Origin of the sequence: Micromonospora sp. DT62, from assembly GCF_049847285.1 — a bacterium.
Classification (GTDB): Bacteria; Actinomycetota; Actinomycetes; order Mycobacteriales; family Micromonosporaceae; genus Micromonospora; species Micromonospora reichwaldensis.
Window position 1 is genome coordinate 57,672 of sequence record NZ_JBNCOB010000025.1, and the last position, 44,409, is coordinate 102,080.

4 protein-coding genes (1 of these 4 cut by a window edge) are annotated in these 44,409 nt (G+C 76.9%); all 4 read left to right on the forward strand.

The window, feature by feature from the left end; translation table 11 throughout:
* Positions 1 to 7,374, forward strand: partial view of a type I polyketide synthase gene (locus ACPXCB_RS25960; protein ID WP_425878254.1) — the 3' portion only. Its footprint begins 2,775 nt before the window's first position; only the last 7,374 of its 10,149 coding nucleotides appear in the window; its start codon lies off the left edge, out of view; it ends in the stop codon at positions 7,372 to 7,374.
* 43 nt (positions 7,375 to 7,417) lie between these two features.
* On the forward strand, positions 7,418 to 22,024 hold the full coding sequence (locus ACPXCB_RS25965) for a type I polyketide synthase (protein ID WP_425878255.1): 14,607 nt from the start codon (positions 7,418 to 7,420) through the stop codon (positions 22,022 to 22,024).
* Between the two features lie 41 nt (positions 22,025 to 22,065).
* The gene (locus tag ACPXCB_RS25970; RefSeq protein ID WP_425878256.1) at positions 22,066 to 33,261 is read left to right on the forward strand and encodes a type I polyketide synthase; all 11,196 of its coding nucleotides are present in this window, start codon (positions 22,066 to 22,068) and stop codon (positions 33,259 to 33,261) included.
* A 61-nt stretch (positions 33,262 to 33,322) separates the two neighbouring features.
* Positions 33,323 to 44,409 (forward strand): type I polyketide synthase (locus ACPXCB_RS25975; RefSeq protein ID WP_425878258.1); only part of this gene is annotated, 11,087 nt, incomplete at its 3' end.

The window sequence follows — 44,409 nt, forward strand, 5'->3', positions numbered from 1 at the left end:
CGGGTGCCCCTGCCCGCGTACGCCTTCCGCCGGCAGCGCTTCTGGCCCGAGCCGCCGCCCGCCGCCCCCGACGCCGTGGCGGCGGACGGCGACGACGAGTTCTGGACCGCCCTGGAGCAGGCGGACGTCGACACCCTGCGCGGCGAGCTGGGCGACGACGACGCGCAGGTCCAGGCGCTGCTGCCGGCCCTGCCCGTGCTCACCTCCTGGCGCCGCTCCCGGCGGGAACGCTCCCTCGTGGACGGCTGGTCGTACCAGGTGACCTGGCAGCCCGTGCCGGTCGAGGACGGCGACGGCCCGGCGGGCCGCTGGCTGGTCGTGCTGCCGGCCGACGACGCGCCGGCGTGGGCCGACGGCCTGGCCGGGCTCTTCGGCGACGACGAGCCGCTGGTGCTGCGCGTCGGCGCGGCGGACCTCGACCGCGCGGCGCTCGCCGCCCGGCTGCGGGACCTCCTCGACGGCCGGCCGGTCGACGGCGTGCTCGCCGTGGTCGCCGGCCAGGACCGGCTGCTGGCCGAGCACCCCGGCGTGACCCTCGCCGCGGCCAACATCCTCGCCCTGGTCCAGGCGATGACCGACCTGGACCTGGTGGCGCCGCTGTGGTGCGTCACCAGCGGCGCGGTGGCGGCGGCCCCGGGCGACCGCGTCGCGCACCCGTTGCAGACCGAGGTCTGGGGCCTCGGCCGCGCGGCGGCCGTCGAGCAGCCGCACCGCTGGGGCGGCCTGGTCGACCTGCCGGCCACCGTCGACGACGCCACCACCCGGCGGCTCGCCGCCGTGCTGGCCGGTCACGTCGGCGAGGACCAGGTGGCCGTCCGGCCCGGCGGGACCTGGGCCCGCCGGCTCACCCCGGCCCCGCCCGCGGCGGACGAGCCCCCCGCCGGCGACTGGTGCTCCGGCACCGTCCTGGTCACCGGCGGCACCGGCGCCCTCGGCGGCCACGTCACCCGCTGGCTGCTCGGCCGCGGCACCGGGCGGGTGGTCCTGGCCAGCCGCCGGGGCACCGCCGCCCCGGGCATGGCGGACCTGCTCGACCGGTACGGTGCCGACGGGCGGGTCACCGTCGCCACCTGCGACGTCACCGACCGGCGCTCCGTGGCGGACCTGGTGGACTCGCTGCCCGACCTGACCGCGGTCGTGCACGCCGCCGGCACCGACCAGCTCACCCCGCTGACCGACACGACCCTCGACGAGTTCTCCCACGTCGTCGCGGGCAAGGTGCTCGGCGCCCTGCACCTCGACGCCTGCCTCGCCGAGCGCGAACTCGGCGCGTTCGTGCTCTTCTCCTCCATCTCCGGCGTGTGGGGCAGCGCCGGGCAGTGCGCCTACGGCGCCGGCAACTCCCTGCTGGACGCCCTGGCCGTCAACTGGCGCGACCGGGGCCTGCCGGCCACCGCCGTCTCCTGGACGGCCTGGGGCGGCGAACACGGCATGGCCGCCGAGAACGTGGCCACCGAGCAGCTCAACCGGATGGGCCTGCCGCCGATCGACCCGGCGAAGGCGCTCGTCGCCCTCGACCGGGCGCTGCGCCGCCCGACGCCCTGCGTGACCGTCGCCGACGTCGACTGGAGCCGGTTCCACCCCGCGTTCACCGTGGCCCGGCCCAGCCCGTTCCTGGGCGGCGTGCCGCAGGTGCGGGCGCTCGTCGCGCAGGAGGAGGAGGCCGCCGCGCCCACGGGCGGGGTCGCCGCGCCGCTGCGCCACCTCGCGGCGCTGCCGGCGGCGGAGCAGGAGCGGGAGCTGCTGCGGCTGGTCAACGAGCAGACCGCGGCGGTGCTGGGCCACGCCACGCCCGACGAGCTGCGCGGACGCCCCTTCAAGGACCTCGGCTTCGACTCGCTGACCGCCGTGGACTTCCGGGGACGGCTGAACGCGGCCACCGGCCTGCGGCTGCCCACCACGCTGGTCTTCGACTACCCCACCCCCGCCGAGCTGGCCGCGCACCTGCGCGAGCTGGTCTCCGGTGCCGCCCCCGCCGACGCCCCGCAGACCGTCGTCGTCGACGCCGACGAGCCCGTCGCGATCGTCGGCATGGCCTGCCGCTACCCCGGCGGCGTCGACGGGCCGGAGGCGTTCTGGCGGCTGGTCGCCGACGGGGTGGACGCCATCTCGCCGTTCCCCACCGACCGGGGCTGGGAGATCCCCGAGCCGGCGGAGGGGACCCACCCCCCGGCGGGTGGCTTCCTCTACGACGTGGCGGACTTCGACCCCGCCTTCTTCGAGATCTCGCCCCGCGAGGCCCTCGCCATGGACCCGCAGCAGCGGCTCACCCTCGAGACGTCCTGGGAGGCGCTGGAGCGGGCCGGGGTGGACCCGGCGACGCTGCGCGGCACCCGTACGGGCGTCTTCGTGGGCGCCTCCACCTCCGGCTACGGCACCGGGCTCACCGAGGTCCCCGAGGGCGTCGAGGGCTACCTGATGACCGGCGCCGCGCACAGCGTGATCTCCGGCCGGGTCGCGTACGCCCTCGGGCTGGAGGGACCCGCCGTCACCGTCGACACCGCCTGCTCCTCGTCGCTGGTGGCGCTGCACCTCGCCGGGGCGGCGCTGCGGCGCGGCGAGTGCGACCTGGCGCTGGCCGGCGGCGTGGCCGTGATGGCCACCCCCACGGCGTTCCAGGAGTTCTCCCGCCAGGGCGGCCTCGCCTCCGACGGGCGGTGCAAGTCCTTCGCCGCCACGGCGGACGGCACCGGCTGGTCCGAGGGCGTCGGCATGCTGCTCGTGCAGCGGCTCTCCGACGCCCGGCGGCAGGGCCGGCGCATCCTCGCCGTCGTACGCGGCTCCGCCGTGAACTCCGACGGCGCGTCGAACGGCCTGACCGCCCCCAACGGCCCCTCCCAGCAGCGGGTGATCCGGCAGGCGCTCGCCAGCGCCCGGCTGGCGGTCACCGACGTGGACGTCGTCGAGGCGCACGGCACCGGCACCGTCCTCGGCGACCCGATCGAGGCGCAGGCCCTGCTGGCGACGTACGGGCAGGACCGGGGCGACGCGGGCCCGCTGCTGCTGGGCTCGGTCAAGTCGAACATGGGCCACGCGCAGGCCGCCGCCGGTGTGGCCGGCGTGATCAAGATGATCCTGGCGATGCGGGAGGGCACCGTACCGGCGACGCTGCACGTGGACGAGCCGTCGCCGCACATCGACTGGTCGGCCGGCGACGTGGAGCTGGTGACCCGGTCCCGGCCGTGGCCGGCGGTCGACCGGCCCCGCCGGGCGGCGGTCTCCTCCTTCGGGATCTCCGGCACCAACGCCCACGTGGTCGTCGAGCTGCCCACCGACGCGCCCGCCGACGCCGAGGCGGCCGACACCCCGACGCCGCCGGCCGCCGGTGCCCAGGCGCGGGAACGCGCCGCCGGGCTGGTCGCCGCCGACGTGGTGGTGTGGCCGGTCTCGGCCCGCTCGACCTCGGCCCTGGCCGCGCAGGCGTCCCGGCTGGCCCGGCACCTGCGGGCACACCCGGGCCTCGCCCCGGCGGCGGTCGGCTGGTCCCTCGCGGCGACCCGCTCGGCGTTCGACCGGCGTGCCGCGGTGCTCGGCGCGACCCCCGGCGAGCTGCTGGCCGGCCTGGACGCGCTCGCCGCCGGCACCCCGGCCGGCAACGTGCTGACCGGCACCGCCGCCAACCACGGCGCGGGACCGGTGTTCGTCTTCCCGGGCGCCGCCCCGGCGGGCGCGGCGGCCGGACTCGTGGGCCACTGCCCGGTCTTCGACGACACCCTCGCCGAGTGCCGGCGGGCCCTCGCCCCCTGGGTCGACGTCGACCCGGCCGCCCTGCTGACCGGCGCGGACGCCTCCTGGGGCGAGCGGCCGGAGCTGGCCCGGCCCGTGCTGTTCGCCGTCGGGGTGGCGCTCGCCGCCGTCTGGCGGCACGCCGGGCTCACCCCGGCCGCGGTCGTCGGCGACGGCGACGGCGAGGTCGTGGCCGCCCACGTGGCGGGCCTGCTGTCCCTGTCCGACGCCGCCCGGACGGTGGCGCTGCGGGCCCGGGCCGCCGCGGGCGAGCTGGACCCCGAGGGTCTCCGCGTCGCCCTGGCGGGGCTCGCCCCGCAGCCCGGGACCGCCCGGCTGGCCTCCACCGTCACCGGGGACTGGGCCGACGCGGCCACCCTCGGCGCCGACCACTGGGCCGACCCGGCCACCCTGGGAGCCGTTCCGGCCGGCCTCGGAGCTGATCCGGCCGTTTCCGGAGCCGACCGCCCGGGCAGCGGGGCCGGGGGAGCGGAGCAGCTCGACGCCGCCCTGCGCGTCGCCGTCGACGCCGGACACGTGACCTTCGTGGAGATCTCGCCGGAGCCGGCGCTGACCGACCGGGTCGCCGCCGTCCTCGACGCGACCGGCGTCACCGGCCACGTCCTGGACACCCTCGCCGGGTCGGACGACGCCGCCACCCGGCTGCTGACCGGCTTCGCCACCGCGTACACCCTCGGTCTGGCGGTGGACCACCGCCGGCTGCTGCCCGAGGCCGAGCCGGTCGACCTGCCCACGTACGCCTTCGACCGGCACCGGTACTGGCTGGAGCGCACCGGCGCGCACCGCTCGGTCCTGCCCGCCGTGGGCCTCGACGTGGTCGACCACCCGCTGCTCAGCGCGGTGGCCGACCTGCCCGGCGACGAGGGCCTGCTGTTCACCGGCCGGATCACCCTCGGCACCCACCCCTGGCTGGCCGACCACGCCGTGCTGGGCACGGTGCTGCTGCCCGGTACGGCGCTGGTGGAGCTGGCGTCCTGGACCGGCCGGCAGGCCGGCGCGGCGACCGTCGCCGAGCTGAACCTGGAGGCGCCGCTGGCGATCCCCACCGAGGGAGGAATCGACCTGCGGGTACGCGTCGGCCCGCCGGACGAGACCGGGCACCGGCCCGTCGCCATCCACACCCGGCGCGACGACGACACCGGACCCGACGGTTCCCGCACCTGGCAGCGGCACGCCTCCGGCCAACTCGCCGACACCGTCGACCCGGAGCCCGCACCGGCCGCCGTGTGGCCGCCCGCCGACGCCCAGCCGATCGCCCTCGACGGGCTCTACGCCCGGCTCGCCGCCCAGGGCTACCACTACGGCCCCGCCTTCCGGGCGCTGCGCGCCGCCTGGCGGTCGGGCCCGGACATCCTCGCCGAGGTCGCCCTCGACGCCGACGCGTCCACCGACACCACGGCCTTCTCGGTGCACCCGGCCCTGATGGACGCGGCGCTGCACGCCATCGGCGCCAGCGCCACGGCCGGCGCCACCGACGCCGATGCCGACGGCGCGGCGCCGGCCCCCGACGGCGGCCCCGACATCCGCCCCGGCCTGCCGTTCACCTGGTCGGGCGTGACCATCCGGCCCACCCGCGCCCGCGAGCTGCGGATCCGGCTGCGCGCCACCGACGCCGGATCCGTGGCCCTGACCATCACCGACACCGGCGCGACCCCGGTCGCCTCCGTCGACGGTCTGGTCCTGCGGCCCATCTCCGGCGAGCAGCTCAGCGCCGCCCGCCGGTCGGCCAGCCGGTCCCTGCACCGCCTCGACTGGGTCGCCCCCGCCACCGGCCGCGCCGACGGCACGTCCCGGCTCGTCGCCCTCGGCGACGACTGGCCCGGCGCCGACCGGCACCCGGACCTCTCCGCGCTGGTCGCCGAGGTGCGCGCGGGCGGTCCGGTGCCCGACGCGGTGCTGGTGACCTGCGCCGGACCGGCCGCCGACGAGCCGCACCCGGCCGCCCAGGCGCACCGCGTCGCCCACCGGATGCTCGCGCTGGCCCAGCAGTGGCTCGCCGAGGAGTCCCTGACCGCCGCCCGGCTGGTGGTGGTCACCCGCGGCGCGGTCCGGGTCGACCCGGACGAGCGGATCGCCGACGTGCCGGCCGCGACCGCCTGGGGCCTGCTGCGCTCCGCCCAGTCGGAGAACCCCGACCGGATCGTGCTCCTCGACGTCGACGACGACGCCCCGGCCGCCGCGCTGCTGCCGGCGGCTCTGGCCACGGGCGAACCCCAGCTCGCGGTACGCGCCGGCCAGCTCCGGGTGCCCCGGCTGACCCGGCTCGGCCCGCCCCCGGCCGAGGCGCCCGGCCCCGACCTGGCTGCCGGCACCGTCCTGGTGACCGGGGCGACCGGCCTGCTCGGGCGGCTCGTGGCGCGGCGGCTGGTGACCCGGCACGACGTACGGCACCTGCTGCTGGTCAGCCGCAGCGGGGCGGACGCCCCGGGCGTCGCCGCGCTGGTCGACGAGCTGGCCGGACTGGGCGCCACCGCCCGGGTGGTCGCCTGCGACGTCACCGACCGCGACGCGCTCGCCCTGCTGGTCGACCAGATCCCCGCCGACCTGCCGCTGACCGGCGTGGTGCACGCCGCCGGGGTGCTCGACGACGGCGTCCTGCCCGCGCTCACCCCGGACCGCTTCGACACCGTGCTGCGCCCCAAGGTCGACGCGGCCTGGCACCTGCACGAGCTGACCGAGAAGCTGGACCTGTCCGCGTTCGTGCTCTTCTCCTCGGCGGCCGGCCTCTTCGGCGGCCCCGGGCAGGCCAACCACGCGGCGGCGAACTGCTTCCTCGACGCCCTCGCCCAGCACCGGCGCGACCGGGGACTCCCGGCGCTCTCGCTGGCCTGGGGACCGTGGGTCAACGACACCGGCGACGGCCAGACCGGGCACGTCGACGAGGCCCGGATGAACCGGGGCGGCTTCGTCCCGCTCGGCGCCGACGAGGGCATGGACCTGTTCAGCGAGGCGCTGCGCTTCGCCGAGCCGGTGGTCGTACCGGTCAACCTGGACCTCGCCCTGATCGGCCGGCACGGGCCGGCGGCGGTCCCGCCGGTGCTGCGGTCCCTGGTCCGGCCGGCGACCACCGGCGCGGTACGGGCCGCCGAACGCGATCCGGCCGAGGCGCTGCGGGAGACCCTGGCCGCCACGGCGGAGGCCGACCGCGACCAGGTGCTCTCCGACCTGGTCCGCACCCACGCCGCCGCGGTCCTCGGCTACGCGTCGATCCGCTCGATCGACGTCGAGCGCGGCTTCGTCGAGCTGGGCTTCGACTCGCTGACCGCCGTCGAGTTCCGCAACCGGCTCAACGCGGCCACCGGGCTGCGGCTGCCGTCCACGCTGATCTACGACCGGCCGACCACGGCCGCGCTGGTCGAGTACCTGCGGGGCGCGCTGCTGGCGGAGCGGAGCACGTCCGCGCTGACGGTGCTCGGCGAGCTGAACAAGCTGGAGCACGCCATGCGGGCGGTGGCCTCCGCCGACACCGACCGGGCCGCCGTCGGCGCCCGGCTGCGTGAACTGCTCTCCCTGTGGACCTACACCGAGTCCGGTGCGGACTCCGCCGCCGACGAGGGCGCCAGCCTCGAGTCGGCCTCCGCCGAGGAGATCTTCAGCCTGCTGGACGAAGAGTTCGGCTCGGCCTGATCCGGCATGTCGCACACCTCGAACCCCGATACGGAGTGGCCCGATGCCCACTGAGGCCGAGTTCCTCGACTACCTCCGGCGTGCGACTGCCGACCTGCGCGACGCGCGGCGGCGGGTGCGCGAGGTGGAGGCCAAGGACCGCGAGCCGATGGCCGTCATCGGCATGGCGTGCCGGTTCCCGGGCGGCGTGTCCAGCCCGGCGGAGCTGTGGGACCTCGTCGACCAGGGCGGCGACGGGGTGGGCGACTTCCCGGCCGACCGGGGCTGGGACCTGGAGCGGCTCTTCAACGTCGACCCGGACAACCCGGGCACGTCGACCAGCAGCCAGGGTGGCTTCCTCTACGACGCGCCGCAGTTCGACCCGGGCTTCTTCGGCATCAGCCCCCGCGAGGCCCTGGCGATGGACCCCCACCAGCGGCTGCTGCTGGAGACCTCCTGGGAGGCGTTCGAGCACGCCGGCATCGACCCGCAGCGGCTGCGCGGCAGCCGGACCGGCGTCTTCGCCGGGGTGATGTACCACGACTACGCGTCGCGGGTGCTGGACCTGCCCGACGGCGTCGAGGGCTACATCGGCACCGGCAACTCCGGCAGCGTGGTGTCCGGGCGGGTGGCGTACACCTTCGGGCTCGAGGGCCCGGCGGTCACGGTGGACACGGCCTGCTCGTCGTCGCTGGTCGCCGTGCACCTCGCGACGCAGGCGCTGCGCCAGCGCGACTGCGACTTCGCGCTCGCCGGCGGCGTGACGGTCATGTCCACCCCGGGCACCTTCGCCGACTTCTCCCGCCAGCGGGGCCTGGCCTCGGACGGCCGGTGCAAGTCGTTCGCCGCCGCCGCCGACGGCACCGGCTGGTCCGAGGGCGTCGGCGTGCTGCTGTTGCAGCGCCTCTCCGACGCCCGCCGCGACGGCCGGCGCATCCTCGCCGTGGTCCGGGGCAGCGCCGTCAACCAGGACGGCGCCAGCAGCGGGCTCACCGCCCCGAACGGCCCGTCGCAGGAGCGGGTGATCCGGCAGGCCCTCGCGAACGCCCGGCTGTCCCCGGCAGACGTCGACGTGGTCGAGGCGCACGGCACCGGCACCACCCTCGGCGACCCGATCGAGGCGCAGGCGCTGCTGGCCACGTACGGGCAGGACCGGGGCGAGGGCGGGCCGCTCTGGCTGGGCTCCGTCAAGTCGAACCTGGGCCACACCCAGGCCGCCGCGGGCGCCGCCGGACTGATCAAGATGATCGAGGCGATCCGGCACCGGACCATGCCCGCCACCCTGCACGTCGACGAGCCGTCCCCGCACATCGACTGGTCCGCCGGGCAGGTGTCGCTGCTGACCGAGGCACGCCCGTGGTCGGGCACCGACCGGCCGCGCCGGGCCGCCGTGTCGTCGTTCGGCATCAGCGGTACGAACGCGCACGTCATCCTGGAGGAGGCGCCCGTCGACGACGCCCCGTCCACCGACGAGGCCCCGCCCGCCGCCGACGCGCCGGTGGCGCTCCCGCTCGCCCCGGTGTTCCTCTCCGCCCGTACGCCCGAGGCGCTCGCCGGGCAGGCCGGCCGCTGGGCCGACCACCTCGCCCGCGTCGACTCCCCGCGCCCGGTGGACGTCGCGGCCTCCTCGGTCAACCGCGCGGGGCTCGAACACCGCGCGGTGGTCCTGGCCGGCGACGCGGACGACCTGCTCGCCGGGCTGCGGGCCCTCGCCGCCGGCGAGCCGACCGGCACCGTCACCACCGGCGCGTCGGCCCCGCGCGGCCGGGTGGCCTTCCTCTTCTCCGGCCAGGGCGCGCAGCGCGCCGGCATGGGTCGCGAGCTGTACGCGGCCTTCCCGGTCTTCGCCGCCGCCCTCGACGAGGCGTGCGGGCACCTCGACCCGCTGCTGCCGCGCGCGCTGCGTGAGGTGCTGTTCGCCGGGGCGGGCACGCCCGAGGCGGAGCTGCTGGACCAGACGGTCTTCACCCAGGCGGGCCTGTTCGCCGTCGAGGTGGCCCTGTTCCGCCTCGTCGAGTCGTTCGGGGTCGCACCGGACCTGGTGGCCGGGCACTCCATCGGCGAGATCGCGGCGGCACACGTGGCGGGCGTGCTCTCCCTGGCCGACGCGTGCGCGCTGGTCGCCGCGCGGGGCAGGCTCATGCAGGCCCTGCCGGCGGGCGGCGGCATGCTCGCCGTGGCGGCCGACGAGGCCGCGGTCGCCGCCTCCCTGGCGGGGCTGACCGGCCGGCTGGACGTGGCCGCCGTGAACGGCCCCGCCGCCGTGGTGGTGGCGGGCGACGTCGAGGCCCTCGACGAGGTGCAGCGGGTGTGGTCCGAGCGGGGCGTGCAGACCCGCCGGCTGCGGGTCAGCCACGCCTTCCACAGCGCCCGGATGGACCCGATGCTGGCCGAGTTCGCGGCCGTCGCCGAGGGTCTGACGTTCCGGCCGCCGACGATCCCGGTGGTGTCGAACCTGACCGGCCGCGTCGCCGACGCCGACCAGCTCTGCGACCCGGGCTACTGGGTGCGCCACGTACGCGGCACCGTGCGCTTCGCCGACGCCGTCGACTGCCTGCGCGCCGAGGAGGTCGACACCTACCTGGAGGTGGGGCCGAACGGCGTCCTGACCGCCATGGCCCAGAACTGCCTCGCCGAGCGCGCGGAGGACGACACCACGCCCCTGCTGGCCCCGGTGTCGCGCCACGACCGGCCCGAGCCGCAGGCCCTCCTGGAGGCCCTCGCGCTGCTGCACGTGCACGGTGTGACCGTCGGCTGGGCGGACCTGCTCGACCGGGCCGGCGGCCGGCACCTGGACCTGCCGACGTACGCCTTCCAGCACCAGCGGTACTGGCTGGAGCCGGCGGGCCGGTGGACGGACGTCTCCGGGGCGGGCCTCGGCGCGGCCGGGCACCCCCTGCTCGGCGCGGCCGTCTCCGTGGCCGGCGAGGACATGGTGGTGCTGACGGGCCGCCTGTCCACGTCGACGCACGCGTGGCTCGCCGACCACTCCGTCTCCGGCGTGGTGATCGTGCCCGGTGCCGCCCTGGTGGAGTTGGCGGTGCGGGCGGGCGACGAGGTGGGCGCGTCGCGGGTGCGGGAGTTGACCGTGGCCGCGCCGCTGGTCCTGCCGTCGGCAGGTGCGGTGCGGGTGCAGGTACGCGTCGGCGCGGCCGACGAGGCGGGCACCCGGTCGGTGACCGTGCACTCCCAGCCGGAGGAGGCCGTCGACCCGGAGTGGGTCCGGCACGCGGAGGGTGTGCTGGAGCCGGCGTCGGCCGACGAGCCGGGCGTGGGGGAGTGGCCGCCGGCCGGCGCGTCCGAGGTGGACGTGGCGGGCTGGTATCCGGCGCTGGCCGAGCGCGGCCTGGCGTACGGGCCGGTGTTCCGGGGGCTGCGCCGGGTGTGGACGACCGGCGGCGACGAGGTGTTCGCCGAGGTGGCGTTGCCGGACGAGGTGGTGGGCGACGCGGCGGGCTTCGGGGTGCACCCGGCGCTGCTGGACGCCGCCCTGCACCCGATCGGGCTGCTGGCCGGTGCGGAGGGCTCGGGCGGGCCGCGGGTGCCGTTCGCGTTCGAGGGCGTGCAGGTGCACGCCTCGGGTGCGCGGGTGCTGCGGGTGCGGCTGACGCGCGCGGGCTCGGCGGTGCGCCTGGTGGCGTGCGACGAGTCGGGCGCGGCCGTGGTGTCGGTCGACTCCCTGGCGCTGCGGGAGCTGACCGGGGTGTCGTCGTCCCCGGACGCGTCGGCCCGGTCGCTGTTCGAGGTCGCCTGGCAGGCCCAGGAGGTCACCCCGGCCGGGGACGTCTCCGGGTGGGCGCTGGTGGGCTCGCCCGCCGCCGCCGACCTGCCGGCGTACGCCGACGTCGAGGCGGTGACCGCGGCCGCCGCCGGGCCGTCGGGCGTGACGCCGCGCTTGCTGCTGGTGCCGGCGGGCAGCCTGCACCGACGCCACCACGCCGGGACGGAGACCCGCCCGGTCCACGACGAGGGCGCCGACCTGCTGGCGGACGCCGCCGACAACGACCCCGACGCGGTACGCTCGGCGACGTCGCAGGTGCTGGCGACCGTCCGGTCCTGGCTGGCGGCCGACGCGCTGGCGGAGTCGCGGCTCGTGGTGGTGACCCGGGGCGCGGTGTCGGTCGGTGCGGACGACCGGGTGTCGGACCTGGGCGGGGCGGCGGTGTGGGGTCTGCTGCGCTCGGCGCAGTCGGAGCATCCGGGTCGCATCGTGCTGGCGGACGTCGACGGCGACGTGGATGCCGGGCTGCTGGGTGTGTTGGCCTCGGTGGCCGACGAGCCGTCGACGCACGGCGGTCAGGTCGCGGTGCGTTCGGGTGGGGTGTTCGTGCCGCGTCTGGTGCGCGTGGTCGCCCCGGCGTCGGTGGAGACGCCGGTGGTGGGTGACGGTGTGGTGCTGGTGACCGGTGGTACGGGTGCGTTGGGTGCGCTGGTGGCGGAGCACCTGGTGTCGGTGCACGGCGTGCGGTCGCTGGTGCTGGTGTCGCGGCGTGGTCCGGAGGCTGCGGGCGCTGGCGAGCTGTCGGAGCGGCTGACGGCGCTGGGCGCGTCGGTGCGGATTGCCGCCTGCGACGTGACGGACCGGGACCAGGTCGGCGCTCTGGTTGCCGAAGTCGCTGCCGAGGGTCGGCTGGCGGGTGTCGTGCACACCGCCGGTGTCCTGGACGACGGGATCGTGGAGGGGCTGACGACCGAGCGGCTGGCCGGGGTGTTGGCGCCGAAGGTGTCGGCCGGTTGGTTCCTGCACGAGGCGACGGCGGGTCTGGATCTGGACCTGTTCGTGGTGTTCTCGTCGGTGGCGGGTGTGCTCGGTTCGCCGGGTCAGTCGGCGTACGCGGCGGGCAACGCCTTCCTCGACGCCCTGGCGGTCTACCGGCGGCAGCTCGGGTTGTCGGCCGTGAGCCTGGCGTGGGGAATGTGGGACACCCCCGGCATGGGCGCGTCTCTCGACGAGGCGGACCGGGCGCGATCGACCCGGGGCGGCGTCACCGCGATGAGCGCCGAGACCGGGCTGCGGCTGTTCGACGCCGCCCTGACCGCCGACCGGCCGGCCCTGGTACCTGCCGTGATCGACCTGGCCGCCCTCCGGGCCGCGGCCGGCGCCGGCCTGGTGCCGCCGATGCTCCGCAACCTGGTCGGTACGACCACGACGCGCCGCCAGGCGGGACAGGGCACCACCTGGGCGACCCGCGTCAGCGGCCTCGCCCCCGACGAGGCGCGGGCCCAGATCGACGTGCTGGTACGCGGCCTCGTCGCGCAGGTGCTCGGGCACGGCGGCGCGGAGGCCGTGCCGGCCGACCGGGCGTTCCGGGAACTGGGCTTCGACTCGCTGACCGCCGTCGACCTGCGTAACCGCGTCAACGCGGCCACCGGCCTCCGGCTGCCCTCGACGCTGGTGTTCGACTACCCGACGCCCCAGGCGCTCGCCGCCCACGTACACGCCGAACTGGCCGGCGCCGCCGCCGGTCCCGTCACGTCCGGGGCGCGGGCCACGGCCGGATTCGACGAGCCGATCGCCATCGTGGGCATGGCCTGCCGCTACCCGGGCGGCGTCGAGACGCCCGACCAGCTCTGGGCGCTGCTGGCCGCCGGCGGCGAGGGCATCGGGGAGTTCCCCACCGATCGCGGCTGGGACCTGGAGAGCCTGTTCGACCCCGACCCCGACCACCCCGGCACGTCGTACACGCGGCACGGCGGTTTCCTGTACGGCGCCGGCGAGTTCGACCCCGGCTTCTTCGGGATCTCGCCCCGCGAGGCCCTCGCCATGGACCCGCAGCAGCGGCTGCTGCTCGAGGCGTCGTGGGAGTCGTTCGAGTCGGCCGGTCTCGACCCGCAGCGGCTGCGGGGCAGCCGGACCGGCGTCTTCGCCGGCGTCATGTACCACGACTACGCGTCGCAGCTCATGGAGCTGGCCGACGAGGTCGAGGGCTACGTCGGCACCGGCAACTCGGGCAGCGTCCTGTCCGGCCGGGTCGCGTACACGTTCGGCCTCGAAGGCCCGGCCGTCACCGTCGACACCGCCTGCTCGTCCAGCCTCGTCGCGCTGCACCTCGCGGCGCAGGCGTTGCGCTCCGGCGAGTGCGATCTGGCGTTGGCCGGTGGCGTGACCGTCATGGCCACGCCCGGCACGTTCATCGAGTTCTCCCGGCAGCGGGGCCTGTCGCAGGACGGCCGCTGCAAGTCGTTCGCCGCCTCGGCCGACGGCACCGGCTGGTCCGAGGGCGTGGGTGTCCTGCTCGTGCAGCGGCTCTCCGACGCCCAGCGGGAAGGCCGGCGCATCCACGCCGTGCTGCGGGGCACGGCCGTGAACCAGGACGGCGCGTCGAACGGCCTGACCGCCCCGAACGGCCCGTCGCAGCAGCGCGTTATCCACCAGGCACTCGCGAACGCCCGCCTGACCCCGGCCGACGTCGACGCCGTCGAGGCGCACGGCACGGGCACCACCCTCGGTGACCCGATCGAGGCGCAGGCCCTGCTGGCCACCTACGGGCAGGAGCGTCCGCAGGATCGGCCGTTGTTGTTGGGGTCGGTGAAGTCGAACATCGGGCACACGCAGGCGGCTGCCGGTGTGGCTGGTGTGATCAAGATGGTCATGGCGATGCGTCACGGTCTGGTGCCGGCGACCCTGCACGTGGACGAGGCGTCGCCGCACGTGGACTGGACGGCCGGGGCGGTGGCCCTCGCGACCGAGCCCACCCCGTGGCCGGCCGTGGGTCGGCCGCGTCGGGCAGCGGTGTCGTCGTTCGGCATCTCCGGCACCAACGCGCACGTGATCATCGAACAGCCGCCCGCCGAGGCGGTCGACGCACGCGCCGCCGACCGTCCGCGCGCCGGCGTCGTACCCCTGCTGCTCTCCGCCGTGGACGCCCCGGCGCTGCGCGAACAGGCGGCCCGGCTGGGCGCGCACCTCGCGGCGCACCCGGAGCTGGAACCGGCCGACGTCGCGCACGCCCTGGCGACCACCCGGGCGGTGTTCGGGCACCGCGCCGTCGTCCTCGGCCGCGACACCGTCGGCCTGACGCGGGCCCTGGAGTCGCTCCGCCTCGGCGAGGCCACCCCCGCCACGGTCACCGGCACCGCGCTGCGCGGCGGCGACCCGGTCCTCGTCTTCCCCGGCCACGGCGACCCGTGGCCCGCCACGGCCGTCGAACTGCTGGACCGGTCGCCGGAGTTCGCCGCCTCGATCGCCGCCTGCGAGGCGGCCCTCGCACCCCACGTGGACTGGTCGCTCACCGCCGTCCTGCGCGGCGCGGACGGCGCCCCGCCCGCGACGGACCCCCGGGTGACGCACCCCGTCCGGTTGGCCGTGGCGGTCTCGCTGGCCCGCTGGTGGCGTTCGCTCGGCGTCCGGCCCGCCGCCGTGGTCGGGCACGCCCACGGCGAGGTCGCGGCCGCCTGCGTGGCCGGCGCGCTGTCGCTGGAGGACGCGGCGAGGACGATCGCCCTCGGCAGCCGGGCCGACGCCGACCCGGACGCGCTGGCCGGGACCACCCTCGGGCCGGTCGAGGTGCCGCTGCACTCGGCGGCGACCGGCGGACGGGTCGACACCGACGGCCTCGACGCCGCCCGCTGGTACCGGGGGCTGGCCGACGGCGTCGACGTCGACCCGGTCGTGCGCGCCCTGCTCGCCGACGGCCACCAGGTCCTCGTCGAGGCCGCCACCGGGCCCGTGCTCGCCGCCGGAATGCGGGAGATCGCGCAGGGCGTCGACGACGCCGTCGTGGTGGCCGCCGCCGACACCGACACCGGCGGTTGGCCCCGGATGCTGACCGTCCTCGCCGGGCTGCACGTGCACGGCGTGCCCGTGGACTGGACGGCCGTCCTCGGCGCCCGCACCGGCCCGCCGGTGGAGCTGCCGACGTACGCCTTCCAGCGCCAGCGGTACTGGCCGCAGGCGCAGGTCACGACCGGCCCCGCCCTCGCCGGCCAGGACGAGGCGGACCGGCACTTCTGGGAGGCCGTGGAACGGGCCGACCCGCAGGCGTTGGCCGCCGCCATGCGGATCGACGAGACGGCGGCCCGGTCCCTCGACCCCGCGCTGCCGCTGCTCTCCTCGTGGCGCCGACGCCGCCGCGACGAGTCCACCGTGGACTCCTGGCGCTACCGGGTGACCTGGAAGCCGGTGACCGTCGCGCCGGAGGCCACCCTGTCCGGCGCCTGGCTGCTGCTGGTGCCGACGGACGGCGCCGCGCACCCCCTGGTCGACGGCGTCGCCCGGGCCCTCACCGAGGGCGGGGCCGAGGTCGTCCGGATCGACGTGCCGGAGACGGACCGGCAGGCGCTGGCCGAGCGGCTGGCGCGTACCGGCACCGTCGCCGGCGTGCTCTCCCTGCTCGGCCTGGACGACGTCGCGCACCCGACCCACCCGGTGGTGCCGGCGGGCCTCGCCGGCACGTACGCCCTGGTCCAGGCCCTCGGCGACGCCGGGATCACCGCCCCCCTGTGGTGCGCCACCACCGGCGCGGTCTCCACCGGCCGGGCCGACCCGCTCGACCGCCCCCGCCAGGCGATGCTCTGGGGCCTCGGCCGGGTGGTCGCCCTCGAACACCCGGACCGCTGGGGCGGCCTCGTCGACCTGCCCACCGAGCTGGACCCCCGGGACCGGGCCCGGCTCGTGGCGGTGCTGGCCGGCGTCGACGCCGAGGACCAGCTGGCGCTGCGCCCCTCCGGGGTGTTCGCCCGGCGACTGGTCCGGGCCCGCGCCGAGCGCACCGCGACGGGGGACTGGCGTCCCGCGAGCGGCGCCGTCCTGGTCACCGGCGGCCTCGGGTCGATCGGGGCCCAGGTGGCGCGCTGGCTGGCCCGCGAGGGCGTCGGCGAGCTGGTGCTGACCGGCCGCCAGGGCCCCGCCACGCCCGGCGCCGACGAGCTGGCGGAGGAACTGCGCGCCGCCGGCGCCACCGTCACCGTGGCCGCCTGCGACGTCGCCGACCCCGCCGCCGTGCGGGCCCTCGTCGAGCGGCTCGCCGGGCAGGGCACCCGCATCGGGGCCGTGTTCCACACCGCCGGCGTCGCCCACGCCGCACCGGTCGCGGCCACCGACGTGGCCGACCTCGCCGACGCCCTGCGGGCCAAGGTGGCCGGCGCGGTCAACCTCGACGAGGTGTGCGGCGACGAGCTGTCGGCCTTCGTGCTCTTCTCCTCCGGCGCGGGCGTCTGGGGCGGCGGGCACCAGGGCGGCTACGCCGCGGCCAACGCCTTCCTCGACGCGCTCGCCGAGGACCGGCGACGGCGCGGCCGGGCCGCCACCGCCATCGCCTGGGGCGCCTGGGACGGCGGCGGCATGGTCGACGCCGAGGGCGCCGCCGACCAGATGTTCCGCTCGGGCGTCCGGGCCATGCGCCCCGACCTCGCGGTCTCCGTCCTGGCCGAGGCGCTCGACCACGGCGACACCACGCTCACCGTGGCGGACATCGCCTGGGACCGGTTCCTCCAGACCTACACGCTGGCCCGCCCCCGGCCGCTGATCGCCGACGTCCCGGAGGTGGCGCGGCTGCTCGCCGCCGGGCAGCGCGACGGCGACGGGCCCGACGCGGCCTCGCCGCTGCGCGGCCGGCTGGCCGGACTCGCCGCACCCGAACGGCGTCGCGTCCTGCTCGACCTCGTACGGGTCCACGCGGCGGCGGTGCTGCGCCTGTCCTCGCCGCAGGCGTTGGCGGCGGACCGGTCGTTCCGGGAGATCGGCTTCGACTCGCTCAGCGCCGTCGAGATGCGCAACCGGCTCGCCGAGGCGGTGGGGCTGAACCTGCCGGCGACTCTGGTCTTCGACCGCCCGACGCCCGACGCTCTCGCCGAGCACCTGGCGACCCGGCTCACCGGCGACGACACCCCGGCGGCCGAGCCCGTGCGGGCCGCCACCGCGCTGGATGAGCCGATCGCCATCGTCTCGATGAGCTGCCGCTATCCCGGCGGCGTCGCCGGCCCCGAGGACCTGTGGCGACTCGTCGCCGAGGGGCGCGACGGCATCGCGGAGTTCCCGAGCGACCGGGGCTGGGACCTGGCGGCCATCTACGACCCCGATCCCGACCGGCCCGGCACCTCGTACGTGCGGGAGGGCGGCTTCCTCACCGACGCCGCCGGCTTCGACGCCGCCCTGTTCGGCATCTCCCCGCGCGAGGCGATGGTGATGGACCCGCAGCAGCGGGTGCTGCTGGAGAGCGCCTGGGAGCTGTTCGAGCGCTCCGGCACCGCGCCGGCCGACATGCGGGAGACCAACACCGGCGTCTTCGTCGGCACCAACGGCCAGGACTACGCGACGCTGCTGATGGCCGCCCGGGTCGAGACCGAGGGCTACCAGGCCACCGGCAACGTCGCCGCCGTCATCAGCGGGCGGCTGGCGTACCACTTCGGGTTGCAGGGCCCCGCCGTCAGCGTCGACACCGCCTGCTCGTCGTCGCTGGTGGCGCTGCACCTGGCCTGCCAGTCCCTGCGGCAGGGCGAGTGCGACGTCGCCGTCGCCGGCGGCGTGACGGTGATGGCCACCCCCGGGCCGTTCCTGGAGTTCGCCCGGCAGCGGGGGCTGGCCCTCGACGGCCGGTGCAAGTCGTTCGCCGGGGCCGCCGACGGCACCGGCTGGGGCGAGGGCGTCGGCCTGGTGATGTTGCAGCGGCTCTCCGACGCCCAGCGCGACGGCCGGCGGATCCTGGCCGTCGTGCGCGGCTCGGCGATGAACCAGGACGGCGCCAGCAACGGGCTGACCGCCCCCAACGGGCCCGCGCAGGAGCGGGTGATCAGCCAGGCGCTGGCCAACGCGCGGCTGACCGCCGCCGACGTGGACGCCGTCGACGGGCACGGCACCGGCACCCGCCTCGGCGACCCCATCGAGGCGCAGGCGCTGCTGGCCACGTACGGGCGGGACCGGCCCGCCGACCGGCCGCTGCTGCTCGGCTCGGTCAAGTCGAACATCGGCCACACCCAGGCCGCCGCCGGCGTCTCCGGCGTGATCAAGATGGTGATGGCGCTCCAGCACGACCTGCTGCCGCCCACCCTGCACGTGGACGAGCCCTCGCCGCACGTCGACTGGTCGGCGGGCGCGGTCGCGCTGCTGACCGAGGCGCAGCCGTGGCCGGAGGCGGACCGGCCGCGCCGGGCCGGCGTGTCGTCGTTCGGGGTCAGCGGCACCAACGTGCACGTCATCCTCGAACAGGCGCCCGCCGCCCCGCCGGCCGACACCGGGACGCCCCGGCCGGCCGACGGACCGCCGGTGCTGCCCTGGGTCGTCTCGGCCGACACCGCCGGCGGCCTGCGGGCCCAGGCGGCCCGGCTGGCCGACTGGCTGCCGGGCACCGCGACGCCCGCCGCCGACGTGGCCCGGGGACTGGCCACCGGACGTTCCCCGCTGCGGCACCGCGCGGTGCTGCTCGCGGCGGACGCCGACGCGGCCCTCGCCGGCCTGCAGGCACTTGCTGCCGGCGAGGAGCACCCCGGACTCACCCGGGGCGTCGCCGAGCCCGGCGGCGCGCTGGCGGCGCTCTTCTCCGGCCAGGGCGCCCAGCACGCCGGCATGGGCCGTCGCCTGTACGAGACGTTCCCGGTCTTCGCCGCGACGGTCGACGAGGCGTGCCAGCACCTGGACGCGTACCTGCCGCGGCCGCTGCGCACGGTGCTCTTCGCCGAGCCCGGCACCGCCGAGGCCGACCTGCTCGACCAGACGGCCTTCACCCAGGCCGGGCTCTTCGCCGTCGAGGTGGCGCTGTTCCGGCTGCTCGAACACTGGGGGATCCGGCCCGACTTCGTGGCCGGGCACTCCGTCGGGGAGATCAGCGCGGCCCACGTGGCCGGCGTGCTCGACCTGCCCGACGCCTGCGCGCTCGTCGGCAACCGGGGCCGGCTGATGCAGGCCCTGCCCGCTGGCGGCGGGATGCTCGCCGTCGCCGCACCCGAGGTCGACGTGCTGCGGGCGCTGGACGGCACGTCGGGACAGGTCGCCGTCGCCGCCGTGAACGGGCCGGCCGCCGTCGTCGTCGCCGGGGCGCAGGACGCGCTGACCGAGCTGGCCGACCACTTCGCCGGACTCGGCGTGCGTACGAAGCGGCTGCGGGTCAGCCACGCCTTCCACAGCCCGCTGATGGAGCCGATGCTCGCCGACTTCGCGGCCGTGGCGGCGAGCCTGTCGTACGCCCCGCCGACGGTGCCGCTGGTGTCGAACCTGACCGGCGCGGTCATCGACGCCGAGCAGCTCTGCACCCCCGACTACTGGGTCCGGCACGTCCGCGAGGCGGTCCGCTTCGCCGACACCGTCACCCACCTGCACGCCCACGGGGTGACCCGGTTCCTGGAGATCGGGCCGGACACCGTGCTGACCGCCCTGACCGCCGACGCGCTGCCGGCGGACGCCCCGGTCACCGTGACCGGCGTGCAGCGGCCCGGCCAGGACGAGGTGGCCACCCTGCTCGGCGCGGTGGCCCGACTGCACTGCCACGGCGTGGCCGTCCGCTGGTCGCGGCTGCTGCCCGGCGCCGGTCCCGTGGACCTGCCCACGTACGCGTTCGACCACCAGCGGTTCTGGCCGACCCTCGACGCGGCGCCGGCGCACGCCTCCGCCGCCGCGCCCGACGACGTCGACTCGGCGTTCTGGCGGGCCGTGGCGTCGGGCGACGGCGACGCGCTCGCCGGCCGGCTCGGCCTCGACGCGGACCGGCCGCTGCGCGAGCTGCTGCCGGACCTGGACCGGTGGCGGCGCCAGCAGCAGGAGGACACCCTCGCCGGCGGCTGGCGCTACCGGGTCACCTGGCGTCCGCAGGTCCTCGCCCCGGGTGCCGTCGACGGCACGTGGACCCTGGTCCACAGCGGCACGGACCAGTCGGTCGTCGACCGGCTCGCCGAGCTCGTCACCGCCCGGGGCGGCACCGTCCGGCAGCTCGCCGTCGACCCGGCCACGACCGACCGCACGGCGCTCGCCGCGCAGCTGGCCGGCGCCGCGCCGACCCGGATCGTGTCGCTGCTCGCCCTCGACGAGCGACCGCAGCCCGACCACCCCGCCGTGCCGCTGGGCCTGACCGCGAACCTCGCCCTGGTGCAGGCGGTCACGGACGCCCTGCCCCCGGTGCCGCTGTGGCTGCTCACCCGGCAGGCAGTCGCCACCGCCGACGGCGACCCCGTCGTCCGTCCCGCCCAGGCCACCACGTGGGGCCTCGGCCTGGTGACCGCGCTGGAACACCCCCGGCACTGGGGTGGGCTGCTGGACCTGCCCGAGACCCTGACCCCGGCCGCCGCCGAGCACGTCCTGGCGGCGCTCACCGCCGCCGGGCACGAGGACCAGCTCGCGGTGCGCGACTCCGGCACGTACCTGCGCCGGCTGGCCCGCGCGCCCCGCGCCGAGGCGGCGGCCGACTGGCAGGCGCCGGGCACCGTCCTGGTCACCGGCGGCACCGGCGCCGTCGGCCGGTACGCCGCGGCCTGGTTCGCCCGGCACGGCGCGCGGCGACTGCTGCTGGTCAGCCGGCGCGGCGCGGCGGCCCCCGGCGCGGACGAGGCGGTGGCGGAACTGGCCGCCCTCGGCGCCGAGGCCCGGGTGCTGGCCTGCGACCTGGCCGACCGGGACGCGGTCGCCGAGCTGGTCCGTGGCCTGCGCGCCGACGGCGAGACCGTGCACGCGGTGGTGCACGCCGCCGGGGTGGGCCGGCTCAACCCGGTCGCCGCGGTCACCGGGGCGGAACTCGCCGACGTCGTCTCCGGCAAGATCGCCGGCGCCCGGCACCTCGACGAGTTCCTCGACCCGGAGCCGCTCGACCTGGTCGTGCACTTCTCCTCCATCGCGGCCGTCTGGGGCGTCGGCGACCACGGCGCGTACGCCGCCGGCAACGCCTTCCTGGACGCCTGGGCGCAGTCCCGGCCGGCCGGAGGGCCCCGGCACCTCTCGGTGAACTGGGGACCGTGGGCCGGCGGCGGCATGGTGACCGACGCGCACGCGGCGGCCATGAGCCGACGCGGGGTGTCCCTGCTGGACCGGGAACCGGCGATGGCCGCCCTGCGCGCCGGCCTCGACGGCGACGACACCGCCCTCACCGTCGCCGACATCGACTGGGACCGCTTCGCGCCGGTGTTCGCCTCCGCCCGGCCCCGGCCGCTGATCAGCGAGATCGCCGAGGTGGCCGCCCAGGCCGCGGCGGCGCGGGCCGACGCCGAGGACGGCGACCAGGTCGCCGGCGAGCTGCGCAAGCGGCTCGGCGAACTGTCGCAGGCCGAGCAGGCGCGGCTGCTGGTGGACCTCATCCGCACCGCCGCGGGCGAGGTCATCGGCCACGACAGCCCGTACGCCGTCGAGGCCGGGCGGCCCTTCCGGGACCTCGGCTTCGACTCGCTCACCGCCGTGGAGTTGCGGGGCCGGCTGGCCCGCTCGACCGGGTTGAGCCTGCCCAGCTCGGTGGTGTTCGACTACCCGACCCCGCAGGCGCTGGCCGAGCACCTGCGGGCCGAACTGCTCACCGAGGCCTCGGTGGAGGCGCTGCCGACGCTGGCGGAGCTGGACCAGTTGGAGAGCGCCCTCGCGCTGCGGGACCCGGACGACATCGGCCGGGTGCGGATCACGATGCGGCTGCACAGCCTGCTCGAACGGCTCGGCACCGCCGAGGAACGCCGGGAGGAGACCGCCGAGGTCGCCGACCGGCTGCGGGTGGCCAGCAACCAGGAGCTGTTCGACCTCATCGACCAGGACCTCGGGCTCTCCTGAGCCGCCCAGGGACCTGTGGTGTCACGAGAAAGCGAGATGTCATGGCGGACGAAGAGCGGCTGCGCGAATACCTGACGCGGGTCGTCGCCGAACTTCAGCAGACCCGCCAACGGCTGCGCGAGGTCACCGCCGAGGAGTCCGAGCCGGTGGCGATCGTGGCGATGAGCTGCCGCTACCCGGGCGGCATCAGCTCGCCCGAACAGCTGTGGGAGTTCGTCTCGTCCGGCGGGGACGCCATCGGCGACTTCCCCACCGACCGGGGCTGGGACCTGGAGCGGCTCTACCACGCCGACCCGGACAACGCCGGCACCTCGTACACCACCTCCGGCGGGTTCCTGCACGACGCGGGGCGCTTCGACGCCGCCCTGTTCGGCATCTCGCCGCGCGAGGCGGTCGCCATGGACCCGCAGCAGCGGCTGCTGCTGGAGACCACCTGGGAACTGTTCGAGCGGGCCGGCATCGCCCCGCTGTCGCTGCGCGGCAGCCGCTCCGGCGTCTTCGTCGGCACCTCCGGGCAGGACTACGCCGCCGTGCTGCACCGGGCCCCCGGCGTCGAGGGGTACGTGCTGACCGGCACCGCCGCCAGCGTGGTCTCCGGGCGGCTGGCGTACACGTTCGGGCTGGAGGGCCCGTCGGTCACCGTCGACACCGCCTGCTCGTCGGCGTCGGTCGCCATCCACCTCGCCTGCCAGGCGCTGCGCCAACGCGAGTGCGGCCTCGCCCTGGCCGGCGGCGCGACCGTGCTGGCCACCCCCGGCCCGTTCGTCGAGTTCTCCCGGCAGCGCGGCCTCGCCGCCGACGGCCGGTGCAAGTCGTTCGCCGCGTCCGCCGACGGCACCGGCTGGTCCGAGGGCGTCGGCATGCTGCTGCTGGAACGGCTCAGCGACGCCCGCCGCAACGGCCACCCGGTGCTCGGCATCATCCGCAGCTCGGCGGTCAACTCCGACGGCGCGTCCAACGGCCTGACCGCCCCCAACGGCCCGTCCCAGCAGCGGGTCATCCGGCAGGCACTGGCCGGCGCGAAGCTCACCCCCGACCTGGTCGACGTGGTCGAGGCGCACGGCACCGGCACCACCCTCGGCGACCCGATCGAGGCCCAGGCCCTGCTCGCCACGTACGGCCGGGAGCGCGGCGACGCCGCGCCGCTGCTGCTCGGCTCCATCAAGTCCAACATCGGCCACACCCAGGCCGCCGCCGGCATCGCCGGGGTGATCAAGATGGTGGAGGCGATGCGGCACGGCATCGTGCCGGCCACCCTGCACGTCGACGAGCCCACCCCGCACGTGGACTGGGCCACCGGCGCCGTCACCCTGGTCACCGAGGCCACGCCGTGGCCGGCCGTGGACCGGCCGCGCCGCGCCGCCGTCTCCTCCTTCGGCATGAGCGGCACCAACACCCACCTCATCCTCGAACAGCCCGAGCCGGCCCGCGCCGAGGCCGACCGGCCGGAGTTGCCCGCGCCCGCGCCGGTGCTGCTCACCGGCCGCACCCGCGCCGCGCTGCGCCACCAGGCCGAGCGCTGGTCGCGGTACGTCGCCGACGAGCCGGACGCGGGCCCGGCCGACGTCGCCTGGACCTCGGTGGTCTCCCGCTCGCCCCTGGAACACCGGGCGGTCGTCCTCGCCGACGACCGCGACGGCCTGCTCGCCGCCCTGCACGCCCTCGCCGACGACCGGCCCGCCCCCGGCCTGGTCACCGGTGCCGCCGCCGAGCGCGGCGGGGTCGCGTTCCTCTTCTCCGGCCAGGGCGCCCAGCGCGCCGGCGCCGGCCGGGAACTGTACGAGACGTACCCCGTCTTCGCCGAGGCGCTCGACGAGGTCTGCGCCCACCTCGACCACCGGCTGCCCCGGCCACTGAAGCCGCTGCTGCACGCCGAGCCCGGCACCGACGAGGCGGCGCTGCTCGACCAGACCGTCTTCACCCAGGCCGCGCTCTTCGCCGTCGAGGTGGCGCTGCACCGGCTGCTCGGCTCCTGGGGGCTGGCCCCGGACATGGTCGCCGGGCACTCCGTCGGCGAGCTGACCGCCGCCCACGTCGCCGGCGTGCTCACCCTCGACGACGCCTGCGCCCTCGTCGCCGCCCGGGGCCGGCTCATGCAGGCCCTGCCCGCCGGCGGCGCGATGCTCGCCGTCGCCGCCGACGAGGCCCGGGTCGCCGAGTCGATCGCCGCGCTGACCGACCGGGTCGCCGTCGCGGCCGTCAACGCCCCCGGCGCCGTCGTCGTCTCCGGCGACGGCGCGGCCATCGACGAGCTGGCCGACCTCTGGACCGGCCGGGGGGTGAAGGTGCGGCGGCTGCGGGTCAGCCACGCCTTCCACAGCCCGCTGATGGAGCCGATGCTCGCCGAGTTCGCCGCCGTCGCCGCTGGCCTCGACCTGCGCGCCCCCACCCTGCCGGTGGTCTCCAACCTGACCGGGGAGCTGGCCGACCCGGCGCAGCTCACCGACCCCGGGTACTGGGTGCGCCACGTCCGGGAGGCGGTCCGCTTCGCCGACGGCGTACGCACCCTGCGCGCCCACGGCGTCGGCACCTTCGTGGAGGTCGGCCCCGACGCCGTCCTCACCGCCGGTATCCAGGAGACCCTCGCCGAGGCCGAGGCCGGCGACGCCGCCCCCGCCGTGGTGGTGCCGGTGCTGCGCCGGGACCGCCCGGACCGTCGCGCCCTGCTCGCCGCCCTCGCCCAGCTCCACGTCGCCGGCACCCCGGTGCGCTGGGCGGACCTGCTCGCCGACCGGCCCGGCCGGCTCGTCGGCCTGCCCACCTACCCGTTCGAGCGGCAGCACTACTGGGTGCCGGCCGAGGCGCCCGCCGACGAGGCCACCACCGGCGGGGCGGGCGCGCTCGACCGGCGGTTCTGGGCGGCCGTCGAACGCGCCGACCTCGACGCGCTGCGCGACACCCTCGCCGTCACCGACACCGCAGCCGCCGAGTCGCTGCGTACCCTGCTGCCCGTCCTCGCCGACTGGCGGCGGCAGCGGCAGGAACACTCGGTGCTCGACGGCTGGCGGTACCGGGCCGACTGGCAGGTGACCGGAGAACCCGCCCCCGCCCGGCTGGCCGGCACCTGGCTGCTGGCGCTGCCCGCCGGCGGCGCCGACGACCCGGCGGTGCGGACCGTCCGGGCCGCGCTGACCGGCGCCGGCGCCGACGTGCTGCCGCTGACCGTGGAGCCGGACGCCGACCGGGCCGGCCTCGCGGCGTCCCTCGCCGGCACCGACCCCGCCGGCGTCGTCTCCCTGCTCGCCGCCGAGCCGCCCGCCGCCGACAGCACCGTGCTGCCCGGCCTGGCCGCCACCCTCGCGCTCGTGCAGGCGCTCGGCGACGCCGGCCTGGCCGCACCGCTGTGGCTGGTCACCCGGGGCGCGGTCGCCGCCGCCTCGTACGACCGGCTCGCCGACCCGGCGCAGGCCGCCATCTGGGGCCTCGGCCGGGTGGTCGGCGTCGAGGCCCCGCACCGCTGGGGCGGCCTGGTCGACCTGCCGCCGGAGCCCGACGACCGGGCCGCCACCCGGCTCGCCGCGATCCTCACCGGATCGACCGGCGAGGATCAGCTCGCGGTACGCGGCCCCGGCGTCTTCGCCCGCCGCCTCGTGCGCGCCGCCCTCGGCGACCGCCCGCCGGTGCGCCGGTTCACGCCCACCGGCACCGCCCTGATCACCGGCGGCACCGGCGGACTCGGCGCCCGCGCCGCCCGCTGGCTCGCCGCCGCCGGAGCCGAGCACGTCGTGCTGGTCAGCCGGCGCGGACCCGACGCCCCCGGCGCCGCCGAGCTGGAGGCCGAACTGACCGGCCTCGGGACCCGGGTCACCGTCGCCGCCTGCGACATCGCCGACCGGGCCGCCCTCGCCGACCTGCTCGACCGGGTCGAGGCCGACGGCCCGCCCGTGCGCACCGTCCTGCACACCGCCGGCATCGCGCAGGCCACCCCGCTGGCGGAGGTCACCCCCGCCGAGCTGGCCGAGGTGACCGTCGGCAAGACCGCCGGCGCCGCCCACCTCGCCGACCTCCTCGCCGACCGGGAACTGGACGCCTTCGTCGTCTACTCGTCCATCGCCGCCACCTGGGGCAGCGGCGGGCAGGCCGGGTACGCGGCCGGCAACGCCTACCTCGACGCGCTGGTGCAGCGGCGGCGGGCCGAGGGCCGGGCCGGCACCGCCATCGCCTGGGGGCCGTGGTCCGACGGCGGCATGCACGCGGCGGACGCCGAGCGCAACCTGCGCCGCCGGGGCCTGCCCGCCATGGACCCGACCGTCGCCATGGGCGCGTTGCAGCAGGCCCTCGACCACGACGACGTCACCGTGACGGTGGCCGACGTGGACTGGGCCCGGTTCGCCCCCGCGTACGCCTCCGCCCGCCGCCGGCCACTGCTGGAGGGCGTACCGGAGGCGCGGGCCGCCCTCGACGGCGGCGTCGCGGTCGACGACGGCGACGAGGGCCCGGCGGCGACCCTGCGCCGGCGGCTCGCCGGGCTGGCCCCGGCCCGCCGGGAGGAGGCCGTCGCCGACCTGGTCCGGGAACTCGCCGCCGACGTGCTCGGCCACGACGGCGGGGCCGCGGCCATCCCGGCGACCACCGCGTTCCGGGACCTCGGCTTCGACTCGCTGACCGCGGTGGAGCTGCGCAACCGGCTCGTCGCCGCCACCGGGCAGGCGCTGCCCACCACCCTGGTCTTCGACCACCCCACCCCGGTCGTGCTGGCCCGGCTCCTGCTCACCGGCCTCTTCGGCGCCGACGCCGACGCCCGGCCGGCCCCCGTCGCCGCCCCGGCGGCCGTCGACGACGACGAGCCGGTGGCCATCGTCGCCATGGCCTGCCGCTACCCCGGCGGCGTCGACGACCCCGAGCGGCTGTGGCGCCTCGTCGCGGACGGCGTGGACGCCATCGGCGACTTCCCGACCGACCGGGGCTGGGACCTCGACCGGCTCTACGACCCCGACCCGGCCAACCCCGGCACCACCTACACCGACAAGGGCGGCTTCCTCAACGGGGCGGCGGAGTTCGACCCGGGCTTCTTCGGGATCTCGCCGCGCGAGGCGGCGGCGATGGACCCGCAGCAGCGGTTGCTGCTGGAGGTCTCGTGGGAGGCGGTCGAGCGGGCAGGGGTTGAGCCTGGGGTCCTACGGGGTTCGCGAACAGGGGTGTTCGTGGGCACGAATGGTCAGGACTATGGGGCCCTGCTCATGGCTGCGGGGGAGCAGGCCGAAGGGTTCGGGGCCACGGGCAACGCCGCCAGTGTGGTGTCGGGTCGGGTGGCGTACGCATTGGGGTTGGAGGGGCCGGCGGTGTCGGTGGACACGGCGTGTTCGTCGTCGTTGGTGGCGTTGCACCTGGCGGTGCAGGCGCTGCGGCGCGGCGAGTGCGACATGGCCCTCGCCGGTGGCGTCACGGTCATGGCCACCCCCGGCACCTTCTTCGAGTTCTCGCGGCAGCGTGGGCTGGCCGCCGACGGCCGGTGCAAGGCGTTCGCGGCGGCTGCGGACGGCACCGGTTGGGGCGAGGGCGTGGGCATGCTGCTGGTGGAGCGGCTGTCGGACGCCCGGCGCAACGGCCACCGCGTCCTGGCGATCGTGCGGGGCAGCGCGGTCAACCAGGACGGTGCCTCCAACGGGTTGACGGCGCCGAACGGCCCGTCGCAGCAGCGGGTGATCCGCCAGGCCCTCGCGGGTGCCCGGCTGGGCACCGCCGACGTGGACGTGGTGGAGGCGCACGGCACGGGCACGACGCTCGGCGACCCGATCGAGGCGCAGGCGTTGCTGGCCACGTACGGGCAGGGCCGCGAGGGGCACGAGCCGCTGCTGCTCGGCTCGATCAAGTCGAACCTCGGCCACACCCAGGCCGCCTCGGGCGTGGCGGGTGTGATCAAGATGGTGCTGGCGATGCGGGAGGGCGTGGTCCCCGCGACGCTGCACGTGGACGCGCCGTCCCCGCACATCGACTGGTCCGCCGGCGCCGTCGAGTTGGCGATCGAGTCGCGGCCGTGGCCGGCCGTGGACCGGGCGCGCCGGGCGGCGGTGTCGTCGTTCGGCATGTCCGGCACGAACGCCCACGTGATCATCGAGCAGGCCGACGAGCCGGAGGCCGGCGTCCCGGCCGTGCCCGGCCGCCCCGGACTGGTGGCGTCGGGCGTCGTGGTGTGGCCGGTGTCGGCGCGGTCGAAGGCCGCCCTGGCGGGCCAGGCGGCCCGGCTGGCGGAGTACGTGCGTGAGCGCGCCGAGGTCGATGCGGTGGCGGTGGGCTGGTCCCTGGCGACGACCCGGTCGGTGTTCGACCAGCGGGCCGCCGTGGTCGGTGCCACCACCGAGGAGCTGCTGGCGGGGCTGGACGCCCTGGCGTCCGGGGCGCCGGCTGGCACCGTCGTCACGGCGACGGCGTCCGGCCACGGCGCGGGTCCGGTGTTCGTGTTCCCGGGTCAGGGTGCGCAGTCGGCGCGGATGGCGGCCGGTCTGGTGGGTCGTACGCCGGTGTTCGACGCGCGGTTGGCGGAGTGCCAGCGGGCCCTTGCGCCGTACCTGGATGTCGATCTCGTGTCGGTGTTGACGGGTGAGGACGAGTCGTGGTTGGCGCGGGTCGAGGTCGTGCAGCCGGTGTTGTGGGCCGTGGGTATGGCGCTCGCGGCGGTGTGGCAGCACGCGGGGGTGACCCCGGCGGCGGTGGTCGGTCACTCGCAGGGTGAGATCGGTGCCGCGTGCGTGGCCGGGATCCTGTCTCTGGAGGACGCGGCGAAGGCCGTGGCCCTGCGGTCGCGGGCGCTGACGGTGCTGCGGGGCACCGGGACGATGGCGTCGGTGGACCTGTCGGCAGAGGCGGTGGCCCAGCGGCTGCCGGCGTTCCCGGGTGTCGGGGTGGCGGCCGTGAACGGCCCGTCCACCGTCGTGGTGTCCGGTCCGCCGCAGCCGGTCGCCGACCTGGTCGAGTCGTGCCAGGCCGACGGGGTGCGCGCCCGGTTGATCCCCGTGGACTACGCGTCGCACTCGGCCGCCGTGCAGGAGGTCGCCGAGCAGTTGCGCGCCGACCTGGCCGACATGACGCCGCAGCCGGGTCACACCCGGCTGGTGTCGACGTTGACGGGGGACTGGGTCGACCCGGCGTCGATGACGGCCGGCTACTGGTACGACAACCTGCGGCAGACCGTGCAGTTCGACGCCGCCGTGCGCGTCGCGGTCGCCGCCGGGCACACCACGTTCGTGGAGATCTCCCCGCATCCGGTGTTGACGATGCCGGTGACGGCGATCCTGGACGACGCCGGCGCGACCGGGCACACGCTGGGCAGCCTGCGCCGGGGTGACGACGACGCGGCGCGGCTGCTGACGAACCTCGCCACCGCCCACACGATCGGCCTGCCCGTCGACCTGACGGCCGTGCTGGCCCGCACCGACGCCGTCGCGCTGCCCACGTACGCCTTCGCGCACGGACGCTTCTGGCTGGACGCCCCCGCGCACCGGGTGCGCGACGTCGGCTCGGCCGGCCTCCAGGACACCGACCACCCGCTGCTCAGCGCGGCCGTACCCGTCGCCGACGACCAGACGGTGGTGCTGACCGGGCGGCTGTCGGTGCGTACCCACCCGTGGCTGGCCGACCACGCCGTCGGCGGGGCGGTGATCGTCCCCGGCACCGGGCTGGTCGACATGGTGGTCCGGGCCGGCGACGAGGTCGACGCCGGCCAGGTGGGCGACCTCACGCTGATCAACCCGCTGGTGCTCCCGCCGGCCGGCGCGGTGCAGGTGCAGGTACGCGTGGGCCCGCCCGGCGACGCCGGCGAGCGGAGCGTCACCGTGCACTCCCGCCCCGAGGAGGACGCCGACGCCGAGTGGACCCGGCACGCCGAGGGCCTGCTGCTGGCGCACCTGCCCGCCCCGATCGCCGTACCGGGGCAGTGGCCGCCGGCCGACGCCGTCGAGGTCGACGCCGACCTGGACGCCTGGTACGCGCAGATGGCCGAGGGCGGCCTCGGCTACGGCCCCGCCTTCCGTGGCCTGCGACGGGTGTGGCGTGGCGACGGCGAGGTCTACGCCGAGGTGGCCCTGCCCGAGGAGGCGACCGCCGACGCGTCCCGCTTCGGCCTGCACCCGGCCCTGTTCGACGCCGCCCTGCAGGCCAGCGGGATCACCGCCCTGCTCGGCGACGCGGCGGACACCTCCGGGGCGGGCTGGATGCCGTTCGCCTTCCGCTCGGTCGCCCTGCACGCCCACGGCGCCACCCGGCTGCGGGCGCGGCTGCGGTCGCTCGGCCCGGACACCGTCGCGGTGACCCTCGCCGACACCGCCGGCCAGCCGGTCGCCACCGTCGAGTCGCTGACGTTCCGCCCGGTCGCCGCGGGCCGGGCCGACGAGGCCGCCGCCCTGCGCCGCACCTCGCTGTTCCACCTGGACTGGACGCCGCTGACGGGCACCGACGCGGCAGCCGGGGAGGCCCGCTGGGCGCTGCTCGGCGACGACACCCTCGGCCTGGCCGGGGCGCTCGCCGCCGCCGGGCACCCGGTGCGGGTCCACGCCGACCTGGCGACGTTGGTCGCGGCGGTCGAGGAGTCCGGGGACGTACCCGATGTGGTGCTGGACCTGCGCCCCGGCGCGGAGACGGACCCGCAGCGGGCCGGCGCGGCCGCGCACGACGCGGCCCGCGACGCGCTCGCGCTGGTGCAGCAGTGGCTGGGCGAGCCCCGGCTGGAGCGGTCCCGGCTGGTGCTGCACACCCGGGGCGCGGTCGGCGCCGCCCCGGGCGAGGCCCCCCGCGACCTGGCCCGGGCGAGCCTGTGGGGGCTGGTGCGCTCGGCGCAGTCCGAGCACCCCGGCCGGTTCACGCTGCTCGACACCGACGACGCCGCCGCCTCCCTGGCGGCCGTCCCGGCGGCCGTCGCCTCCGGCGAGCCGCAGCTCGCGCTGCGCGACGGCGTGCCGATGGTGCCCCGGCTGGCCCGGGCCCGCGACGCCGGGGTGCTGCCGCTGCCCGCCGACGAGGTGCCGTGGCGCCTCGACGTCACCGAGAAGGGCACGCTGGAGAACCTGGCCCTGCTGCCCGGCCCCGAGGTCTCCGGGGAACTGCCGGCGGGCCACGTCCTGGTCGGGATGCGCGCCTCCGGGCTGAACTTCCGCGACGTGGTGCTGGCCCTCGGCATGGTCCCCGACCAGGAGGTGCTGGGCAACGAGGGCGCCGGCGTGGTGCTCGGCGTCGGGCCGGGGGTCACCGACCTCGCCCCCGGCGACCGGGTGATGGGCATCTTCTCCGGCTCGTTCTCCTCGGCGGCGGTCACCGACCGCAGGCTGCTCACCCGCGTCCCCGACGGCTGGTCGTACACCGACGCCGCCGCCGTGCCCGTGGTCTTCCTGACCGCCTGGTACGGCCTGGTGGAGCTGGCCCGGCTGCGCGCCGGGGAGTCCGTGCTCGTCCACGCGGCGGCAGGCGGCGTCGGCATGGCCGCCGTGCAGATCGCCCGCCACCTCGGCGCGGAGGTCTACGGCACGGCCAGCCCCGGCAAGTGGCCGGCGCTGCGCGCCACCGGCTTCGACGACGCGCACCTCGCCTCCTCCCGCAGCCTCGACTTCGCCGGGGAGTTCCGCGACCGCACCGGCGGGCGGGGCGTCGACGTGGTGCTCAACGCCCTCAGCGGCGAGTACGTCGACGCGTCGCTGCGGCTGCTCGCCGACGGCGGCCGGTTCGTCGAGATGGGCAAGACCGACAAGCGGGACCCGCAGCGGGTCGCCGCCGACCACCCCGGAGTCAGCTACCAGGTCTTCGACCTCATCGAGGCCGGCCCGGAGAAGATCGGCGCGATGCTGGGCGAGCTGATGGCGCTCTTCGCCGCCGGTGCGCTGCGGCCCCTGCCCCGGCGCACCTGGGACGTCCGGCGCGCCCCCGAGGCGTTCCGCTTCCTCAGCCAGGCCCGGCACGTCGGCAAGCTCGCCCTGAGCGTCCCGCAGGCGCCCCGGCTCGACGGCACCGTCCTGGTCTCCGGGGCGACCGGCACCCTCGGCGCGCTGCTCTGCCGGCACCTGGTCACCGCGCACGACGCCCGGCAACTGCTCCTGGTCAGCCGGCGCGGCCCGGACGCCGAGGGCGCCGACGAGCTGCTGGCCGACCTCAAGGCGCTCGGCGCGGACGTGTCGATCGTCGCCGCCGACCTGGCCGACCCGGACGCCGTGGCGGACGTGCTCTCCATGGTGGACCGGCGGCACCCGCTGCGCGCCGTCGTGCACGCCGCTGGCGTCCTCGACGACGCCACCGTCGAGTCGCTCACCCCGGACCGCCTCGACACGGTGCTGCGGCCCAAGGTCGACGTGGCCTGGAACCTGCACCGGGCCACCCTCGGCCACGAGCTGAGCGCGTTCGTGCTCTTCTCCGCCGCCGCCGGCGTGTTCGGCGGCCCCGGCCAGGGCAACTACGCCGCCGGCAACGCGTTCCTCGACGCCCTCGCCGAGCACCGGCGGGCCCTCGGCCTACCGGCCGTCGCGCTGGCCTGGGGCCGCTGGGCGCAGGCCAGCGGCATGACGGGGCACCTCGACTCGGCCGACATCCGCCGGCTCGACCGGGGCGGCATGGCGGCGCTCTCCAACGAGGAGGGCCTCGCCCTGTTCGACGCGGCCTGGCGCTCCGAGCGGGCGACGCTGCTGCCCGCCAAGATCATCACTGGGGTGGCCGCGCCCGGTGCGCCCGTGCACCCGCTGCTGGCGAACCTGGTCCGCGCCGCCGGCCGTCGGGCCGCGGCCGGCGAGGCCGCCGACGGGCAGGCGTACGCCGAGACGCTGCGCTCCCTGCCCGCCGACAAGCGGGTACGCGCCCTGCGCGACCTGGTGCTGTCGCACGTGGCGGTCGTCCTCGGCCACGGCGACCCGGCCGGCATCGAGCCGACCCGGGCGTTCCGGGAACTCGGCTTCGACTCGCTCACCGCCGTCGAGCTGCGCAACCGGCTCGGCGCGGCCACCGGGCTGCGGCTGCCGGCGACGCTGGTCTTCGACAACCCGACGCCCGAGGCGCTCGCCACCCACCTGGCCGGTCAGTTCGCCCCGGCGACCCCGACGGGCGAGGCGTCGACGGCCGGCCGGGAACTGGACCGGCTGGAGGCGGCGCTCGTCGGGCTCGACCCGACCGACGACGAGTTCCGCAAGATCACCGACCGGCTGCACGGCCTGCTGGGCCGGCTGACCGAGCGGCAGGCGGACGCGGACGGCGACGACGACGACCTGGAGTCGGCCACCGCCGAGAACATCTTCGACCTGATCGACCGCGAGCTGGAGACGTCGTGACCACCAGCCGCAACGACATCAGCCGCAACGACATCGGCATGCCGAGTGAGGTAGGTCCACGGTGAGCAACGAGGACGAGAAGTACGTCGAGTACCTGAAGCGTACGACCTCGGAGCTGCGGCGTACCCGGCGGCGGCTGCGCGAGCTGGAGACCCGGGACTCCGAGCCCATCGCCATCGTGGCGATGAGCTGCCGCTACCCGGGCGGGGTCGACAGTCCCGAGGCGCTGTGGCAGCTCGTGCACGACGGCGGCGACGGGATCGGGCCGTTCCCCGCCGACCGGGGCTGGGACCTGGAGAACCTCTTCCACCCCGACCCCGACCACCCGGGCACCAGCTACGTGCGCGACGGCGGCTTCGTCTACGCCGCCGCCGACTTCGACGCCGACCTGTTCGGCATCTCGCCCCGCGAGGCCGTCGCCATGGACCCGCAGCAGCGGCTGCTGCTGGAGACCTCCTGGGAGGCGTTCGAGCGGGCCGGGCTGCCGCTGCCGGCCGTACGGGGCAGCCGTACCGGCGTCTTCGTCGGGGCGTCCTCGCACGGCTACGACGGCATGATGGCGCAGGCCGAGAACGGCGAGGGGCACCTGCTCACCGGCAACGCCACCAGCGTCATCTCCGGCCGCGTCGCGTACACCCTCGGGCTGGAGGGGCCGGCGGTCACCGTCGACACCGCCTGCTCGTCCTCGCTGGTCGCCGTCCACCTGGCCGCCCAGGCACTGCGCAACGGCGACTGCGAGCTGGCCCTGGCCGGCGGCGTGACGGTGATGCCCACCCCGGCGGTCTTCGTCGGCTTCAGCCGGCAGCGCGGCCTCGCCGCCGACGGCCGGTGCAAGGCGTTCGCCGCCGGCGCGGACGGCACCTCCTGGTCCGAGGGCATCGGCATGCTGCTGCTCACCCGGCTCTCCGACGCGCAGCGGCACGGCTACCCGGTGCTCGCCGTGGTGCGGGGCAGCGCGGTCAACCAGGACGGCGCGTCCAACGGGCTCAGCGCCCCGCACGGCCCGTCCCAGGTCCGCGTGATCCGCCAGGCCCTCGCCAACGCCCGGCTCACGCCCGAGCAGGTGGACGTGGTCGAGGCGCACGGCACCGGCACCCGGCTCGGCGACCCGATCGAGGCGCAGGCCCTGCTCACCACGTACGGGCAGGACCGCGACGAGGCCGCGCCGCTGCTGCTCGGGTCGGTGAAGTCGAACATCGGGCACACCCAGGCCGCCGCCGGTGTCGCCGGTGTGATCAAGATGGTGATGGCGATGCGGCACGGCGTCGTGCCGCCGACCCTGCACGTCGACGAGCCGTCCCCGCACATCGACTGGACCGCCGGGGCGGTCACCCTCGCCACCGCCGCCACGCCCTGGCCGGCCGTGGACCGCCCGCGCCGGGCGGCCGTGTCGTCGTTCGGCGTGTCCGGCACCAACGCGCACACCATCATCGAGCAGGCCCCGGCCGAGGTCGAGGCGGAGGCGGAGCCGACCGCGCCGCAGGCCCGCGCGGTGGCCCCCGTGCTGCTCTCCGCCCGCTCCGACGCCGCGCTCGCCGCGCAGGCCGGCCGCTGGGCCGCCCGCTTCGCCGCCGACGACACCCTGCGCCCGCTCGACGTGGCCTTCTCGTCGGTCACCTCCCGCTCCACCCTGGACCGGCGCGCCGTCGTCTCGGCGACCGGCCGCGACGACCTGCTCGCCGCGCTGCGCGCCCTCGCCGCCGGGGAACCGGCCGGCACCGTCGTGCGCGGCGCCGGGTCGCCGCGCGGCCAGCTCGCGGTGCTCTTCTCCGGCCAGGGCGCGCAGCGCGCCGGCATGGGCCGGGAGCTGTACGCCGAGTTCCCCGTCTTCGCCGCCGCGCTCGACGAGGTGTGCGGGTACCTGGACCGGGCCCTGCCGCGCCCCCTGCGCGAGGTGCTCTTCGCCGCCGAGGGCTCGGCCGACGCCGAGCTGCTGGACCGGACGGTGTTCACGCAGGCCGGCCTGTTCGCCGTCGAGGTGGCGCTGTTCCGCCTCGTCGAGTCGTTCGGCATCGCCCCCGACCTGGTCGCCGGCCACTCGATCGGCGAGGTCACGGCCGCGCACGTGGCCGGGGTGCTGTCGCTGGAGCACGCGTGCGCGCTGGTGGCGGCGCGGGGCCGGCTGATGCAGGCGCTGCCCACCGGCGGCGGGATGCTGGCCGTCGCGGCCACCGAGGCCGACGTCCTCGCCACGCTCGACGGTCTGGCCGACGTGGGGATCGCGGCGGTCAACGGGCCGACGTCGGTCGTGGTCTCCGGTGCCGTCGAGGCCCTGGACGAGGTGGAGCGCGTCTGGCGGGACCGGGGCGTACGCACGCGCCGGCTCACGGTCAGCCACGCGTTCCACAGCCCCCTGATGGAGCCGATGCTCGCCAGGTTCCGCGCGGTGCTCGACAAGCTCACCTTCGCGGCGCCGTCGCTGCCCGTCGTGTCGAACGTGACCGGCGGGCTCGCCGACGCCGACGAGATCCGCACGGCCGACTACTGGGTGCGCCACGTCCGCGAGGCCGTCCGCTTCGCCGACGGGATCGCCGCGCTGCGCGCCGCCGGGGCGGACACGTTCCTGGAGATCGGGCCGCGCAGCGTACTGACCGCGATGGTCGGCGACGCCCTGCCGGACGGGGACGGCGTGCTCGCCGTGCCGGCGCAGCGCGGGGACCGGCCCGAGGCCCACGGGCTGCTGGCCGGGCTGGCCGAGCTGCACGTGCGCGGGGTGGCCGTCGACTGGCAGCCGTGGTTCGCCGACACCGGCGCGCGGCGGGTGGACCTGCCCACGTACGCCTTCCAGCACCAGCGCTACTGGCCCGAGATCGGCGGCACCGCCGGAGCGACCGCGCCGACCGACACGACCGAGGGGGACTTCTGGGCGGCGGTGGAGCGCGGGGACCTGACCGGGGTCGCCGCCCACCTGGCCGTGCAGGACGACCCCGCGGCGGTCGAGGCCCTCGCCCCGGCCGTACCGGTGCTCTCGTCGTGGCGACGGGCCCGGCAGCGCGACGCCGTGGTGGACGGCTGGACGTACCGGGTCGAGTGGGAGCCCGTCCGCCCCGCCGCCGCGCCCGCGCTGACCGGCCGCTGGCTGGTCGTCACCGCCGACGCCGACGACGCCGGGGTGGCCGGCACGCTGACCGGCGCCGGCGCCCACGTCGACACCCTCACCATCGCCCCCGGCGCCGACCGCGCCGAGCTGACCGGGCTGCTGCGCGGCCACGGCGACCAGGGCTGGGCCGGCGTGCTCTGCGTGCTGCCCGCGACCGACCGGGCGCTGCCGGACGCCCCGGCCGTCTCCGTCGGCGCCGCGCTGCTGCTCACCCTCACCCAGGCGCTCGCCGACGCCGGCCTGCCCGGCCGGCTCTGGTGCCTCACCCGGGGCGCCGTCCGCGTCGGCGGCGACACCCCCGCCGACCCGTGGCCCGCCCTGGCCTGGGGCCTGGGCCGGGTCGTCGCCCTCGAACAGCCGGACCGCTGGGGCGGCCTGGTCGACCTGCCCGCCCGCGCCGACCGGACCGCCGCCGACGCGCTGCTCGCCGTCCTCGCCGACGCCGGGCACGACCAGGTGGCGATCCGCCCGCAGGGCATCCTCGGCCGGCGGCTGGTGCCGGCCGCGCCGCCCGCCGGTGCGGGCTGGCGGCCCGCCGGGACGGTGCTGGTCACCGGCGGTACGGGTGCCCTCGGTCGGCACGTGGCCCGCTGGTTGCTGGCCAACGGGGCTGCCGAGGTGGTCCTCGCCTCGCGGCGGGGCCCGGCGGCGCCGGGCGCGGCCGAGCTGGTCGACGAGCTGGGCGCGGTACGGGTGGTGGCGTGCGACGTCACCGACCGGGCGGCGGTCGACGCGCTCGTGGCGGACCTGCCCGGGCTGACCGCCGTCGTGCACACCGCCGGCGTGGTCGACGACGGCGTCCTCGACGGGCTCGACCTGACCCGGATGCAGGCCGTCCTCGACGGCAAGGTCCGCGCCGCCCGGGTGCTGCACGAGGCCACCGCCCACCGCGACCTCGACGCGTTCGTGCTCTTCTCCTCCCTCGCCGGGGTCATCGGCAGCGCCGGACAGGGCAACTACGCGGCGGCCAACGCCTACCTCGACGCGTTCGCGGCCTGGCGACGCGACCAGGGCCTGCCCGCCACCGCCATCGCCTGGGGCGCCTGGGCCGAGGACGGCATGGCCGCGGCGCTGACCGCCCGGCTCGCCCGGGGCGGGGTCGACGCGCTCCCCGTCGCCGAGGCCGTCACCGCCCTCGGCCGGCTGGTCAACACCGCCGAGCCGGCCGTCACCGTCGCCGACGTCGACTGGGGACGCCTCGCCGCCTCCTGGGGCCGCCCGACGCCACTGATCGCCGCCCTGCCCGGCGTGCCCGCCGTGCCCACCGGCCCCGCCCGCGCCGTGGTGGTCGGCCGGTCCCTGCCGCAGCTCGCCGACCTCGTGCGCACCCAGGCCGCCGTCGTGCTCGGCTACCCGGCCGGCCAGCCGCTGCCCGAGCGCACCTTCCGCGACCTCGGCTTCGACTCGCTCACCGCCGTCGAGCTGCGCAACCGGCTCACCGCCGAGACCGGCATGACCCTGCCCGCCACGCTGGTCTTCGACCACCCCACGGTCGCCGAACTCGCCGCGCACCTGCACGGCCTCACCGCCGGGCACACCACCGGCGAGGTGGTCGCCGACGGCACCGGCCGCGACCGCGAGCCGATCGCCATCGTCGCGATGAGCTGCCGCTTCCCCGGCGGGGTCACCTCTCCCGAGCAGCTCTGGGACCTGCTGGCCACCGGCACCGACGCGCTGAGCCTCATGCCCGGCGAGCGCGGCTGGAACCTCGCCGAGCTGTACCACCCCGACCCCGAGCACCTCGGCACCAGCTACGTCCGCGAGGGCGGCTTCGTCGCCGGGGCCGGCGAGTTCGACCCGGCGTTCTTCGGCATCAGCCCCCGCGAGGCCCTCGCCATGGACCCGCAGCAGCGGCTGCTGCTGGAGGCCACCTGGGAGGCGTTCGAGCGGGCCCGGATCGACCCGACCGCCCTGCGCGGCAGCCGCACCGGCGTGTACGTCGGCACCAACGGCCAGGACTACGGCTCGCTGCTGATGGCCGCCGGGGACGTCGACGAGAACTACCTGGCCACCGGCACCTCCGCCAGCGTCATCTCCGGCCGGCTGGCGTACACCTTCGGGCTGCACGGCCCGGCGGTCACCGTCGACACCGCCTGCTCGTCGTCGCTGGTCGCGATGCACCTGGCCGCGCAGGCCCTCCGGACGGGCGAGTGCGACCTCGCCCTGGCCGGCGGCGCCACCGTGATGGCCACCCCGGGCATCTTCGTCGGCTTCTCCCGCCAGCGCGGCCTCGCCGCCGACGGCCGGTGCAAGCCGTTCGCCGGGGCCGCCGACGGCACCGGCTGGGGCGAGGGCGTCGGCCTGCTGGTGCTCCAGCGCCTCTCCGACGCCCGCCGCGACGGCAACCCGGTCCTCGCCGTGCTGCGCGGCAGCGCCGTCAACCAGGACGGCGCCTCCAACGGCCTCACCGCCCCCAACGGCCCCGCCCAGCAGCGGGTGATCCGGCAGGCCCTCGCCAACGCCGGACTCACCGCCGACCAGGTGGACGCCGTCGAGGCGCACGGCACCGGCACCACCCTCGGCGACCCGATCGAGGCGCAGGCGTTGCTGGCCACGTACGGGCAGGACCGGCCCGCCGACCGGCCGCTCTGGCTCGGCTCGATCAAGTCGAACATCGGGCACACCCAGGCCGCCGCCGGCGTCGCCGGGGTGATGAAGATGGTCCTGGCGATGCGGCACGGGGTGCTGCCGCCCACCCTGCACGTGGACGAGCCCACCCCGCACGTCGACTGGAACGCCGGCAGCGTCGAGCTGCTCACATCCGCCCGGCCGTGGGAGCCGGCCGACGGCGTACGCCGCGCCGCCGTCTCCTCGTTCGGCATCAGCGGCACCAACGTGCACACCATCCTCGAACAGGCCCCCGCCGACGGGCCGGAGTCCGCGCCGGCGGCCGACGGGCCGACCGGGGAGCTGCCCTGGGTGCTCTCCGGGCGCACCGTCGACGCCCTCACCGCCCGCACCCGGGACCTGCTCGACCACCTCGACACCGTCGACGACGACGTGCTCGCCGACGTCGGCTGGTCGCTGGCCGCCACCCGCGCGTCCCACGACCACCGGGCCGTCGTCTTCGCCGCCGGCCGCGACGAACTGGCCGCGTCCCTCGACGCGCTCGCCGCCGGCCGGCCCACCCCGCAGACCGTCACCCGCGCCCCCGGCACGCCGGGCGAGGTCGCCTTCGTCTTCCCGGGCCAGGGCTCCCAGTGGGTCGGCATGGCCGCCGAACTGCTCGACACCGCCCCGGTCTTCGCGGAGAAGTTCGCCGCCTGCGCCGAGGCGCTGCGCCCGTACGTCGACTGGTCGCCGACCGACGTGGTGCGTGGCGCGCCCGACGCCCCGTCGCTGGAGCGCGTCGACGTCGTGCAGCCCACCCTGTTCGCGGTCAGCGTCTCGCTCGCCGCGCTCTGGGAGTCGTACGGGGTGCGCCCCTCCGCCGTCGTCGGCCACTCGCAGGGCGAGATCGCCGCCGCACACGTCGCCGGCGGCCTCACCCTCGACGACGCGGCGGCCGTGGTGGCCCTGCGCAGCCGCATCATCGCCGGCATCGCCGGGGACGGCGGCATGGTCTCGGTCGCCACCACCGCCGACGAGGTCACCGCGACGATCACCCGCTGGGCCGGCCGGATCGCCCTGGCCGCCGTCAACGGGCCCACCTCCGTCGTGGTCTCCGGCGACAGCGCCGCCCTCGACGAGCTGGTCGCCCACTACGAGTCCCGCGAGGTGCGGGTGCGCCGCGTCCCCGTGGACTACGCCTCCCACTCCGCCCACGTCGAGCAGCTGCGCGAGCAGCTCCTGGACCTGCTCGCCGGGCTGCGGCCCCGCACCGGCGAGGTCCGGTTCCGCTCCACCGTCGAGGGGGACTGGCTCGACACCGCCGCCCTCGACGCCGACTACTGGTACCGCAACCTGCGGCAGACCGTCCGCTTCGACGACGCGGTGCGCAGCCTCGTGGCCGCCGGCTACCAGACCTTCGTCGAGGTCAGCGCCCACCCGGTGCTGACCATGGCCGTGCAGGAGAGCGTCGAGCTGGCCGCCGCAGACCCGGACGCGGTCACCGTCACCGGCAGCCTGCGCCGGGGCGAGGGCGGCCTCGGCCGCTTCCTGCGCGCCCTGGCCGAGGTCTGGACCGGGGGTACGGCGGTGGACTGGCGGCCCGCCTTCACCGGCCTCGCCGGACGCCGCCTCGACCTGCCCACGTACCCGTTCCAGCGGCAGCTCTACTGGCCGCAGCCGTCCGCCGCGCCCGCCCCGGCCGCCGGCGTCGCCGGCCCGGCGCAGGACGACGAGGTCGACGCCCGGTTCTGGGCGGCCGTCGAGGCGGAGGACCTGGCCGCGCTCACCGCCGAACTCGCCGCCGCGACCGAGTCGGAGCCCGTGCCGGACGCCGCGTTCGCGGACGTGCTGCCGGTCCTCGCCGCCTGGCGTCGCCGGCACCGCGACCAGGCCACCGTGGACTCCTGGCGGTACCGGGACAGCTGGACGCCGATCGCCGGCGACGCGGCCGGCGAGCCCGCCGTCACCGGCACCTGGTGGCTGCTTACCGGCCCCGACGACACCGGCGTTGCCGAGGCCGACTTCTGCGCCGAGGCGTTGCGGCGGCCCGGCGGCACCGTCGTACCGCTGGCGCTGGACGCGGACCGCACGGACCGGGCGGCGCTCGCCGCCCGGCTGCGCGACCTCGCCGACGGCGGCACGCCCGCCGGGATCCTGTCGCTGCTGCCGCTCGACGAGACGCCCGCCCCGGCGCACCCGTCGGTGCCGGTCGGCTTCGCCGGCACCGTGACCCTGGTGCAGGCGCTCGGCGACGCCGGCGTCCGCGCGCCGCTGTGGTGCCTCACCCGGGGTGCCGTCGCCACCGGCCCGGCCGACCCGCTGCCGCACCCGCTCCAGCAGCTCACCTGGGGTTTCGGCCGGGTCGCCGCGCTCGAGCACCCGGACCGCTGGGGCGGCCTCGTCGACCTCCCCGAGGAGCTCGACGACGCGGCCGGCCGCCGGCTGGTCCGCGTCCTCGCCGGCGCCGACGGGGAGGACCAGGTCGCGCTGCGGTGGGCCGGCGCCTTCGGCCGGCGACTGCTGCACGCCCCGCTCGGCGACGCCCCCGCCCCGCGCACCTGGCGGCCCTCCGGCACCGCCCTGGTCACCGGCGGCACCGGCGCGCTCGGCGGACACATGGCCCGCTGGCTCGCCGCCAACGGCGCCGCGCACCTGGTGCTGGTCAGCCGGCGCGGCCGGCAGGCCGAGGGCATCGCCGACCTCGAGGCCGAGCTGGTCGCACTGGGCGCCCGGGTCACCGTCGCCGCCTGCGACGCCGCCGACCGGTCGGCGCTCGCCGCCGTCCTCGCCGACCTGCCGCCCGAGTACCCGCTGACCACCGTCGTGCACACGGCCGCCGTGCTCGACGACTCGGTGATCAACTCGCTGACCCTGGAGCAGGTCGACTACGCGCTCAGCGCGAAGGTGACCACCGCCCTGAACCTGCACGAGCTGACCCGCGAGCTGGACCTCGACGCGTTCATCCTGTTCTCCTCGATGGCCGGCACCGTCGGCAGCTCCGGCGTGGGCAACTACGCCCCCGGCAACGCGTTCCTCAACGCCCTCGCCGAGCACCGGCGGGCCCTCGGCCTGCCCGCCACCTCCATCGGCTGGGGCGCCTGGGGAGGCGGCGGCATGGCCGACGGCGAGTTCGGCCAGATGCTGCACCGCCACGGCGCACCGGAGATGCCCCCGCGCCTCGCCGTCGCGGCCCTGCACCAGGCCGTCGAGCACGACGAGACCTTCCTGACCATCTCGAACATCGCCTGGGACCGGTTCTTCGTCGCGTTCACCGCCACCCGGCCCGGTCCACTGATCTCGGAGATCCCCGAGGCGCAGCGGTTGCAGGCCACCAAGGGCCTCGCCGAGACGAAGGAGACCGACGAGGCCGGGCCGGCCGGCGCGTTCACCCGGATGAGCGCCGCCGAGCGCCAGCAGGCGCTGCTCGACCTGGTCCGCGACCAGGCGGCCATGGTCCTCAAGTACGCCGACGGCCAGGCCGTCGACCCGCACCACGCGTTCCGGGACCTCGGCTTCGACTCGGTGACGGCGGTGGAGCTGCGCAACCGGCTCGCCACCGCCACCTCGCTGCGGCTGCCGGTGACCCTGGTCTTCGACTACCCGTCGCCGACCGCGCTCGCCCGGCACCTGCACGAGGAACTGGGCGGCGAGGCCGCCGTGGCCGTCGAGGCCGCCCCGGTGACGCTCGGCGACGACGAGCCAGTGGCCATCGTCGCCATGTCCTGCCGCTTCCCGGGCGGGGCGAACGACCCCGACCGGTTCTGGCAGATGCTGCACGCCGGCCGTGACGCCGTGTCCGACCTACCCGGCGATCGGGGCTGGGACGTCGAGCGGCTCTACGACCCCGACCCCTATTCCACCGGCACCTCCTACGTCCGCAGCGGCGCCTTCCTCTACGAGGCGGCGGAGTTTGATGCCGGTTTCTTCGGGATTTCCCCCCGCGAGGCGTTGGCCATGGATCCGCAGCAGCGGTTGCTGCTGGAGGTTTCGTGGGAGGCGGTCGAGCGGGCAGGGGTTGAGCCTGGGGTCCTTCGGGGTTCGCGAACAGGGGTGTTCGTGGGCACGAATGGTCAGGACTATGGGGCCCTGCTGATGGTGGCGGGGGACGAGGTGGAGGGCTTCGCGGGCACGGGCAACGCCGCGAGTGTGGTGTCGGGTCGGGTGGCGTACGCATTGGGGTTGGAGGGGCCGGCGGTGTCGGTGGACACGGCGTGTTCGTCGTCGTTGGTGGCGTTGCACCTGGCGGTGCAGTCGCTGCGGCGCGGCGAGTGCGACCTCGCCCTCGCCGGCGGCGTGACCGTGATGTCGACCCCCGGGCTGTTCGTGGAGTTCTCCCGGCAGCGCGGCCTGGCCGCCGACGGCCGGTGCAAGGCGTTCGCCGCGGGCGCCGACGGCACCGGTTGGGGCGAGGGCGTCGGGATGCTGCTCGTGGAGCGGCTGTCGGACGCCCGGCGCAACGGCCACGAGGTGCTGGCCATCGTGCGGGGCAGCGCCGTCAACCAGGACGGTGCCTCCAACGGTCTGACCGCCCCGAACGGCCCCTCGCAGCAGCGGGTGATCCGGCAGGCCCTCGCGTCGGCGCGGCTCTCCACGGCCGACGTGGACGTGGTCGAGGCGCACGGCACCGGCACGACGCTGGGCGACCCGATCGAGGCGCAGGCGCTGCTGGCCACGTACGGGCAGGAGCGCGACGCGCCGCTGCTGCTCGGCTCCGTCAAGTCGAACATCGGCCACACCCAGGCCGCCGCCGGCGTCGCCGGCGTGATCAAGATGGTGCTGGCGATGCGCGAGGGCGTGGTTCCCGCGACGCTGCACGTGGACGCGCCGTCCCCGCACATCGACTGGTCCGCCGGGGCCGTCGAGTTGGCGATCGAGTCGCGGCCGTGGCCGGCCGTGGACCGGGCGCGCCGGGCGGCGGTGTCGTCGTTCGGCATCTCCGGCACGAACGCCCACGTCATCATCGAACTGCCCGAGGACCTCCCCGCCGAGAGCGCGGAACCCGACGGCGAGGCCACCGAGAGTCGCAGCCCGGGGCTCGTGGCCTCCGACGTCGTCGTCTGGACGGTGTCGGGGCGGTCGAAGGGCGCGCTGGCCGGTCAGGCCGCCCGCCTGGCCCAGCACGTCCGCGTGCACGCCGACATCGACGCGGCGGCGGTGGGCTGGTCCCTCGCCGCCACCCGGTCGACGTTCGACCACCGGGCCGCCGTCGTCGGCGCCGGGGTGGCCGAGCTGCTGGCCGGGCTCGACGCCCTGGCCGCCGGCGCGCCGGCGGGGAACCTCGTCACGGGTACGGCCGCCGGAACCGGTGCGGTGTTCGTGTTCCCGGGTCAGGGTGCGCAGTCGGCGCGGATGGCGGCCGGTCTGGTGGGTCGTACGCCGGTGTTCGACGCGCGGTTGGCGGAGTGCCAGCGGGCCCTCGCCCCGTACCTGGATGTCGATCTCGTGTCGGTGTTGACGGGTGAGGACGAGTCGTGGTTGGCGCGGGTCGAGGTCGTGCA

Excerpts from the sequence above, each read along its gene's own strand:
- ACPXCB_RS25970 (WP_425878256.1), top strand. The coding sequence starts at position 22,066 with ATGGCGGACGAAGAGCGGCTGCGCGAATACCTGACGCGGGTCGTCGCC.
- ACPXCB_RS25965 (WP_425878255.1), top strand. The coding sequence starts at position 7,418 with ATGCCCACTGAGGCCGAGTTCCTCGACTACCTCCGGCGTGCGACTGCC.